This is a genomic window from Serinicoccus sp. JS2-9, assembly GCF_059025165.1.
Map to the genome: position 1 here is coordinate 2,809,222 of NZ_CM180091.1, position 54,717 is coordinate 2,863,938.

At 71.4% G+C, this 54,717-nt stretch carries 58 protein-coding genes, 3 tRNA genes and 1 pseudogene (2 of these 62 cut by a window edge); 31 read left to right on the forward strand and 31 right to left on the reverse strand.

Annotated features, from left to right (window positions below; translation table 11 throughout):
* Nucleotides 1-78: the end of a YaaA family protein gene (locus tag AC5PYY_RS13550; protein ID WP_493897329.1), read on the forward strand. The gene continues 669 nt to the left of window position 1, outside the view; only the last 78 of its 747 coding nucleotides appear in the window; the start codon falls outside the window, past its left edge; its stop codon occupies nt 76-78.
* 6 nt (nt 79-84) lie between these two features.
* Here AC5PYY_RS13550 and AC5PYY_RS13555 read toward each other — a convergent pair whose 3' ends face one another.
* From AC5PYY_RS13555 to AC5PYY_RS13595, 9 genes are all read right to left on the reverse strand, one after another.
* Nucleotides 85-1,059, reverse strand: coding sequence for a class I SAM-dependent methyltransferase (locus tag AC5PYY_RS13555; RefSeq protein ID WP_493897330.1), 975 nt, complete (start codon nt 1,057-1,059; stop codon nt 85-87).
* Nucleotides 1,056-2,306, reverse strand: a complete 1,251-nt coding sequence (locus AC5PYY_RS13560) for a bifunctional RNase H/acid phosphatase (protein WP_493897331.1) — start codon at nt 2,304-2,306, stop codon at nt 1,056-1,058. The genes AC5PYY_RS13555 and AC5PYY_RS13560 overlap by 4 nt, the downstream gene beginning before the upstream one ends.
* Nucleotides 2,303-3,040, reverse strand: a complete 738-nt coding sequence (locus tag AC5PYY_RS13565) for a zinc ribbon domain-containing protein (RefSeq protein WP_493897332.1) — start codon at nt 3,038-3,040, stop codon at nt 2,303-2,305. Before AC5PYY_RS13565 ends, AC5PYY_RS13560 begins: the two co-directional genes overlap by 4 nt.
* Nucleotides 3,041-3,057: 17 nt before the next feature.
* Nucleotides 3,058-3,948 (reverse strand): Nif3-like dinuclear metal center hexameric protein, encoded by an 891-nt coding sequence (locus AC5PYY_RS13570; protein WP_493897333.1) that lies wholly within the window; start codon nt 3,946-3,948, stop codon nt 3,058-3,060.
* Nucleotides 3,949-4,024: 76 nt separating this feature from the next.
* Nucleotides 4,025-4,267, reverse strand: coding sequence for a DUF6290 family protein (locus tag AC5PYY_RS13575; protein WP_493897334.1), 243 nt, complete (start codon nt 4,265-4,267; stop codon nt 4,025-4,027).
* Nucleotides 4,268-4,665: 398 nt separating this feature from the next.
* A tRNA-Val gene (locus AC5PYY_RS13580) sits at nt 4,666-4,738 on the reverse strand.
* 16 nt (nt 4,739-4,754) lie between these two features.
* Nucleotides 4,755-5,012, reverse strand: coding sequence for a hypothetical protein (locus AC5PYY_RS13585; RefSeq protein WP_493897335.1), 258 nt, complete (start codon nt 5,010-5,012; stop codon nt 4,755-4,757).
* Nucleotides 5,009-5,518: a peroxiredoxin gene (locus tag AC5PYY_RS13590; protein ID WP_493897336.1), complete on the reverse strand. Its 510-nt coding sequence runs from the start codon at nt 5,516-5,518 to the stop codon at nt 5,009-5,011. Before AC5PYY_RS13590 ends, AC5PYY_RS13585 begins: the two co-directional genes overlap by 4 nt.
* Entirely contained in the window at nt 5,515-5,964 is a 450-nt protein-coding gene (locus tag AC5PYY_RS13595; protein WP_493897337.1) for a DUF3052 domain-containing protein, read from the reverse strand. The genes AC5PYY_RS13590 and AC5PYY_RS13595 overlap by 4 nt, the downstream gene beginning before the upstream one ends.
* Before the next feature lie 132 nt (nt 5,965-6,096).
* Here AC5PYY_RS13595 and aceE point away from each other — a divergent pair, with 132 nt between their 5' ends.
* Entirely contained in the window at nt 6,097-8,856 is a 2,760-nt protein-coding gene (gene aceE / locus AC5PYY_RS13600; RefSeq protein ID WP_493897338.1) for a pyruvate dehydrogenase (acetyl-transferring), homodimeric type, read from the forward strand.
* A 3-nt stretch (nt 8,857-8,859) separates the two neighbouring features.
* On the opposite strand, the gene AC5PYY_RS13605 is transcribed toward aceE, so the two are convergent.
* The gene (locus AC5PYY_RS13605; protein ID WP_493897339.1) at nt 8,860-9,888 is read right to left on the reverse strand and encodes a glycerophosphodiester phosphodiesterase family protein; all 1,029 of its coding nucleotides are present in this window, start codon (nt 9,886-9,888) and stop codon (nt 8,860-8,862) included.
* Between the two features lie 49 nt (nt 9,889-9,937).
* Here AC5PYY_RS13605 and AC5PYY_RS13610 point away from each other — a divergent pair, with 49 nt between their 5' ends.
* The 6 genes from AC5PYY_RS13610 to AC5PYY_RS13635 all read left to right on the forward strand — a co-directional run bounded on the left by AC5PYY_RS13610 (nt 9,938) and on the right by AC5PYY_RS13635 (nt 16,372).
* Complete coding sequence (locus AC5PYY_RS13610; protein WP_493897340.1) at nt 9,938-11,119, forward strand: PucR family transcriptional regulator; 1,182 nt, start codon at nt 9,938-9,940, stop codon at nt 11,117-11,119.
* 324 nt (nt 11,120-11,443) lie between these two features.
* The gene (locus AC5PYY_RS13615; protein WP_493897341.1) at nt 11,444-12,385 is read left to right on the forward strand and encodes an ACP S-malonyltransferase; all 942 of its coding nucleotides are present in this window, start codon (nt 11,444-11,446) and stop codon (nt 12,383-12,385) included.
* A 49-nt stretch (nt 12,386-12,434) separates the two neighbouring features.
* A complete protein-coding gene (locus tag AC5PYY_RS13620; RefSeq protein WP_493897342.1) occupies nt 12,435-13,466 on the forward strand; it encodes a beta-ketoacyl-ACP synthase III in 1,032 nt (343 codons plus the stop codon).
* 97 nt (nt 13,467-13,563) lie between these two features.
* Nucleotides 13,564-13,812, forward strand: a complete 249-nt coding sequence (locus tag AC5PYY_RS13625) for an acyl carrier protein (RefSeq protein WP_493897343.1) — start codon at nt 13,564-13,566, stop codon at nt 13,810-13,812.
* Between the two features lie 98 nt (nt 13,813-13,910).
* Nucleotides 13,911-15,170, forward strand: coding sequence for a beta-ketoacyl-ACP synthase II (gene fabF / locus AC5PYY_RS13630; protein ID WP_493897344.1), 1,260 nt, complete (start codon nt 13,911-13,913; stop codon nt 15,168-15,170).
* An 86-nt stretch (nt 15,171-15,256) separates the two neighbouring features.
* A complete protein-coding gene (locus AC5PYY_RS13635; RefSeq protein WP_493897345.1) occupies nt 15,257-16,372 on the forward strand; it encodes a glycosyltransferase in 1,116 nt (371 codons plus the stop codon).
* A gap of 92 nt (nt 16,373-16,464) precedes the next feature.
* Here AC5PYY_RS13635 and AC5PYY_RS13640 read toward each other — a convergent pair whose 3' ends face one another.
* Entirely contained in the window at nt 16,465-16,980 is a 516-nt protein-coding gene (locus AC5PYY_RS13640) for a DUF3145 domain-containing protein (protein WP_493897346.1), read from the reverse strand.
* Between the two features lie 357 nt (nt 16,981-17,337).
* Between AC5PYY_RS13640 and AC5PYY_RS13645 the strand changes: the two genes are divergently transcribed.
* From AC5PYY_RS13645 to AC5PYY_RS13700, 12 genes and pseudogenes are all read left to right on the forward strand, one after another.
* On the forward strand, nt 17,338-18,282 hold the full coding sequence (locus AC5PYY_RS13645) for a C40 family peptidase (RefSeq protein ID WP_493897347.1): 945 nt from the start codon (nt 17,338-17,340) through the stop codon (nt 18,280-18,282).
* 109 nt (nt 18,283-18,391) lie between these two features.
* On the forward strand, nt 18,392-18,811 hold the full coding sequence (locus AC5PYY_RS13650) for a CBS domain-containing protein (RefSeq protein WP_493897348.1): 420 nt from the start codon (nt 18,392-18,394) through the stop codon (nt 18,809-18,811).
* 71 nt (nt 18,812-18,882) lie between these two features.
* Nucleotides 18,883-18,956, forward strand: a tRNA-Ile gene (locus AC5PYY_RS13655).
* Between the two features lie 112 nt (nt 18,957-19,068).
* The gene (locus tag AC5PYY_RS13660; protein WP_493897349.1) at nt 19,069-19,842 is read left to right on the forward strand and encodes an amino acid ABC transporter ATP-binding protein; all 774 of its coding nucleotides are present in this window, start codon (nt 19,069-19,071) and stop codon (nt 19,840-19,842) included.
* A gap of 25 nt (nt 19,843-19,867) precedes the next feature.
* Entirely contained in the window at nt 19,868-20,773 is a 906-nt protein-coding gene (locus tag AC5PYY_RS13665; RefSeq protein ID WP_493897350.1) for a glutamate ABC transporter substrate-binding protein, read from the forward strand.
* Nucleotides 20,774-20,863: 90 nt separating this feature from the next.
* Entirely contained in the window at nt 20,864-21,544 is a 681-nt protein-coding gene (locus AC5PYY_RS13670) for an amino acid ABC transporter permease (protein WP_493897351.1), read from the forward strand.
* A gap of 74 nt (nt 21,545-21,618) precedes the next feature.
* Nucleotides 21,619-22,431, forward strand: a complete 813-nt coding sequence (locus tag AC5PYY_RS13675; protein ID WP_493897352.1) for an amino acid ABC transporter permease — start codon at nt 21,619-21,621, stop codon at nt 22,429-22,431.
* 106 nt (nt 22,432-22,537) lie between these two features.
* A pseudogene (locus tag AC5PYY_RS13680) lies at nt 22,538-22,816 on the forward strand (transposase); the annotation flags it as partial.
* Between the two features lie 227 nt (nt 22,817-23,043).
* The gene (locus AC5PYY_RS13685; protein ID WP_493897353.1) at nt 23,044-24,537 is read left to right on the forward strand and encodes an IS110 family transposase; all 1,494 of its coding nucleotides are present in this window, start codon (nt 23,044-23,046) and stop codon (nt 24,535-24,537) included.
* Nucleotide 24,538: 1 nt separating this feature from the next.
* A complete protein-coding gene (locus AC5PYY_RS13690; protein WP_493897354.1) occupies nt 24,539-25,108 on the forward strand; it encodes a type 1 glutamine amidotransferase domain-containing protein in 570 nt (189 codons plus the stop codon).
* The gene (locus AC5PYY_RS13695; protein ID WP_075818624.1) at nt 25,105-25,407 is read left to right on the forward strand and encodes a putative quinol monooxygenase; all 303 of its coding nucleotides are present in this window, start codon (nt 25,105-25,107) and stop codon (nt 25,405-25,407) included. The genes AC5PYY_RS13690 and AC5PYY_RS13695 overlap by 4 nt, the downstream gene beginning before the upstream one ends.
* Nucleotides 25,408-25,600: 193 nt before the next feature.
* Complete coding sequence (locus tag AC5PYY_RS13700) at nt 25,601-26,674, forward strand: NAD(P)/FAD-dependent oxidoreductase (RefSeq protein WP_493897355.1); 1,074 nt, start codon at nt 25,601-25,603, stop codon at nt 26,672-26,674.
* Between the two features lie 349 nt (nt 26,675-27,023).
* Here AC5PYY_RS13700 and AC5PYY_RS13705 read toward each other — a convergent pair.
* The 3 genes from AC5PYY_RS13705 to dnaG form a co-directional block, all read right to left on the reverse strand.
* Nucleotides 27,024-27,096 (reverse strand) — tRNA-Asn (locus AC5PYY_RS13705).
* Between the two features lie 58 nt (nt 27,097-27,154).
* Nucleotides 27,155-27,745, reverse strand: coding sequence for a hypothetical protein (locus AC5PYY_RS13710; protein ID WP_493897356.1), 591 nt, complete (start codon nt 27,743-27,745; stop codon nt 27,155-27,157).
* Nucleotides 27,746-27,750: 5 nt separating this feature from the next.
* Entirely contained in the window at nt 27,751-29,706 is a 1,956-nt protein-coding gene (gene dnaG, locus AC5PYY_RS13715; protein WP_493897357.1) for a DNA primase, read from the reverse strand.
* A 172-nt stretch (nt 29,707-29,878) separates the two neighbouring features.
* Between dnaG and AC5PYY_RS13720 the strand changes: the two genes are divergently transcribed.
* Complete coding sequence (locus AC5PYY_RS13720) at nt 29,879-31,381, forward strand: MDR family MFS transporter (RefSeq protein ID WP_493897358.1); 1,503 nt, start codon at nt 29,879-29,881, stop codon at nt 31,379-31,381.
* Nucleotides 31,382-31,390: 9 nt separating this feature from the next.
* Here the strand turns inward: AC5PYY_RS13720 and AC5PYY_RS13725 are convergent, their stop codons facing one another.
* The 7 genes from AC5PYY_RS13725 to AC5PYY_RS13755 form a co-directional block, all read right to left on the reverse strand.
* Nucleotides 31,391-32,839, reverse strand: a complete 1,449-nt coding sequence (locus AC5PYY_RS13725; protein WP_493897359.1) for an AMIN-like domain-containing (lipo)protein — start codon at nt 32,837-32,839, stop codon at nt 31,391-31,393.
* A complete protein-coding gene (locus tag AC5PYY_RS13730; protein WP_493897360.1) occupies nt 32,836-33,381 on the reverse strand; it encodes a SigE family RNA polymerase sigma factor in 546 nt (181 codons plus the stop codon). Before AC5PYY_RS13730 ends, AC5PYY_RS13725 begins: the two co-directional genes overlap by 4 nt.
* A 31-nt stretch (nt 33,382-33,412) precedes the next feature.
* Entirely contained in the window at nt 33,413-34,525 is a 1,113-nt protein-coding gene (locus AC5PYY_RS13735; RefSeq protein WP_493897361.1) for a phosphotransferase family protein, read from the reverse strand.
* Complete coding sequence (locus tag AC5PYY_RS13740) at nt 34,522-35,541, reverse strand: NAD(P)H-dependent flavin oxidoreductase (protein ID WP_493897362.1); 1,020 nt, start codon at nt 35,539-35,541, stop codon at nt 34,522-34,524. Before AC5PYY_RS13740 ends, AC5PYY_RS13735 begins: the two co-directional genes overlap by 4 nt.
* The gene (locus AC5PYY_RS13745; protein ID WP_493897363.1) at nt 35,538-36,812 is read right to left on the reverse strand and encodes a deoxyguanosinetriphosphate triphosphohydrolase; all 1,275 of its coding nucleotides are present in this window, start codon (nt 36,810-36,812) and stop codon (nt 35,538-35,540) included. Before AC5PYY_RS13745 ends, AC5PYY_RS13740 begins: the two co-directional genes overlap by 4 nt.
* A gap of 287 nt (nt 36,813-37,099) precedes the next feature.
* The gene (locus AC5PYY_RS13750; protein WP_493897364.1) at nt 37,100-37,711 is read right to left on the reverse strand and encodes a hypothetical protein; all 612 of its coding nucleotides are present in this window, start codon (nt 37,709-37,711) and stop codon (nt 37,100-37,102) included.
* Entirely contained in the window at nt 37,711-37,983 is a 273-nt protein-coding gene (locus tag AC5PYY_RS13755) for a DUF2277 domain-containing protein (protein ID WP_493897365.1), read from the reverse strand. Before AC5PYY_RS13755 ends, AC5PYY_RS13750 begins: the two co-directional genes overlap by 1 nt.
* 58 nt (nt 37,984-38,041) lie before the next feature.
* On the opposite strand from AC5PYY_RS13755, the gene AC5PYY_RS13760 reads away from it, so the two are divergent.
* Nucleotides 38,042-38,908 carry a sulfurtransferase gene (locus tag AC5PYY_RS13760; protein ID WP_493897366.1) on the forward strand — a complete coding sequence of 289 codons (867 nt, stop codon included), beginning with the start codon at nt 38,042-38,044 and terminating at the stop codon, nt 38,906-38,908.
* A gap of 133 nt (nt 38,909-39,041) precedes the next feature.
* Here AC5PYY_RS13760 and AC5PYY_RS13765 read toward each other — a convergent pair whose 3' ends face one another.
* From AC5PYY_RS13765 to AC5PYY_RS13775, 3 genes are all read right to left on the reverse strand, one after another.
* On the reverse strand, nt 39,042-39,566 hold the full coding sequence (locus AC5PYY_RS13765; RefSeq protein WP_493897367.1) for a type 1 glutamine amidotransferase domain-containing protein: 525 nt from the start codon (nt 39,564-39,566) through the stop codon (nt 39,042-39,044).
* A gap of 99 nt (nt 39,567-39,665) precedes the next feature.
* Entirely contained in the window at nt 39,666-40,904 is a 1,239-nt protein-coding gene (gene dusB, locus AC5PYY_RS13770) for a tRNA dihydrouridine synthase DusB (RefSeq protein WP_493897368.1), read from the reverse strand.
* A 93-nt stretch (nt 40,905-40,997) separates the two neighbouring features.
* Nucleotides 40,998-41,420, reverse strand: coding sequence for a hypothetical protein (locus AC5PYY_RS13775; protein ID WP_493897369.1), 423 nt, complete (start codon nt 41,418-41,420; stop codon nt 40,998-41,000).
* 149 nt (nt 41,421-41,569) lie between these two features.
* Here AC5PYY_RS13775 and AC5PYY_RS13780 point away from each other — a divergent pair, with 149 nt between their 5' ends.
* Nucleotides 41,570-42,013 (forward strand): Rieske (2Fe-2S) protein, encoded by a 444-nt coding sequence (locus tag AC5PYY_RS13780; protein WP_493897370.1) that lies wholly within the window; start codon nt 41,570-41,572, stop codon nt 42,011-42,013.
* Between the two features lie 9 nt (nt 42,014-42,022).
* On the opposite strand, the gene AC5PYY_RS13785 is transcribed toward AC5PYY_RS13780, so the two are convergent.
* A complete protein-coding gene (locus tag AC5PYY_RS13785; protein ID WP_493897371.1) occupies nt 42,023-42,916 on the reverse strand; it encodes a LysR family transcriptional regulator ArgP in 894 nt (297 codons plus the stop codon).
* An 81-nt stretch (nt 42,917-42,997) separates the two neighbouring features.
* On the opposite strand from AC5PYY_RS13785, the gene AC5PYY_RS13790 reads away from it, so the two are divergent.
* Nucleotides 42,998-43,606: a LysE/ArgO family amino acid transporter gene (locus tag AC5PYY_RS13790; RefSeq protein WP_493897372.1), complete on the forward strand. Its 609-nt coding sequence runs from the start codon at nt 42,998-43,000 to the stop codon at nt 43,604-43,606.
* A gap of 74 nt (nt 43,607-43,680) precedes the next feature.
* Here the strand turns inward: AC5PYY_RS13790 and AC5PYY_RS13795 are convergent, their stop codons facing one another.
* A complete protein-coding gene (locus AC5PYY_RS13795) occupies nt 43,681-44,046 on the reverse strand; it encodes a hypothetical protein (RefSeq protein WP_493897373.1) in 366 nt (121 codons plus the stop codon).
* Between the two features lie 459 nt (nt 44,047-44,505).
* Nucleotides 44,506-45,906: a glycine--tRNA ligase gene (locus tag AC5PYY_RS13800; protein WP_493897374.1), complete on the reverse strand. Its 1,401-nt coding sequence runs from the start codon at nt 45,904-45,906 to the stop codon at nt 44,506-44,508.
* Between the two features lie 56 nt (nt 45,907-45,962).
* On the opposite strand from AC5PYY_RS13800, the gene AC5PYY_RS13805 reads away from it, so the two are divergent.
* Complete coding sequence (locus AC5PYY_RS13805) at nt 45,963-46,304, forward strand: DUF6703 family protein (RefSeq protein ID WP_493897375.1); 342 nt, start codon at nt 45,963-45,965, stop codon at nt 46,302-46,304.
* Nucleotides 46,305-46,615: 311 nt separating this feature from the next.
* Here AC5PYY_RS13805 and AC5PYY_RS13810 read toward each other — a convergent pair whose 3' ends face one another.
* The gene (locus tag AC5PYY_RS13810; RefSeq protein ID WP_493897376.1) at nt 46,616-47,575 is read right to left on the reverse strand and encodes a putative endonuclease domain-containing protein; all 960 of its coding nucleotides are present in this window, start codon (nt 47,573-47,575) and stop codon (nt 46,616-46,618) included.
* 305 nt (nt 47,576-47,880) lie between these two features.
* On the opposite strand from AC5PYY_RS13810, the gene AC5PYY_RS13815 reads away from it, so the two are divergent.
* The 5 genes from AC5PYY_RS13815 to AC5PYY_RS13835 all read left to right on the forward strand — a co-directional run bounded on the left by AC5PYY_RS13815 (nt 47,881) and on the right by AC5PYY_RS13835 (nt 52,031).
* Nucleotides 47,881-48,984 (forward strand): metal ABC transporter substrate-binding protein, encoded by a 1,104-nt coding sequence (locus AC5PYY_RS13815; protein WP_493897377.1) that lies wholly within the window; start codon nt 47,881-47,883, stop codon nt 48,982-48,984.
* Nucleotides 48,981-49,712, forward strand: coding sequence for a metal ABC transporter ATP-binding protein (locus AC5PYY_RS13820; protein WP_493897378.1), 732 nt, complete (start codon nt 48,981-48,983; stop codon nt 49,710-49,712). Before AC5PYY_RS13815 ends, AC5PYY_RS13820 begins: the two co-directional genes overlap by 4 nt.
* Nucleotides 49,709-50,686, forward strand: coding sequence for a metal ABC transporter permease (locus tag AC5PYY_RS13825; RefSeq protein ID WP_493897379.1), 978 nt, complete (start codon nt 49,709-49,711; stop codon nt 50,684-50,686). Before AC5PYY_RS13820 ends, AC5PYY_RS13825 begins: the two co-directional genes overlap by 4 nt.
* Before the next feature lie 223 nt (nt 50,687-50,909).
* Nucleotides 50,910-51,296 carry a Fur family transcriptional regulator gene (locus tag AC5PYY_RS13830; RefSeq protein WP_493897380.1) on the forward strand — a complete coding sequence of 129 codons (387 nt, stop codon included), beginning with the start codon at nt 50,910-50,912 and terminating at the stop codon, nt 51,294-51,296.
* A gap of 99 nt (nt 51,297-51,395) precedes the next feature.
* Nucleotides 51,396-52,031, forward strand: coding sequence for a GNAT family N-acetyltransferase (locus AC5PYY_RS13835; protein ID WP_493897381.1), 636 nt, complete (start codon nt 51,396-51,398; stop codon nt 52,029-52,031).
* 12 nt (nt 52,032-52,043) lie between these two features.
* Here the strand turns inward: AC5PYY_RS13835 and AC5PYY_RS13840 are convergent, their stop codons facing one another.
* The 3 genes from AC5PYY_RS13840 to recO form a co-directional block, all read right to left on the reverse strand.
* Complete coding sequence (locus AC5PYY_RS13840) at nt 52,044-52,313, reverse strand: hypothetical protein (protein ID WP_493897382.1); 270 nt, start codon at nt 52,311-52,313, stop codon at nt 52,044-52,046.
* Between the two features lie 95 nt (nt 52,314-52,408).
* Nucleotides 52,409-53,197 carry an isoprenyl transferase gene (locus AC5PYY_RS13845; protein ID WP_493897383.1) on the reverse strand — a complete coding sequence of 263 codons (789 nt, stop codon included), beginning with the start codon at nt 53,195-53,197 and terminating at the stop codon, nt 52,409-52,411.
* A complete protein-coding gene (recO, locus tag AC5PYY_RS13850) occupies nt 53,198-53,929 on the reverse strand; it encodes a DNA repair protein RecO (protein ID WP_493897384.1) in 732 nt (243 codons plus the stop codon).
* A gap of 158 nt (nt 53,930-54,087) precedes the next feature.
* On the opposite strand from recO, the gene AC5PYY_RS13855 reads away from it, so the two are divergent.
* On the forward strand, nt 54,088-54,717 hold the 5' portion of the coding sequence (locus AC5PYY_RS13855) for an alpha-ketoglutarate-dependent dioxygenase AlkB (protein WP_493897385.1). 9 nt of this gene lie beyond the right edge of the window; only the first 630 of its 639 coding nucleotides appear in the window; the start codon lies at nt 54,088-54,090; the stop codon falls past the right edge of the window.

The following is a 54,717-nucleotide window of genomic DNA, read 5'->3' on the forward strand; positions in this document are numbered from 1 at the left end:
TCCCCCACCTTTGACGTCACCTTGATCGAGCCGGACCGCCCCGGCCGCCCCTGGGTCCTCGACGCCCTCCCCACATGAGCGCGCCTACGGCCGGCGGGCCACCACGCTGAGCGCCACCGGCACCTGGCTGCGCCACGGCTCGGGCAGCACCCAGGACTCCCCCTCGACCGTCATCGAGGGGTGCATCGGCCACGGGAGGTCCTGATGCTCGGCCAGATCCACCAGCTGCAGCCCTGCCCCGAGCAGTGACCCGACGATCTCGGAGAGCGAGTGCAACCACTCGAAATTGCGCGGCTGGGTGATGTGCGTGGTGTCACCGTCGGTGTAGGTCACGCCGTCGTCATGGGTGAAGGCCTCGCCCTCGGGCAGCGGGAAGTACCGGTAGAGAGGCGTCATCACGGCCGGGTCCACGTCGCTCATCACGTTGATCATGGGGTGGCTGTCCCGGAAGAAGAAGGTGCCCCCAGGTCTCAGCAACGCGGCGATCTGCCGCGCCCAGGTGTCGAGGTCCTGGACCCAGCAGATCGTCCCGATCGAGGTGTAGACCACGTCGACCCGCTCCCCCACGGCGGCGGCGGCATCGAGGACGTTCGCCTCGACATACCTGATGTCCTCCCCGGCCCGCGCGGCCAGATCGCGCGCGATCTCCAGCGAGCGCGGCGAGAGGTCGACCCCCGTGCAGCGTGCCCCGCGGCGCGCCAGCCCGAGGGTGTCGGTGCCGATGTGGCACTGCAGGTGGACCAGGTCGAGCCCGTCCAGCCGGGGTATGCCGTCGCCAGCGTCGTCCCCAGCCTCGCCCGAACCCCCGGCCGAGAGCCTCGTCTGCTCACTCCGAGAGCCCGCGCCAGGCAGGTGCGGCGCCAGCAGTTCCAGATCGCGTCGCACCACCGCACCCACCAGCTCCGGGTCCGCGACGAGGCCGTCCAGGTCGTAGGTGCGGCTCGCGGCGTGCACCTGCGCCCGACCGTCCCAGTTCGCGCGGTTCGCGGCGTACGCCTCCGCCGCCGACACGCGCGCGCGGGTCATCGGCTCCTGCCCCTCGGGGTAGACCTCGGTCACACGTCCTCCAGGTGGTGCGTGTCGTTGACGAAGGCGACCTGCGCGCCGCCGTCCGGCCAGATCTCCACCGCCGTGAGCGAGGCGGGCGCCGTCGCCACGCTCCACGCCCGCTCGTGGTCCATGCCGAGCAGCCTCGCGAGCACCGACATGAGCGCGATCCGGTGGGTAGCCACGACGACCGTCCCACCCCGGACGATCGCCCGCCCGAGCGCAGCGCCGACGCGTTCGTCCAGCTCCCGCCGGCTCTCGCCCCCGGGCCGCATGTAGTCGCGATCGCTGCGCAGCCGCCCCAGCTCCTCCCCGTCCTGCGCGGCGAGCTCGGCCATGCCCTTGCCGTCCCAGTCGCCGAAGCTCTGCTCGTCCCAGTCGCGGTCCTCCTCCCGCTCCACGCCGAGCGCGTCCGCCACCGCGTCGCCGGTCTGCTGCGCCCGCCGCAGGGACGAGGAGACCACGCTCACCGGCCCCTGTTCCGACCGCTGCACCAGCCGCGCGACCGCGCCCGCGGCGGCCCGGGCCTGCGCCATACCGGTCGCGTTGAGCGCGGGGTCGGCCCCGCCGCGCCCGTCCATCCGGTGCTCCTGGGTGAAGTCGGTGACGCCGTGCCGCACCAGGATGAGCCGCGTCTGGCCCTCCAGCACGGGCACCGTCTCGTCCGACACGTACACGTCCGCCAGCGGCGCCCGCCCCTCGCCGAAGACCGGTCGCGCCGGCTCGTCGGCCTCGTCCACCATCGAGAAGAGATCCGGCTCGGGGCCTTCGCCTGGGTCGTCGGCGGTATCCTCACCGCCGGCGGCGCTCACGTGGTCGCGCCGCACGGTATGCCCGTCCATCCCGTCGTTCGACAACGCGTCGGCGTCGGTGTTGTCACCGCGGGGGATCCAGGTGAAGCGCACGGTGCCGCCCTCGGCCTGGATGTCGCTGACGAGCCGCCGCGCCTGCAGCGCGAGCCGCTTCATGTCCTCGTGCTTGATCTTCCACCGGCCGGCCATCTGCTCGACGACCAGCTTGGAGTCCATCCGCACCTCGACCGAGGCGTCGCCGGCCAGGCCCAGGTCGAGCACGGCCCGCAACCCCTCGATCAGGCCGGTGTACTCCGCCACGTTGTTGGACTGCTTCCCCAGCGGCGCCGCCCGCTCGGCCAGCAGCTCGCCGCTGCACCCGTCGCGCACCAGAGCGCCATACCCCGCGACCCCCGGGTTGCCGCGCGAACCCCCGTCCGCCTCGACGACCAGGGCGCGGGCGGTCACAGGCCGGACTCCGCCGTCCGCACCAGGATCCGGCCGCACTCCTCGCAGCGCACGACCTCGTCCTCGGCCGCCCCCTTGATCCGGCCCAGGTCGACCGCGTTGAGCTCCAGCCGGCAGCCGCCGCACCGGCGCTGCTGCAGCGGCGCCGCGCCCGCGCCGGTCTGGGTGCGCAACCGCTCGTAGAGCGCCAGCAGCTCGGACGACAGGTCTGCCGTGATGGCATCCCGCCCGGCAGCCACCTCGTCGCGCTCGGCGCCGATCGCGGCGGCCCTCTCGTCGCGGGCGGCCACCAGCTCGGCGAGCCGGGCGCCGTGCTCCTCACGTGCGATGACCGCGGCCTGCTCGGCGCGCTGCGCCTCCTCGGCGCGCTCCATGACCTCGAGCTCCTCGTCCTCCAGGACCCCCTGGCGCCGGGCGAGCGACTCGATCTCGTGCTGCAGGCCCTGCAGGTCCTTCGCGCTCCCGGTGCCGGCGTCCAGCCGCTGCTGGTCGCGCGCGGCGCGGTCCCGCACCTGCTGCACGGCTGCCTCGGCCTTGGCGACCTCTCGCCCCAGGTCGCCGACCTCGGTCTGGGTGCGCACGACGTCGGCCTCCAGCTCGGGAGCCTGCGCCTCGAGGCGGTCGATGTCGGTCTGCTCGGGCAGGCTGTTGAGCCGGTGGGTCAGCTGGGCCAGCGTGGTGTCGAGCTCCTGCAGCTCCAGCAGGCGGGCCTGCATCTCGGGAGAGGCCTTCACGTCGGTGCTCCTCGGGGTCAGGGGTGGTGTCGGGTCGCGGTCTGGAGATCATCGCACCCGACGACGAAGTCCCACGGGTCGGTGCGCACGCCGCTGATCTCGACCTCCACCGAGCCGCCGAGCCGGCTGAGCAGCAGCTCGCGCAGCCCGGGCAGCCAGAGCCACTCGCTGGCCCAGTGGCCGGCATCGACGAGGTATGGCGTGCCCGCTCCCCCCGCGCGCTGCGCCGCCCGGGCCTCCTCCCGCGCCTCGAGAGCAGGGTGGTGCCGAAGGTCTGCGGTCACGTAGACGTCCGCCTTGGCCTGGCGCACCGCGTCGAAGAGCCCGTCACCGGCGCCCCCAAGCAGCGCGACCCGGGAGACGAGACCGTCGGGGTCGCCACTCACGCGCACTCCCCCAGCAGCGGCCGGCAGGGCATCGGAGAGCCGGATCACGAAGTCCCGCAACGAGATCGGCTCCGGCAGCTCGCCGACTCGGCCCAGCTCTTGCTCCTCGCTCACCGTCAGCGCCTGGGTGGCCGCGAGTCCGCACGCGGTCGCGAGCGCCTGCCCCACGCCTGGGTCTGCCACGTCGGCGTTGGTGTGGGCGCAGTAGAGCGCGACGTCGTTGACCAGCAGCTCGGTGATCGTGGCGCCCTTGGCGCTCGTCGTCGCCACCGAGTGGATGCCGCGCAGCAGCAGTGGATGGTGCGTGACAACGAGATCCACGCCGCGCTCCACGGCGTCCGCGACGACGTCCAGTGTCGGGTCGACGGCGAGCAGGATGCTGCGCACCCGTTGATCGAGGTCGCCCGCCACGAGCCCCACCTGGTCCCAGGACTGGGCGGTGGCGGGGGGATAAAGCTGCTCCAGCGTCGCCACGACATCCGTCAGGCTGGTGCCCGCTCGTGCTCTCGATTCGTGCCTCACCGTGTTCCCTCCTTCACGGCCCCACCCTAAGGGCGGCCAGGAACCGCGGGGGTGGCCGTCGCGCGGGTAACTGCGGTCAGGCGCTCTCCTGATCCAGCCGCTCGAGGATCCAGGCGCGCACGAGTGTCGACGCCGGCAGGTGCTTGGCGTCGGCCACCGTCTGGACCCTGGCCTGCTCTTCGGCACTCAACCGGACCGAGTAGACCTGGGATCGATTCGGGCGCGTGCCCGTGGTGCCGGGCGGATAGGGGTCACTGTTGGTGCGCTCGGACTCCGCGCGCAGCTCGGCGATCATCCTCGGATCAACAGTCTTCGCCATCGTCCAGTCCTTCCTCATAGATCTGGAGGTCAGCACCTGTGGCTGGCCACGCGTTCACGCCATGGAGGTCGCCGTCCAGGTCCCGGTAGACGATGACGACGAGGACGCGGGCAGCGGAGGTACTCCTGCCGATAAATCTCGCGGCACCCATTCGCGACTTCGGGTCAGGTTCCAACGCAACCAGGGCCTCGTCGGTCAGCACCTCCCGCGTCCAGTGGGTCATGATATCGACCGCGCCGGGGCAGTAGCGCCTGGACCGAGACCCGATGTAGTCCGTCGAGTCCGGGTCCCAGGCAAGGCCTCACTCACGCTTTGAGGACGGCACGAACTACGTTGTAGTACAACGCGGGGCACATCGTGACGCGATCCGGGGACGGGCGAACTCATCGTTCTCTCGGTGGGCCCGGCCGGGCTCGAACCGACGACCTACGCGGTGTAAACGCGGCGCTCTACCACCTGAGCTACAGGCCCCTACGAGCGCCCCACCCTACAGGTCGCGGGGCGACACATTTAGCGGGCGCGGCCCGTTCCAGTGATCGCCCCTGGCTCGCGCTTCGTCCTCGGCCACACCGATTTCCCCCATCAGCCGCTCTGCATCTTCTCGGGACATGCCCAAGATGTTGCGGAAATCGTTGTCATCTATCAGGACACCGTGAAGCGCGTAGGAGAGCGACAAGTAGACGAAGATGTACTCGGCTTTCGTCAGATCGAGGTCAACGCCGTCGCTTCGAAATCTCGCGATCACGGCTCGTTCTCCGGTGGACCTTCCAATGACAGGTCGCGGACCGCCTCGTGGAGCACCCCGATCTCGCGCGCCTCGCCGGGCCCGTGCACGAGTGTCCACCGGATGGTCATGTCGGGACCGACGAGGAAGGTGCCGCGCACGGCCATACCCGATGCCTCGTCGAAGACGCCGTAAGCGCGAGCGACCTCCCCGTGCGGCCAGAAGTCGGACAGCAGCGGGAAGCGGTAGCCCTCACTCGCGGCCCAGGCGCGCACCGCGGGCGCCGCATCGCAGGAGATGCCGTAGACCTGCACCCGGTCGTTGACGAACTCGTCGATGTTGAGCTGGATCTCGAGGAGCTCGCCGGTGCAGATCGAGGAGAAGGCGAAGGGATAGAAGACGAGCAGCGCGTGCCGGTCGCGCACCGCCTCCGACAGGGTGATCGAGTCGCCGTGCTGGTCGGTCAGGGTCAGGTCGGGAGCGGTGTCGCCGACCTGGGGGTATGCCGTCGCCGGCACCGTGCTCACTTGCGGCCCACCAGCCGCTGCCCCATCCACTCCCCCAGGGCGACAGCGCCCGAGGCGGTCATCGAGCAGGTCGTGCAGGCGTCCTGGATGTCGGCGGCAGGCACCCGGTCGTCCCGGCCGGCCCCCGGCGTGAGCAGGACGATGCAGCCGCCCTCCTCGAGGGTGGTGAGCGAGTCGACCAGCTCGTCGGTGAGGTCGCCCTCGCCATCGCGCCACCAGAGCAGGACCACGTCGACGACCCCGTCGTAGGCCTCGTCCTCCAGCGGGCTCCCCACGACCTGCTCGGCGGCGGCGCGGACGTCCTCCTCGACGTCGTCGTCGTAGCCCAGCTCCAGGACGATCTGCTCCTCGCGCAGGCCAAGCTTGCGCACCATACCGACGAGGGCGTCCTCCCCCTCGGAACTGGTCGCGGTCGCCTGCTGCTCCGTTCTCTTCTGCCCTTCCATGGTGGCTCTAGACAAGCAGAACCCCCGGTGCGAGGCAAAGGCGGCCCCCACCGGCGCGCACCGAGGGCGACCCTGCGTCACCCGGCGTGACAGACTGAGCGGGACATCCACCCTCAGGAAGGATCCATCCCGATGGCCCAGGAGCGTTCCACCGGCCCCATCCTCAACGGACTCCCGAGCCAGGTCCCGGACACGGACCCAGAGGAGACGCAGGAATGGCTGGATTCGCTGGACTCCGCGATCGAGGCCGGCGGCCGTCAGCGGGCCCGCTACCTCATGCTCCGGATGCTGGAGCGCGCCCGCGAGTCGCAGGTGGGGATCCCCTCGCTCACCACGACGGACTACATCAACACCATCTCCCCCGAGCAGGAGCCGTGGTTCCCGGGCGATGAGGACATGGAGCGGCGCTACCGCGCCTGGATCCGCTGGAACGCCGCGGTCATGGTGCACCGCGCCCAGCACCCGGACATCTCCGTCGGCGGGCACATCTCGACGTATGCCTCTCAGGCCACCTTGACCGAGGTCGGCTTCAACCACTTCTGGCGCGGGCGCGACCACGAGGGCGGCGGCGACCAGATCTTCTTCCAGGGCCACGCCTCCCCCGGCATCTATGCCCGCGCCTTCATGGAGGGCCGGCTTACCGAGGCCGACCTCGACGGCTTCCGGCAGGAGAAGAGCAAGGGGTTGCGCGACGACGTCCAGGCCATCCCCTCCTACCCGCACCCGCGGTCGATGCCGGAGTTCTGGCAGTTCCCGACCGTGTCCATGGGCATCGGCCCGATGAACGCCATCTACCAGGCGTCCTTCAACAAGTACCTCCACAACCGCGGGCTCAAGGACACCAGCCAGCAGCACGTCTGGGCCTTCCTCGGCGACGGCGAGATGGACGAGCCGGAGTCGCGCGGCCTGCTCCAGGTGGCGGCCAACGACGAGCTCGACAACCTCACCTTCGTCGTCAACTGCAACCTGCAGCGCCTCGACGGTCCGGTGCGCGGCAACGGCAAGATCGTGCAGGAGCTCGAGAGCTTCTTCCGCGGTGCCGGCTGGAACGTCGTCAAGGTCCTGTGGGGCCGTGGCTGGGACAACCTCATCGCCCGGGATACCTCCGGCGCACTGGTCAACCTCATGAACACCACGCCCGACGGCGACTTCCAGACCTTCCGGGCCAACGACGGCGCCTGGATCCGCGACCACTTCTTCGGCCGCGACCCGCGCACCAAGGAGCTGGTCAAGGACTGGAGCGACGAGGACATCTGGTGGAAGCTCAAGCGTGGCGGCCACGACTACCGCAAGGTGTTCGCGGCATACCAGGCGGCGATGAACCACACCGGTCAGCCGACCGTCATCCTCGCCCACACCATCAAGGGCTACTCGCTCGGCAGCGGCTTCGCCGGCCGCAACGCGACGCACCAGATGAAGAAGCTCAGCCTCGACGACCTCAAGGCGTTCCGCGACAGCCTCAAGATCCCGATCACCGACGAGCAGCTCGAGGCCGACCCCTACAAGCCGCCGTACTACCACCCCGGTGAGGACGACGAGGCGATCCGCTACCTCAAGGACCGCCGCGGCAAGCTCGGGGGCTACCTGCCCAAGCGCGAGCCGGAGAAGGCCGACGCCCTCTCCCTGCCACCCGCCAAGGCCTACGACGTGGCCAAGAAGGGCTCCGGCAAGCAGCAGGTCGCCACGACCATGGCCCTGGTCCGGATCTTCAAGGAGTGGATGCGCGACAAGGAGTTCGGCAAGCACATCGTGCCGATCATCCCGGACGAGGCCCGCACCTTCGGGATGGACAGCTTCTTCCCGACGGCGAAGATCTACAACGTCCACGGGCAGAACTACACCTCCGTCGACGCCGACCTCATGCTCGCCTACAAGGAGTCCGAGCAGGGTCAGATCCTGCACGTCGGGATCAACGAGGCGGGCTCGGTCGCTGCCTTCAGCGCGGCCGGCACGTCCTACGACACGCACAACGTGCCGATGGTGCCGTTCTACATCTTCTACTCGATGTTCGGCTTCCAGCGGACCGGCGACAGCATCTGGGCGGCCGCCGACCAGCTGGCTCGCGGCTTCATGATCGGCGCCACCGCCGGGCGGACGACGCTGACCGGTGAGGGTCTGCAGCACGCCGACGGGCACTCGCCGCTGCTCGCCTCGACCAACCCGGCGGTCGTGTCCTACGACCCGGCGTACGCCTACGAGATCGCGCACATCCTTCCCGCAGGGCTGGAGCGGATGTACGGCGAGAACGCCGAGGACGTCATCTACTACCTCACCGTCTACAACGAGCCGATGACCCAGCCGGCCGAGCCCGAGGACGTCGACGTCGAGGGCATCCTCGCGGGGATGCACCAGATCTCGTCCGGTGAGCAGCAGGGCGACGGCAAGCACGTCCGCCTGCTCGCCTCCGGCGTGGGCGTGCCGTGGGCGCTGGAGGCCCAGCAGCTGCTGCGCGACGACTGGGGCGTGAGCGCCGACGTCTGGTCGGTGACCTCCTGGTCCGAGCTGCGCCGCGAGGCGATGGCCTGCGACGAGGACGCCTTCCTGCACCCCGATCAGGAGCGACGGGTGCCCTACGTCACCCGGCGGCTGTCCGAGGGCGACGGGCCGATCATCGCGACCAGCGACTACATGCGGGCGGTGCAGGACCAGATCGCGCCGTGGGTGCCGGAGGACTACTACGCGCTCGGTGCCGACGGCTTCGGCTTCGCCGACACGCGCGCTGCGGCGCGGCGGTTCTTCCACATCGATGGGCCGTCGATGGCGGTCAAGGCGCTGCAGATGCTCGCCGACCGCGGCGAGCTCGACCCGCAGGTGGCGAGGGACGCGGCGGAGAAGTACCGCCTGCTCGACGCCTCCGCCGGCACGTCCGGCGTCGCCGGCGGCGACGCCTGATCCTCACGCCCGCGATCGCAGGAACGCGTCGCGGGCGGCGACCCCGAGGTCGGGGTGGTCGGTGAAGATGCCGTCCACCCCGGCCTCGAGGTGTGTCATGAGGTATGCCGTGAGGTCGCCGTGGGCGGCCTCGTCGCCGGGGCCGTGCACCGGGGCCGGCAGGAAGTGGTTCTCCGCGCGGAAGGTCCAGGGGTGCACGACCAGCCCGGCCGCGTGGGCGTCGGCGAGGAGGGTGGTCGGGGGGCCCAGCCCGGTGGGCGAGGCGTCGTCGTGGGGCAGCAGCATCGTGGCGCGGGGGCCCAGGCCGTCGACGGTGTCCTGCAGCGCGGTGAGGGAGTCGGGGGCCAGGAGCTCGCCGTAGGTCCGCGTGGTGCCCGCCGCGACCTCGTCACGGGGCGTGTCGTCGAACCCGGTCGCGAGGAAGACCTGCCGGACCTGCGCGCCCAGCTCGTGCCGCAGCCGGCGCAGCGTGCCCAGCTCGAAGCACTGCACGAAGGCGGGCGCCTCGGGCCGGTCGAGTCCCGCGTGGCGCAGGGCGGCGAGCAGCGACTCCTCCAAGGCGAGGCCGAGCCCGGCGAAGTAGGTCGGGTGCTTGGCCTCGACGTAGACGCCGATCTCCCGGCCCAGCTCGAGCGCCAGCCGCTCCCGCAGGGCGAGGACGTCGTCCAGGGTGGCGACGTCATACCTCCCGTCGTGGGTGGTGCCCCGCAGGTGCGGCAGCCGCTCGCGCGCCCGGAGGGTGCGTATCTCGGCGAGGGTGAGGTCCTCGGTGAACCAGCCGGTGATCTCCCGACCATCGACGACCTTGGTGGTGCGGCGATCGGCGAGCTCGGGGTGCTCGGCGACGTCGGTGGTGCCGGAGATGTCGTTCTCGTGACGCACGACGAGCACCCCGTCGCGCGTGGGCACGACGTCCGGCTCGAGGTAGTCGGCCCCCTGGCGGGCGGCGAGCTCGTAGGCGGCGAGGGTGTGCTCGGGGAGGTAGCCACTGGCTCCCCGGTGCGCGATGACGATCGGGGTGGGCGTCGGCATACCTCGATCGTCGCGGTCGACGCCTCGCTGCGGCAGTAGGCTCGCGGGGATGTCACCGACCGAGTCCACCCCGCGCGAGCGCCTGACGCGGCGCGCCGGCGGGCTGGCGACCGTCGCGACGCAGCGGATGGAGACCGAGCACGCGTGGTTCCGCGAGCTGTCCGCCGCAGACCGGTCGTGGGTGTCGCTGGTGGCGCAGGCCGGGATCAACGCGCTGCTGACCTGGTATGCCGACGGCGCACGCCCCGGTCCGCCGCCGGGTCAGATCTTCGCCGCCGCACCCCCCAGCCTGGCCGCCACGATCACGCTGCGGCAGACGCTGGACCTGACCCGCACCGCGATCGCGACCGTGGAGGAGGCGGTGCCCGAGCTGGTGCCCGAGGAGGAGGCGCCGGAGCTGCGGGAGGCGGTGCTGCGCTACTCGCGCGACCTGGCCTTCGCGGCGGCGGACGTCTACGCGCGGGCGGCCGAGCACCGAGGTGGCTGGGACGCGCGGCTGGAGTCGTTGGTCGTGCACGCCGTGGTGCGGGGCGAGGCGAACGACGTGATGGCCTCCCGCGCCGCAGAGCTCGGGTGGGAAGACGTGAGCGACGTCGCGGTCGTCGCCGGGACGCTGCCGGAGGGTGAGTCGGCGCCCGCGCTGGCCGCTCTGCGGGAGGCCGCTCAACGGCAGGGTCGGCGGGCGCTCACTGCGGCGCAGGGCCCGCGGCTGGTGTGCGTGCTCGGAGGCACGGTCGAGCCGCTGGAGGACGCGGCGCACCTGGTGCCGGCCTTCGGGGCCGGGCCGGTGGTCGTGGGGCCGCGCGTGCCGCACCTGTTCGCGGCGGGGCGGAGCGCGCGGGCGGCGCTGTCCGGCGTGGACGCGGCGGCCGGGTGGGGCCACGCCCCGCGCCCGGTGTGGGCCGACGACCTGCTGCCAGAGCGGGCGCTGCTGGGTGAGGCTCCGGCACGGCGGATGCTGGTGGACCGGGTCTTCGCCCCGCTGCGCGACCACCCGTCGAGCCTGCTGGAGACGGTCCAGACCTACCTCGATCACGGCATGGTGCTCGAGGCGACCGCACGGCTGCTCTTCCTGCACCCCAACACGGTCCGCTACCGGCTGCGCCGGGTCGGTGACGTCGTGGGGCTCGACCCGCACGACGCGCGGGACGCCTGGGTGCTGCAGGTGGCCCTCGCCCTAGGCCGCATCGGCACCGCCCCCCGCCCCTGGCACCGCTCCGCCCCCCGCTGATCCCCACGCCCAACCCCATTCCGCACCGGACGCACGTTCGTCACGGCCCGCCCCCAACCCCATTCCGCACCCGACGCACGTTCGTCACGGCCCGCCCCCAACCCCATTCCGCACCAGACGCACGGTGGTCACCACGAGGTGTCGGTCGTGACGAACGCGCGCTCGGTGCGGGACGAACGCGCGCTCGGTGCGGGGGGTGGGGGGTGGGGGGTGGGCTGGGTCTGGGGGAGGTGGGCCGGTTTGTGGGAATCCTCCAAAGATAAGGGGCAGATGTCGTGGACAACGCTGACGTCAGATGTGGGGTCTCACCGGCAGAGTGGAGGGGTGCTCGTGATTGTCGCGCCCGGACAGGGCTCCCAGACCCCCGGCTTCCTCTCCCCCTGGCTCGAGGACGCCGCCGTGCGCAGCCGCCTGGAGGAGCTCTCCGAGGCCGCCGAGACCGACCTCGTCGCGCACGGCACCACCTCGGACGCCGACACCATCAAGGACACCGCGATCGCTCAGCCGCTCATCGTCGGCGCGGGCCTGGCCGTCCTGCCGGCCCTGCTGCCGCTGGCCGAGCTGCCGCAGGTCGTGGGAGCCACCGCGGGCCACTCCGTCGGCGAGATCACGGCGGCGGCGATCGCCGGGGTCCTCACGCCCACCGAGGCGGTCGCCTTCGTCCGCGAGCGCGGCCAGGGTATGGCGCAGGCGTCCGCCGTCACCCCGACCGGCATGGCCGCCGTCATGGGCGGCGATCCCGCCGAGGTCGAGGCGGCCCTGGAGCGGACCGGGCTCACCGCGGCCAACATGAACGGCGGCGGCCAGGTCGTCGCCGCGGGCACCCTGGAGCAGATCGACGCCCTCGTCGCCGAGCCGCCGACCCGCACCCGGGTCATCCCCCTCAAGGTCGCCGGCGCCTTCCACACCCACCACATGCAGCCTGCCGTCGAGCGCCTGCAGCGCCACGCCGAGGGGCTCACCCCCTCCGATCCGGGTATGCCGCTCCTCTCGAACGCCGACGGCGCGGCCGTCGCCGACGGGCAGGAGGTGCTGCGTCGCCTCGTCGCGCAGGTCGCGGGGCCGGTCCGGTGGGACCGCACCATGGAGACCCTGGCCGACCTCGGCGTCACGGGCCTCATCGAGCTCTCCCCCGCCGGCACCCTCGTCGGTCTCGCCAAGCGTGGCCTGCGGGGCGTCGAGTCTCTCGCCCTCAAGACCCCGGACGACCTCGAGGCCGCCACGCGCATGGTGCGCGAGCACGGCGCCGCGCCGTCCGACCACTGACCACACGGCATACCCCGCACCACCCACCCGACCCCAGGAGGACCCGCCCGTGAGCACGCGCCCCACCCTTGCGGCCCCGACCACGCTGCGCCACGCCCGGATCCTCGGCCTGGGTGGCTACCGGCCCGAGCGGGTCATCACGAATGAGGAGGTCTGCACCTGGATCGACTCGAGCGACGAGTGGATCCGGCAGCGCTCCGGCATCGTGACCCGCCGCTGGGCCCGGGAGGACGAGACCGTCATCGACATGGCGGAGGCCGCCTCGGTGCAGGCGCTGGAGCGCGCCGGGATCGAACGCGACCAGGTCGACGCCATCATCATGGCCACGGTCAGCCACCCCTACCAGACCCCGGCGGCGGCGCCCTCGCTCGCCGAGCGGATGGGCATCAAGGACCCGGCGGCGCTCGACATCTCTGCCGCCTGCGCGGGCTACTGCTATGCCATCAGCCTCGCGAACGACATGGTCCGGGCCGGCACCGCCGACCACGTGCTCGTCGTCGGCGTCGAGAAGCTCTCCGACTTCACCGACAAGCACGACCGCGGCTCGGCCTTCATCTTCGGCGACGGTGCCGGTGCGGCCGTGGTCGGCGTCTCCGACACTCCCGGCATCGGGCCGACCCTCTGGGGCAGCCTCGGCGAGCGCGCCGACGCCATCACCCAGCGCGAGTCCTGGACCGACCTGCGCCCGGCCATGGAGGCCTCCGGTCGCGAGGACGCCATCGCCTGGCCGGCCTTCGTCATGCAGGGCCAGACCGTCTTCCGCTGGGCGGTCTTCTCGATGGCGCCGGTGGCCCGCAGGGCGGTCGAGGCGGCCGGGATCACCCCCGGAGACCTCGACGCCTTCGTCCCCCACCAGGCCAACATGCGCATCACCGACGCCATGGTCAAGGCGCTGGAGCTGCCCGCGCACGTGCCGGTCGCTCGCGACATCGCCGAGACCGGCAACACCTCCGCCGCGTCGATCCCGCTGGCGATGAGCCGGATGCTGGACGAGGGCGAGGTCAAGAGCGGTGGTCTGGCCCTGCAGATCGGCTTCGGCGCCGGGCTGGTGTACGCCGCCCAGGTCGTCGTCATGCCGTGACGATCGCCTGACACGCCCCACCTCACAGCTCCCGTGGCCCGGCGGGCGAGTAGATTCCGGGTCAGCAGTTGCCCGCAACCCGAAGGAGAAACGCACCATGGCACTGAGCGAGAACGAGATCCTCGAGGGTCTGGCCGAGATCGTCAACGAGGAGACGGGTCTGGAGGCCGAGGAGGTCCAGATGGACAAGTCCTTCACCGAGGACCTCGACATCGACTCGCTGTCGATGATGACCATCGTCGTCAACGCCGAAGACAAGTTCGGCGTCCGCATCCCCGACGACGAGGTCAAGAACCTCACCCACGTCAAGGACGCGGTGTCCTACATCGCGAGCAACCAGGGCTGACCCGCTCGGCCCGGCGGGCACACCCCCGCCGGGCCACCGCCCCGGTCCCGCGCCTCGCGGCATACCGCTCACCGACCACCCGCCCAGGAGGCCCCCGCATGTCCGCCAGCACCACCCAGACCCCGCGCCGCGTCGTCGTGACGGGCGTCGGTGCCACCACGCCCGTCGGGGCGACCGCCCCGGACACCTGGGAGGCGATCGTCGCTGGGCGCTCCGGCGTGCGGACCCTGGAGCAGGACTGGGTCGCCGAGCACGAGCTGCCCGTCACCTTCGCGGCCCAGATCCACACGGACCCGCTCGAGATCCTCAAGAAGGTCGAGGTCCGCCGCAACGACCCCTCTGGGCAGTATGCCCTCATCGCCGCGCGCGAGGCCTGGGCCGACGCGGGCTCCCCCGAGGTCGAGCCCGAGCGCCTCGGCGTCGCGATCGGCTCCGGCATCGGCGGCGTCCACACGCTGCTGAGCCAGTGGGACGTGCTCAAGGAGAAGGGCCCGCGCCGGGTCTTCCCGCTCACCGTCCCCATGCTCATGCCCAACGGCCCGGCTGCCGCGGTCTCCCTGGACCTCAGCGCGCGCGCCGGCGCGCACTGCCCCGTGAGCGCCTGCGCCTCCGGCGCCGAGGGGATGGGCCTGGCGCTCAACATGATCCGCACCGGCCGCGCCGACGTCATGGTCGCCGGTGGGACCGAGGCCGCCATCCACCCCGTCACCGTCGCCGCCTTCGCCGCGATGACCGCCCTGTCGGACCGCAACGACGACCCGGGCCGCGCCTCCCGCCCCTATGACGTCGACCGCGACGGGTTCGTCATGGGTGAGGGTGCCGCCGTCATGGTCCTGGAGTCCGAGGAGCACGCCAAGGCTCGTGGCGCCACCATCTACGCCTACCTCTCCGGCGTCGGGATGTCCTCGGACGCCTACCACATCACCGCCGGTGAGCCCGAGGGCGCGGGCGCCGCTCGCGCCATGGAGGAGGCCGTCGCCGACGCGGGCCTCGCCATGACCGACATCGCGCACATCAACGCCCACGCCACCTCCACGCCGGTCGGCGACGTCGCCGAGACCAAGGCGATCCACCGAGCCTTCGGCGACCACACGGGCAGCATCGCGGTCACCGCGACCAAGTCGATGACCGGGCACCTGCTCGGCGCTGCGGGCGCTCTCGAGGCCGTCCTCACGGCCCTGTCCCTGCACCACCGGCAGGTCCCGGGCACCATCAACCTCGACGCCCAGGACCCGGAGATCGACCTCGACGTCGTCACCGGCGAGCCCCGTGCCCTTCCCGAGGGTGACGTCGCCGCGGTCAACAACGCCTTCGGCTTCGGTGGCGTCAACGTCGCGCTGACGCTCACCACCTCCTGACGCCCGCCTCCGCACCCCCGCGAGGTATGCCGCTGCGCGCGCCGGTGCCACGGCATACCTCGGTCTGCGGCTAGGGTCGCTGCGTCATGCACATCCTGCGCGTCGCCAACTTCGTCAGCCCCACCTCGGGCGGCATCAAGACCGCGCTGCGGCACTGGGGCGAGCTCTACCAGGAGGCGGGCCACCGCGCCTCGCTCATCATCCCCGGGCCGGGGCAGGAGATCACCGAGGAGGCCCAGGGCCTGGTCTACCGGGTGCCGGCGACGCCGATCCCCGGCAAGGGCTACTCCCTCATGTGGGGCCGCGCCGGCATGTCACGCCTCATGGACGCGATCGCTCCGGACGGGATCGAGGTGTCCGACCGGGCGACGACCCGGTGGATGGGCCGGTGGGCCCGCCGCCGCGACATCGGCTCGGTCATGATCAGCCACGAGAACATGACGGGGATCATGGTGCGTCGCACCCCCGTGCCCGACCGACCGGCGACCTGGGCCGCCGACGTCATCAACCGGCTCAGCGCGCACGACTACGACGCCCTCGTGTGCCCCAGCCGCTTCGCCGCCGAGGAGTTCCACCGCAACGGCCTGGACGCCGACGTCGTGCCGCTGGGCGTCGACCTGGAGGTCTTCCGGCCCGTGCGGGACCTCGCGACCTACCGCCCGCCCGGGCCAGGCGAGCCCGTGCGGCTGGTCCACTGCAGCCGCCTCTCCCCCGAGAAGAACCCGAGCCTGTCGATCGAGACGGTGCGCGAGCTCGTGCGGCGCGGGGTGGACGTCCAGCTCACGGTCTTCGGGGCCGGCCCGATGCTCGGCGAGCTGGTGCAGCGCGCCCAGAACCTCCCGGTCGTCTTCCACTCCTACATCACCGACCGCCGCGAGCTCGCGGCCGAGATGGGCACGGCCGACGTCGCCATCTCCCCCGGCCCGCTGGAGACCTTCGGGCTGGCAGCGCTGGAGATCCTCGCGTGCGGCATCCCCGTCGTCTGCTGCGTCGAGGGGGCGCTGCACGAGGTGGTCGGCAACGGTGGCGTTGTGCGGCCCTCGACCCCGGCCGCGTTCGCCGACGGGGTCCAGGAGCTGCTCCGCCGGCCCCGGGCGCACGAGCGCGCGCGGGAGGCCGCCGAGCGCTTCAGCTGGCCGGTGTCCGCCGATCGGATGTTGGCGGTGCACCACCGGGTCGCTCCGCCGCAGCGGCGCGGCTGACCCACCTCGAGCGCGAAGCGACGAGCGAGGTAAGCCGTGCCCTCACAGGCGGGCGCGCGGCATACCTCGACGGTGCGACGGGGGGTCCTCGCTCAGCCGACCTTGTGCAGCCAGGTGACCGGCGCGCCGTCCCCGGCGTAGCGATATGTCTCGAGCTCGGCGTCCCAGGCCGAGCCGAGGGCGCGGTCCACCTCGGTGGCGATGGTCGCCGCCGAGCCCGCGGCCGACTCCACGATGTGCCGGAGCCGGTCCTCGTTGACGACGACGTCGCCGTTGGCGGATAGGCGGGCGGTATGCAGTCCCAGGCTGGGCGTGTGCGTCCACCGCACGCCGTCGCTGCCGCGGCTGGCTTCCTCGACGACCTCGTAGCGCAGGCCGTCCCAGCCGCGCATGGCGCTGGCGATGGTGGCGCCGGTGCCGGCCTCGCCGGTCCAGGCGAACTCGGTGCGCATGGTGCCCGCCTCGGCGGACTGGCTGATCCAGTCCAGCGCGACGCGGGTGTCGAGCACACCTTCGAGTGCCCAGGCGATGTGCGGGCACAGAGCGATGGGGGTGGAGTGAATAAACACCACCCCTCGAGTCATGACTCGGGGCATGACAGCGGACATCCGTGGCCTCCTGTGTGGTGAGGGACGTCTTCCCCAACGACCTCGGACCACAGGGGGCGTACTGCTCGCGTCTTGTTGTCGTTCACATTGTGCTCCCCCGTCTCGCAGGGCGCAAGTGCAACACCGCGATCACTGGAACTCAGCAGTCACTTTCGTCCCGCGCCACGCCGAGCGCTTGACCCTGACTTTGTCATTCCGTGATCTTTTCGTTACCTTCGTATGTAGGCGCTCACCGTGTCCCCTGCCTCCCGTCGGCAGAGGTGGCGCCCGACACAGACCTTCATGGTGCGACCGCCCTGGGTGCGCCATGCACGACAGCTCACACACGTGGGCCGATCCCGGCCCCCGGAGGTATGCATGAAGTCCACCGCCAAGCACCACGCGGCCCCCACCGCCAACCGTCAGGGTGTCGCCGCCCTCGTCGTGGGCGGCCTCGTGGCCGGCACGGTCGCCACGGCCGGCGCCGTCGCGTTCACCGCCCCAGAGGGAAGCCAGGCTGCCGACGGCATGACCGGTGACCTGGCCGGCGCGCTCGACGACAGCGCCCAGGTCGACCCGGCCGACGCCGCGGCTGCCCTCGCCAGCATGCGGAGCAGCTCGCTGGACGAGCTGCGCGAGCAGGGGGCCGCCGACCGGTCCGAGGCCCGCACCGCGCCCGAGGACGCCGCGGGCGTGGAGACCGTCCTCGCCGAGAGCGGCTTCACCGGCCGCACGGTCGAGCAGGCCGCGCCGGTCGCCGAGGAGCAGCCCGCGGCGACGGAGGAGACCGCCGCCGCCGAGCAGCAGTCGGAGTCGGCCCAGGCCGACCCCGCACAGGCGCAGCAGAGCCAGCAGTCGCAGCCGGCTCAGCAAGAGCAGGCTCAGCCCGCTCAGCAGGAGCAGGCGGCTCAGCAGGCGCAGCCCGAGCAGACTCAGCAGGCGCAGCCCGAGCAGACCCAGCAGGCGCAGCCCGCGGCCGAGCCCGCCCCGGTCAGCGGCGGCGTGCTCGGGGTGGCCGCCTCCTACGTCGGCTACCCGTACGTCCTCATGGGCACGCCCCCCAACTCCTTCGACTGCTCGGCCTACACCTGGTGGGTCTTCCAGCAGGCCGGCATCTCGATCCCGCGGACCGTCAACGGCCAGAAGGGCGCCGTGACCCCGGTGTCCAATCCGCAGCCGGGCGACCTGGTCTTCTACAACGACTGGCACCACGTCGGCATCTACGCCGGCAATGGGATGACCTACGAGGCCCTCAACCCCAGCACCGGGGTGCGCTACGGCCCGATCCTGTCCTCCAACATCTGGTACGGCCGCATCGGCTGACCACCAGCGACGGCGCCCCCGCGCCACCATCACGAGCCCCCGCCCAGTCACGGACGGGGGCTCGTGTCGTCACCTGACGTGACGTCATACCGCGTGCTAGTTTCTCGACATGCGCGTGGCAGACCTGATCAAGAAGAAGGGCGGCTCGGTGCTGACCCTACCGGTGACCGCCACGGTGGCCCAGTTGCTCGAGACGCTCGACGACAACAAGATCGGTGCCGTCGTGGTGCTGGACGGTGAGGAGGTCGTGGGGATCGTCTCTGAGCGCGACGTCGTCCACCACCTGCGCGGGGGAAGCGACCAGTCCGCCGAGCTCTCCGGTCTGATGACGACCTCGGTGCACACCTGCACCATGGACGACGACCTCACCCACCTGGCCACGACGATGACCGAGGGGCGCTTCCGGCACATGCCCGTGGTCCAGGACGGCGGCCTGCAGGGCATCATCTCCATCGGTGACGTCGTCAAGGCACGCCTGGACGCGCTCGAGGCCGAGCGCGACCACCTGGAGTCCTACCTGCGGCAGTGAGCCTGCCGCTCGCTGCCCGCGGGCGACTCCGCGTCGGGTCAGCAGTCACGGCACCTTAGACTCGACCGTCCGGGCCAGTAGCTCAGCCGGTCAGAGCAGCGGACTCATAATCCGTCGGTCGTGGGTTCAAGCCCCACCTGGCCCACCGATGTCGCCGCAGGTCACGGCGCCGCACACGGCATACCAAAGGTCACAATGCGGTGACAACGCGCGCGTGAGGATGACCAATCGGCTCGGAGCCGTCTAGTGTGCCCGACATGACCGAGACCCCCGGGCAGCCCGGCGCCGGACTGGGCGCACCGCTCGTCGTGCTCAAGGACGTCAACAAGCACTTCGGCGACCTGCACGTCCTCAAGGACATCAACCTCACGGTGCACGAGGGCGAGGTGGTGGTGGTCATCGGGCCCTCCGGCTCGGGCAAGTCGACGTTGTGCCGGACCATCAACCGGTTGGAGTCCTACGAGTCGGGCACGATCACGATTCACGACGACGAGCTGCCCAGCGAGGGCAAGGCGCTGGCCAAGCTGCGCGCCGACGTCGGCATGGTCTTCCAGAGCTTCAACCTCTTCAGCCACAAGACGATCCTCGAGAACGTCACCATGGGCCCCATCAAGGTCCGCAAGAAGAAGAGCAGCGAGGCCAAGTCGCGGGCCATGGAGCTGCTCAAGCGGGTCGGCGTCGACCACCAGGCGGAGAAGTATCCCGCCCAGCTCTCCGGTGGCCAGCAGCAGCGCGTCGCCATCGCCCGCTCGCTGGCGATGGAGCCGACGGTCATGCTCTTCGACGAGCCGACCTCGGCGCTGGACCCGGAGATGATCAACGAGGTCCTCGACGTCATGACCCAGCTCGCCAAGAGCGGCATGACGATGATCGTGGTCACCCACGAGATGGGCTTCGCCCGCAAGGCCGCCGACCGCGTCGTCTTCATGGCCGACGGCGCGATCGTCGAGGAGAACACCCCCGAGGAGTTCTTCACCAACCCCCAGTCCGACCGTGCCAAGGACTTCCTCGGCAAGATCCTGACTCACTGAGAATCACCGATTAGAGGAGAACCACATGCGTTCCACCACCTTCAGGATCGCCGCGCTCGCGGCGGCCACCGCGCTGACCCTCGCCGCCTGCGGCAGCGACGACGGCGAAGAGACCGACACCGACGCCGGAGGCGGCGAGAGCAGCGAAGAGAGTGACGACAGCAGCGAAGAGAGCGCCGCGGAGGGCGGCGAGGAGTCCATGGACGGGCTCACCATCGGCATCAAGGTCGACCAGCCGGGCCTGGGCCTCCAGGACGGCAGCGACTACTCCGGTATGGACGTCGACGTCGCCATCGCCGTGGCCGAGGCGATGGGCATGAGCGAGGACGACATCACCTTCCAGGAGGCTCCGACCCCGCAGCGGGAGAACTTGCTCACGACCAACCAGGTCGACATGATCTTCGCCACCTACTCGATCACCGACGAGCGCAAGGAGCAGGTCCAGTTCGCCGGACCGTATTTCGTCGCCGGGCAGGACCTCCTGGTCGCGGCTGACTCCGATATCGCCGGGTTGGACGATCTTGACGGGGCACTGCTGTGCTCGGTCACCGGATCGACCTCGGCCGCCAACGTCCAGGAGGAGGTGCCGGGAGTCCAGCTCCAGGAGTACGGCACCTACTCCGAGTGCGTTGAGCAGCTCGCGAACGGCACGATCGACGCGCTCACCACCGACGACACGATCCTGGCGGGCTATGCCGCCCAGGAGCAGTACGCCGGCCAGCTCAAGGTCGTGGGAGCCCCGTTCTCCGAGGAGCTCTACGGCGTCGGACTGAACAAGGACTCCGACCAGTGCGAGGAGATCAACGAGATTCTGCAGGGCATGTGGGACGACGGCACCATGGAGCAGATCATCGCCGACAACCTGGGCGCTGCCGACTACACCGCCAACGCCGACCTGAACCCGCCGGAGATCGGCGGACACTGCGGCTGAGCCGATCACTGACCCGAGCGCGGCGGCGCGCCCCCTTGGGCGCGCCGCCGTGGCTGCTGGGCACCTCACCCCCGTGACCGAAGGAGAGCGATGCTCGAGCTGATCGATCAGTTCAACGTGCTCGCGGCGTTCTGGATGACCATCAAGTTGACCCTGTGGTCAGCCTTCTTCTCCTTGATCGTAGGCACGATCGTCGCGATCATGCGCCTGTCGCCGGTCGGTTTCATGCGGTGGCTGGGCGGCAGCTATGTCACCCTCATCCGCAACACCCCCCTGACCCTCATCATCGTCTTCTGCAGCCTCGGCCTGTGGGGACAGCTCGGCATAGAGCCCGCCTCGCGCGACTCGGACACCTTCATCGTGGATCTCAACTTCCGGCTGGCCGTGATCGGGCTGTCCGCCTACCACGCGGCCTTCGTCTGTGAGGCGTTGCGCAGCGGGGTCAACACGATCCCAGTGGGCCAGGCCGAGGCATCACGATCCATCGGATTGACCTTCGCCCAGGGCCTCAGGCACGTTATCCTCCCCCAGGCCTTTCGCGGGGCGATCACGCCGTTGGGCAACACGCTCATCGCCCTCACGAAGAACACCACCGTCGCAGTGGCCATCGGTGTTGCCGAGGCGGCCTACGCCCTGCGCAACATGATCGAGTTCAGACCTGACGTCATGCTTCTCAACTTCTTACTCATCGCGATCGGCTTCGTGATCCTCACCCTTCCGACCGGGTTGGCCACGTCCTGGCTTGCCTCACGTCTGGCGGTGAAGCGATGAGCGCGCAGCAGGTTCTCTTCGACATCCCCGGACCCCGGGCCAGGGCCCGGCACCGTGTCCTGGCTGCCGTCACCATGGTCGCCTTCGGTGCCATCGCCTTCTGGATGGTGCGTCGTTTCGACGAGAAGGGACAGTGGGAGGCCGACAAGTGGACTCCCTTCTTCGAAGCCAGCACCTGGACGACGTACCTCCTGCCGGGCATCGGCGGCACGCTTCTGGCAGCGATCATCTCGATCGTCATCGCGTCCCCGCTCGCCCTGGGGCTCGCCATGCTCCGAATGTCCGACATCGCCGTGGTGCGCTGGGCTGCCGCGGTCTTCGTCGAGTTCTTCCGCGCCGTGCCAGTGCTGATCATGATGATCTTCACCTTCTTCTGGCTCTCCAACCAGGACTGGTCGCCAGTCCGGTGGAACCCCCTGATCGGCGTGGTCACCGGTCTCGTGCTCTACAACGCGAGCGTCCTGTGCGAGGTCATCCGCAACGGTGTTGCGTCGTTGCCCAGTGGGCAGCGGGAGGCAGGCCTGTCAATCGGCCTGTCCTCCGTGCAAGTGCGGCGCTCCATACTCATCCCCCAGGCCCTCACCGCGATGATGCCCTCGCTGGTGAGTCAGCTCGTCGTGATCGTCAAGGACACCGCGCTCGGATCGATCATTCTCTACTACGACCTCCTCACGAGAACTCGCCAGATGGCTTCCTCCGACGGCAACATCGTGCCCGCCTACCTGGTCGCCGCAGTGATCTTCATCCTCATCAACTACAGCATCAGCAAGGTCGCCGAGGCCTTGGAAAGTCGCCAACGGCGCAAACGGCGAGGCCAGCCGGCCGAGAAGCGAACCGAGGAGGAGCACCAGGCAGAGGAGCGTGCCGCAAGTGACACGATCCAGTGACCGACGGACGGTGCGTATCACGCAAGCCCGCTGCCAGCAGCCTCTCCTCACTGTGAAGCGCCCCAGGTTTGATGCCGCTCCTGTTTGAGTCCAGGAGGATGAGCACATGCCGAAGATGATTGATCCCGAGTTGAAGGCTCGGGCTGTGCGTCTGGTGTTGGAGCACCGGGCGGAGTATCCGACGATGACGGCGGCGGTTCTTGCGGTCGCCCGCCAAGAGGGCGTGGGCAAGGAGTCGCTGCGCCGGTGGGTCGCCCAGGCCGAGGTCGACGCCGGGGACCGGGCCGGGGCCACCAGTGAGGAGCAGGCGGAGATCAAGAAGCTGAAGGCCGAGAACCGGCGGCTGCGTGAGGACGTCGCGATTCTGAAGGCAGCGACTAGTTTCTTCGTGTCAATGTCACGCTGAGGGTGTCCGGTCGGGTTCGCTCGTTTTTTTGTTGCTGCGGCTCCGGCTGTTGGCTGCTCGTCCGATGTGCGGCCCGGCCGGACGCCCTGGCCGTCGGGCGTGGCGTGGCTTGATAGGAGCCTGCTCCGGGGATTGAGGCGTGCCCGCCGCACCCGGCGACCAGGACGTCCATCCCAGTATCGACCAGGGGGTCCACCGCCATGGTGATGATCGGCACCGACTCCCACAAACGCACCCACACCCTCGTCGCCGTCGACGACGTCGGCCGCCGCCTGGGTGAGCGCACCCTGCGCGCCAACACTGACGGGCACCTGCAGCTGCTGGCTTGGGCGGCACAGTTCGCAGACGTCATCTTCGCGCTGGAGGACTGTCGGCACTTGACCCGCCGGCTGGAGGGCGACTTGCTGCGCGCCGGGCAGAGAGTTGTCCGGGTGCCGACCCGGTTGATGGCCGGCGCCCGCCGCGGGGCCCGCACCCCGGGCAAGTCCGACCCGATCGACGCCGAGGCTGTCGCTCTCGCGGCGCTGCGTCATCCCGACCTGCCGGTCGCCGAACTCGACGGCCCGGCCCGGGAGGTCAAGCTGCTCTCGGATCACCGCCGTGACCTGGTCATGCAGCGCACCCGCGCCTGCTGCCAGCTGCGGTGGCACCTGCACGAACTCGACCCCGACCTGGTGGTCCCGACCCGGTCGCTGCGGCAGGCCAACACCCGGCAACGCATCGAGAAGTTCCTGGGAACCCAGGGCGTGGAGAAGGTCAAGGTGGGCGACCGGGTCGTGCTGCCCTTCAACATCTCGTGCGGGTTCTGCAAGAACTGCGAGCGCGGGCTCACGAACTACTGCCTGACCACCCAGCCTGACCCGTCGGCCGCCGGTGCGGCCTACGGCTTCGCCGAAATGGGCCCGTACGGCGGCGGGCAGGCAGAACTGCTCCGGGTGCCCTTCGGCGACCACAACGCGCTGCGTCTGGGTGAAGACGCGCAGGACAAGGAGAACGACTACGTCATGCTCTCCGACATCTTCCCCACCGGCTACCACGCCACCGAGATGGCCGGCGTGATCCCGGGCGACAGCGTCGTGATCGCCGGGGCCGGCCCCGTGGGACTGATGGCCGCCCTGTCCGCGACGATCAAGGGCGCCGCGAAGGTGATGGTGGTCGATCGCCACCCCGACCGGCTCGCGCTGGCCGAGCAGATCGGAGCGATCGCCATCGACGACTCCAAGGTCGACCCCGTGCAGGCTGTGCTGGACGAGACCATGGGGCTCGGAGCCGACCGTGGCTGCGAGTGTGTCGGCTACCAGGCCCACGACCCTGAGGGCAACGAAGACCCGGCGGCCACCTTGAACATGCTCATCAACTCGGTCCGGTTCACCGGCGGGATCGGCACCGTCGGCGTGTTCGTCCCCGAGGACCCAGGGGCCAAGGGCGAATTGGCCAAGCAGGGCAAGGCGGCCATCGACTTCGGCACCCACTGGTTCAAGGGACAGACCATGGGCAACGGTCAGTGCCCGGTCAAGAGGTACAACCGCCGTCTGCGAGACCTCATCGCGGCTGATAAGGCGAAGCCGTCCTGGATCGTCTCCCACGAGATCTCGCTGGATCAGGCTGCCGACGCCTACAGGAATTTTGACTCCAGGTCCGAGGGTTGGACCAAGGGCGTCATCAAGCCCGGCATGTCAAACGGAAAGAAGGCAAACTGATATGGCAGCAGAACTCCAGGGCAAGAGGGTCGCGATCCTCGCCGCCGACGGCGTCGAACGCGTTGAGCTCGAGCAACCCCGCGAAGTACTGGACCGCGCGGGCGCTCAGACCGAGGTCCTCTCGATCCACGACGGCGAGATCAAGGCCCGTAAGAACGACCTGGATGAAGCGGGCACGTTCACCGTCGACGGGCTGGTCGCCGACGCCTCGGTGGGCGACTATGACGCCCTGCTGCTTCCCGGCGGCACGGTGAACCCCGACCAGCTCCGGGTCGACGAGGGCGCCGTTTCCTTCGTCCGCGACTTCGTCGAGAGCGGCAAGCCGGTGGCGGCGATCTGTCACGGGCCGTGGACGTTGATCGAGGCCGGCGTGGCCGCGGGTCGCACCCTGACGTCGTACCCGAGTATCCGCACGGACCTGCGCAACGCCGGCGCCGACGTCGTCGACCAGGAGGTCGTGGTCGACAAGAATCTCATCACCAGTCGCTCGCCGGAGGACCTGCCGGCGTTCTCCGCGGCGCTCGTGTCCCAACTCGCGGGCACCACGACACAGGAAGAGGAGAAGTCATGAGTGTGACCAAGGGACTGCTGGTCAGGTTCGACGCGCTGCCTGGCAAGGAGGACGACGTGAAGGAGTTCCTTGACAGCGGCCGTGCGCTTGTCGAGGACGAGCAGGCGACCACCGCGTGGTTCGCGATCCGCCTCGGGCCGACCTCGTTCGGGATCTTCGACGTGTTCCCCGACGACGCCGGGCGTGACGCTCACCTGTCCGGTCCTGTTGCGGTAGCTCTCGGCGAGCAGACCGGCACGTTGTTCTCCGAACCCACGATCGAGAAGCTCGACGTACTGGGCTCCAAACTCCCCGCCTGACACCACAGACCGGGAGTATTGCCCCAGACAGGAGGGGTCGCTGCACGCGGTGACTTCGGGCTGACAGTAGCCCGCTGACGTCGTGGCAGCGGCCCCTTCTCTTGCGCCCTCTAGCACATCACCAACAGATCGAGGAACCGCGATGACAGGAACTGAGGACGGCGTTGCCACGACGCATTCACCCGAGGTAGCAGTGATCGGGGGCGGGATCGTCGGTCTGTCGACGGCGTACGCGCTGCGAGAGCAGGGCGTGCCGGTGCGGTTGTACGAGGCTGGTCTGCCCGGGACGGGTCAGTCCGCAGGCGAGTCGCGGATCTTCCGGCATGCCCACGACGACCCGCGACTTGTCACTTTCGCGCGCGAAAGCCGTGCTGTGTGGGATGAGTGGGCCGAACGGTTCGACGTCGAGCTGGTCACATCAGACGGCGTCGTGGCGATCGGCGACGGCGCGCTCGAACGGCTGCGAGTGCTCGACAAGGTCGGCGTGGCGGCACGTGAGATTGACGCGGACGAGCTCGCGGAGCGGATGCCGCTGCTCGCGGGGTACTCCGGGCCGGCGATGTTCGACGAGGCAGGTGGAGCGATCCGCACGCGCGCCGCGATCACGGCGCTCACGGATGCGCTGGGGGATGCCGTCGTCACCGGTGAGGTGATCTCGATCGACCACCGCGCCGATGGGACGGTTGAGGTGCGCAGCGTCACCGACTCTGCCATCCATTCGAAGGTGGTCGTGTGTGCCGGACGTGAGACCGCCCGCCTGGCGCGCAGCGTCGGCCTCTCGTTGCCGGTCCGCCTTGCCGCACACGTGCGGCTGACCTTCGACGTGAGAAGCGCCCCGCCGGCGCAGGTCGCCTGCCTGCAGGACAGCAGTGGTGAGTTCGGAGAGGTCGGCGTCTACGCCACCCCTCTGCCGGGCAACAGCCGGTATGCGGTCGGACTCAGCCAGACCGTCGGCGTCCGCGACGACGGCACGTTCATCGACCCGGCGGCCCTTCGGTCATTGGACCAACGCGCGCACGACTACGTAGCGCGAGCACTGCCCGGCCTCGACCCGGAGCCGCGTGAGTTCGTTCACTGCTGGGTGACCGACCTCCCGTGGAGTGAGGACGGCGTGGCCGTCTGGGAGGCAGGCAGCATCTTCTTCGTCGCCGGTCACAATCTGTTCAAGCAGGCACCAGCCCTAGGGCGCGCCCTCGCCCGGGCTGCGACCGGCGGCGGTCTCGCCGCCGAGCTCAAGTCCGAAGCGCGCTTGGGGGAACCGCAGTAGTGAGCTGCCGGTCCCTGAGACGCAGCGTCGCAGGGCCTTCGTGCTCGCAGGCTCCGACTGGTAGGGGTGCGAAAGTGGTGGCCGTGGCAAGTGACCGCGCCCTCCCCTCGCTCGACTAGCCGGTCCGGGCGTGAACGCGCCGAGGTCGCCGCCCCAGGCCATGGTGCCGCCCACAACAACCAGGGGCTCGCCGGCTTGCCTCAGCAGGCCTGCGGACATGAGGGCGGCCTGCAACGGCGCCCCGACAAGACCGCCCTCGTCGTCTCACAGGGTGCTGTCATCTCCCACGTAGCCCCCACGAAGTACCCCCTCTGGCCCAATTTTCCAGGTCAGAGGGGGTGTGGGTGCGCTCCCCCGACTGGACTCGAACCAGTAACCTGCCGGTTAACAGCCGGCTGCTCTGCCAATTGAGCTACAGGGGAAAGTGCAGCGAAAGAGACTCTAGCAAAGGCCTCGGCTGCCCCGAAATCACCCGCCGGGTCACTCCGGCGCCGGCGGAAGGCCCACCTGGTCGCGCAGGTCCATCCGCGCGGCCCGCACCCCGGCGGCCAGCTCGGCGTCCGACTCCCCCGACCCGCGGCCGTAGAGCACCTGCTCCTCCAGCTCCCGCGTCGGGAGCACCTTGCGGATCGTCACGCGGGCGGTCCGGCGCGGGCCCAGGTCGACCGCCCGGGTGAGCACGACGGTCGCCGACGTGCGCTCCCGAAAGACCTCGGGCACCATCCCGTGACCCGTGCGTCGCTGCAGCACCCACTGCCGGCCGCCCAGCCCGTCGACGAAGAGCACGGCCAGGGCCCAGAGATCGGGGTCCCACGACCCCGTGTCGACCTCGTGCCACGGCCGCTCCAGCACGACGTCACCCTCGGCGGTGACCTCCAGCAGTCGGTAGGTCGTGAGCACCAGCCAGTGGCCGTGGGCATCCTCCTGGGCGGTCGCGAGCACCTGCTCGCCGCGCGCCAGGTCTGGCTGGGCCGCGGCCGGGAGCTTCGCCCCGGGGGTCTCGGGGCGGACCGCGCGCGCGGCGCGCTCCCGCAGTGCGGCGCGGTCGCGGCGCCAGGGCAGGGTCGGCACGGGGGTCACTCCATCCTGGCCCGCAACCGGGCCTTGTCGCGGTGCAGGCCGGTCAGCCGCTCGCCCACCGCACGTTCCTCCGGCGAGCCAGGCTCGGCGCGGGACAGGGCGCTGACCTCCTGCTGGATCTGCTGCTCCACGCCCGCCAGCCGCACCCGCAGCACGAGCGAGTCGACGAAGGCCTCGCGCGGCATACCGGACTCTGGATCGAGCCGATCCGGCAGCGTCGCCACGGCCAGCTCGTGCACCAGCGGGTGCGCGGCCGGAGGCGTCTGGCGCAGCACGGCCTCCACCCACGCGCGGGCGCTGCGGCCGTTGGCCCCCTCGATGCCACCTGCTTCACGCATCGCGTGCCAGATCGCCCGGTGCATCGCCGCGCGCAGCGCATCCGGCGTGAGCTCCTCCATGTCCTCGGGCACGATCGCGAGGGGATATTGCAGCGCCACCTGCACGAGGTGCCGCTCGGCCACCTGGACCGGGTCGCGCAGGTCCGGTTGCGGCAACGACGGCTGCGCAGGTATGCCGCCACTCCCCTCCGCATCGCTCTCCCGACGCGTGGCGGCCGGCTCGCGCCGAGACTGCTGGGCCGCTCGGGTCTGCGCCTGGTGCACCTCGGCCGTGAGCGACGTGGGGTCGATCCCCATCCACCCGGCGACGTCGCGCGTGATCTCCGGCCGCAGCGTCGCGTCCTTGATCCCCGCGAGGATCGGGGCGACGGCACGCATGGCCTGGACCCGTTGCGCTGCCTCCCCGAGGTCGTAAGGCTCCAAAGTGGTGCGCACGGCGAACTCGAAGAGCGGCTGAGCGCCTTCGACGAGCTCGCGGACCGACCTCCCCCGCTCCTCGCCCTCCAGGTCCTTGGTGGTGAGCCACAGGTCGTTGGGGTCCTGGCCGTCGGCCGCGACGGCGACGTAGGACTGCGCCGCCCAGCGCTGGTCCTGCTCGAAGGCCTTCATCGCCGCCTTCTGCCCGGCCGCGTCGCCGTCGAAGGTGAAGATCACCCTGGCCGGCGCCCGCCCCGGCTCGTCGCGCAGCATCCGGCGCAGGATCGAGATGTGGTCGGTGCCGAAGGCCGTGCCGCAGGTCGCCACCGCCGTGCCCACCCCGGACAGGTGCGCGGCCATGACGTCGGTGTAGCCCTCGACCACGACCGCCGTGCGCTCGGTCGAGATGGCCTTCTTGGCCAGGTCGAGCCCGTAGAGCACACCGGTCTTCTTGTAGATCGGTGTCTCGGAGGTGTTGAGGTATTTGGCCGGGCTCCAGTCGTCGTCGTAGAGGCGGCGCGCACCGAACCCGACCGTGTCGCCGGTGATCGCGCGGATCGGCCAGACCACCCTGCCCTGGAAGCGGTCCGAGAGCCCGCGCCCGCGCCGGTTGGCGAGCCCGCCGAGCAGCAGCTCCTCCTCGGTGAAACCCTTGAGCCGCAGGTGTGAGACGAGCGAAGTGCCCTCGCGCGGGGCGTACCCGACCATGAACTGCCCGGCGTGCTCACCGTTGAATCCTTTGTCGCGCAGGAAGTCTCGCCCTTTCCGTCCTTCCCCGGAGCTCAGCAGGGCCTCGTGGTAGAACTCCTCGGCCACCCGGTGCGCCTCCATCAGGCGGGTGCGCTGCCCGACCGGCGCCTGGTCCCGACCGCCACCGGGTCCGCCTCGGCCCGACTCCTCATACCGCAGCGTGATCCCGAGCTTGTCGGCCAGCCGCTCGATCGCCTCGGAGAAGGTGAGGTGGTCGATCTCCATGATGAAGTCGATGACGTCGCCACCGACGCCGCAGCCGAAGCAGTGGTAGGTGCCGACCGCGGTGCGCAGCGTGAACGACGGCGTCTTCTCGTCGTGGAAGGGGCACAGCCCCTTCATCGCCCCCATGCCGGCGCTGCGCAGCGTCACGTGCTCGCGCACGACCTCCTCGATGGAGGCACGCTCCTTGACCGCCTGGACGTCCTCGTTCTTGATCCGGGCCACGCACACCTCCTCGCGACCGAGTGTAGGTCGAGCCACCGACCGACCACGGGGCCCGCCCCGAAAAGCTGGGGACAACCCGTCGGGACGGCGCTATCGTGGAATGTCTTCCGGCCGCGATGAGTTGTCACACCGGCCGGAATCCCCACCCATCACCCTCCGTGAGGAGACGTCTGTGTCGTCTGCGCCGAGCACCACCGCCCCGTCCCGTCCCGAGGACGCGGCCGAGCGTGCCCGGGTGACCCTGATCTTGCGGGTCCTCACGGCGGCGGCCTTCGTGGTCATCCTCAACGAGACCCTGATGCTCAACGCGCTGCCGCCGCTCATGGACGCCTTCGGGGTCGACGCCGGTGCCGGGCAGTGGCTCACGACCGGCTTCATGCTCACCATGGCCGTCGTCATCCCGATGACCGGTTGGCTGCTGCAGCGGATCTCGATCCGCAGCGCCTTCCTGCTCGCCATGAGCGTCTTCCTCGTCGGCACCGCGACGGCGGCGTTCGCGCCGACCTTCGGGATCCTGCTGCTCGGCCGCGTCATCCAGGCCAGCGGCACGGCCGTGATGATGCCACTGCTCATGACCACGATCATGAACATGGTGCCCAAGGAGCGCCGGGGCAGCGTCATGGGCAACCTCACGCTCGCGATCTCGGTGGCTCCCGCCATGGGCCCGCCGGTCTCCGGGCTGATCCTGCAGTTCGCCTCCTGGCGCTGGATCTTCCTCCTCGTCCTCCCGATCGCCGGCCTCATGCTCGTGGCCGGCGCGCGGCTGCTGCGACAGAGCGATCCCGGGCGTGCGGCGCGCCTCGACGTGCTGAGCGCATCGCTCACCGCCGTGGGCTTCGGCGGGCTGGTCTACGGCCTCAGCGCCCTGGGCGAGGGCGCGGCCGGCCCGGTCGGACCGGGGTGGTCGCTCGCTGTCGGCGGCGTCGCACTGGCGCTCTTCGTGTGGCGGCAGGTCGGGCTGGTGCGTCGCGACGAGTCGTTGGTCTTCCTCGATCTGCGGGCGCTGCGTGTCGTCCGGTATGCCGTGCCGCTCGCCCTCATGTGCCTCGCCTTCATGGCGCTCATCGGCTCCATGCTGCTGCTGCCGATCCTGCTGCAGGAGGTCCGCGGCTTCTCCACCCTGGCCTCGGGGCTCATGCTCATGCCGGGCGGCCTGGCGATGGGGCTGCTCGGCCCGACCGTGGGGCGGCTCTACGACCGCGTCGGCCCTCGCCCGCTGGTCATCCCCGGTGGGATCGGCCTGGTGACGGGAGTCGCCGGGATGGCGTTGCTCGCCGCCCACATCCCGTGGTGGGGGCTGGTCGGGCTGCACGTGATGGTCAGCATCTCCCTGGCCTTCCTCTTCACGCCCTGCTTCACCTCCGGCCTCGGCGCGCTGCCGCACCACCTCTACTCCCACGGGAGCGCCATGCTCGGCACCGGGCAGCAGGTCGCGGCTGCCGCCGGGACGGCGCTCGTCGTCACGGTCATGGAGACTCGTGCCCATCAGCTGGATCTCGACGGCCTGTCGGAGACCGCCGCGCTCTCCGGCGGGATCGGCGCGGGCCTGCTGGTGGCGACGGCGATCGCCGCCGGCGTCCTGGCCTTGACCTTCTTCGTGCGGCCCCCCTTGGCCGACGACGCCACCGAGCAGCCGACGCAGCCGGGGGACGCACAACCCGCCACCACCCCCTGACCGAGCGAGTCAGGGCGCGGTGCGGACGTCCACCACGAGCCGCAGCGGGTCCTCCAGGACGAAGACGTCGTAGGCCCGCGGGTCGCCGTCCATCCCGACGAGCAGTTGCAGCTCGCCCTCGAAGGGCGTGGTGCGCATCACCTCGACGACCGCACCCAGCGAGTGCGTGTCCAACCCGAAGATCCCGCCGTCATAGACCGGATCCCCTGGCTCCGGCATGGCCATTCCGGAGAGGCGCACCCGGAGCAGGCTGTCGCCCGCCACCTCGATCGGCATGCCGGACCCCGCCTCTGCGGCGGCGTCGACGTAGGCGGCGCTCCAGCCCGGCGTCCCGCTGCCGGTGAGGTCCACCACCACACGGTCGAAGCCGTCGTGCCGGCCGGCCCGGACCGTCGGTGCCAGCAGCTGCGCCCCCGCCGCCAGCCCCTCGCCGCCCTCGGCCGGATCGGTGGGCGAGATCCAGCGGTCGGCGGCTTCCCCGCCGCCGCCGTCGCCTTCCCCGCCGTCGTCGCCGCCACCCCCGTCCGCCGGCTCCCCCGGCGGGTCCTGCGCCACTCCCCCGGACGACTCATCCGTCTCGTCGGTCGGCGACCCCGAGCCCTCGGACTCCTCAGCCGGCTCATCGGTCGGCTCCGCGCCGGTCTGCTCGGTCGCCGTCCCCGTCGGTCCCGCGTCGTCCTGCGGGTCGGACGCCGCCACCGTCTGGTCCGGCTCGTCGGTCTGGTCAGGCTCTGTGGTCTCGGTGACCACCGCAGGTCCCTCGGTCACCGCGACCGGGTCGTCCGCCGTGCCGCTGACGGGCACCGACACCAGGAGGTAGTCGTCCCCACCGACCAGGTGCATCGATCCTCCGGCCGCCAGCGCCTCCATCCAGAAGTCCTCGGCGGCCTGCACCTCGGCCGGGCAGCCCAGGTCGTCGGTCGCGACCTCGCCGGCCGGGAAGCGTCCCGCCTCGTCCAGCACCAGCTCACCCTGCACGCTCGCGCCGCCGCAGTCCTCGACGGTGACCCCCCACCAACCGGACCCGTCGGGCGGGAGGACGAGCTCGGTGCCGGAGGCGGAGCCGATCACGTCGGCAGCCGATCCCCCGGCATACAGACTCCCCCGCAGCTCCCAGGTCGTCCCGGCCACCTCGTCCTCGCCAGCGGCACTGCGCGGGGGGAGCGTGCCCGGGCCCACTTCGCCGGCCGCGTCGGGCGCCGCGAAGACGAAGGTCGTCGTGCCCTCTGGGAAGCCCGCCACCAGGCCGTCACCCTCTCCCGAGCCACCGACGAAGCCGGTCTGCCACACCAGACCTGCCGCCGCCAGACCGGCCACGCCAGTCACGACCGCAGCACCGACCCGCTTCCCGGTGCGGCGCCGACGCCCACGAGTCCACGTGTCGTCGGCATCCAGCTGTCCGGCGCGGGCGCCGTCCGACGCACCCTCGAGCAGGTCACGGACGTCCACCTCCCTCATGCCAGCGTCTCCTTCTCCGTCGTGTCAGCAGCTCCCAGCTGCAGCTCGTGCCCCAGCTCCTGCCGCAGGCGCGCGATCGCGTGGTGCGACAGGCTCTTGACCGTCCCGGGTCGCACCCCCATCACCTCCGCCGTCTGCTTCTCGGTCAGGTCCTCGAAGTAGCGGAGCACGAGGGCCGCCCGCTGTCGCGGGGGCAGGGCGCGCAGCGCCCGATGCACCTCGTCGTCCCGGGCGCGTTCCTCGGCGCCATCGGGTATGCCGCGCTCCGGGAGCATCTCCGTGGTCACCTCGCGTCGATGCCGGCGCCACCACGACACGCGCTGCCGATAGAGCACCCTGCGCACGAAGGCGTCGGGGTGGTCGACCGACTCCCACTTCTCCGCCAGGGCGACGAGAGCCTCCTGCAGGAGGTCCTCGGCGAGGTCGGCGTCACCGCACAGCAGGTAGGCGGCCCGCCGCAGGCGTGGTGCCCGGGCCCGCACGAAGTCGCTGTAGGCAGGATCGGTCGTGAGCACCCGGACCTCCTCTCGTGGACGCCTCACACCAGTGTGTCGCCTGAGCGGGTCGAAAGGTTCAGTTCCGTCGTGCTTCAGTCGAGAAGGCGGGGTATCCCGGCAGCTCCAGCCCGCTGTCGCGCCAGGTCCGCAGCGCCCAGGTCACGGCGTCGTCGCAGGCGGCAGCCACGTCGGGCAGCGCCTCGGAGCACTCGCGGACGACCCAGCGCCACCGGCTCAGCAGGAGCGGCCGGAAGCGCGGCCCGACCCGTCCACCCGGGCTCATCCCCCGGTTGGCGAGCGCTCCGTCCAGGAGCCACAGCGTCCCCGCGAGCACCCACAGCGCCACGGCCGAGCGCACCTGCCGGGGCCAGTGCGGGTCGTCGGCCAGGCCTGGGACCTGGGCCGAGGCCGCGGCGGTGAAAGCCTTGAGGGTCGCGTCGGTGAGGCCGGCAGGCGGGGTGAAGACACACCAGCAGGTGCTGAACGGCTCGGCCGCGTAGGCGGCCTCGTAGGCCAGGTGGCGCAGCCCCGCGCCCTCGAGGTCGAGCAGCCGGATGCCGTCCGGCGTCACCACGGCGTTGTCGGGGCAGGCGTCCCCCGGACCGAGCACGTGTCGCGCGGTGTCGTGCTGGAGGGCGTCCACGACGTCGCGGGCCTCGGCCGTCGCGGCGCGGGCCGACCGCGTGCCGGTCACCTCCGCCAGCCGCGCCAGACCCCGGCGCGGATAGTCCACCTGCCAGCGACGGTCCTCGTCGAGCAGCGGCGTCCCCAGCTCGGCGCGGATCCCCTCCCACCCGTCGGGCGGGACGGTGACGAGCGCCCCGCCCAGCGTCCGGGCCCACTCCACGGTATGCCGCCACGCGCCGTCAGGATCCTCGCCCAGGAGAGCGTCGGCGAGGGTCGGGTGGGTGCCGAGGTCCTCCATCACGAGCGTCTGGGTCGGGGCGTCCTCGGCCAGCAGGCGCGGGGCGCCGGCCAGGTGCCGCAGCCCCACGGCCTCCCGGCGCCACCCCATCGCCGCGGCGCGGCCCTCGGGCTGCGGCAGGAACCGCTTGACGACGACCGAACGACCCCACGAGGTCGGCCCCTCGACCACCTCCACCCGCTGGACCACCGAGCGCGTGCTGCCGCCCAGGTTGACCCCGTCCCCCAGCCGGACCCCGTCCGGCAGCCCGGCGACGTCGCTCACGCCGCCAGCTCCCGCACGATCTCGCCGGCCGGGCGATCCTGCGCGGCCCGCCAGCCGGAGCCGGCCCAGAGGTGGAGGCGGTCGACGTCGCCGCGGTCGGCGGCCGCCCGCCGCAGCGGCTTGGTCAGCTGGTCGACCACCGGGAAGGCCGGTGGCGCGTCGGCATACCGCTCGGTCCAGACGTTGGCGACGGCCCCGGCGACCCGCCCGGAGAAGGCGCGCGTCTGCACGCGGGTCGTGAGCCGCGGGTCTCGCAGGGCCGCCCGATAGGTCGCGTGGGCGCCCGACTCGGTGGCCAGCAGGAGCGCGGTCCCGACCTGCACCCCGACCGCTCCGGACGACAGGGCGCGACGCACGTCTCCCGGGCCCGTCACGCCACCGGCCACGAGCAGCGGCAGGTCGGTGAGCGGGCGGACCAGCTCCAGCAGACCGAGGTGGTCCAGCGGCTCCGGCTCGGCCTCCGGGTCATGGGTGCCACGGTGCCCACCGGCCTCCTGCCCCTGCAGCACGAGCGCATCCGGCTCTGCCGCGAGCGCCGCCCGCGCCTCGGCCGGTGAGGTGACGGTGACGTGCACCTCACTGCCCGCCCGCCGCCACCGCGCGACGTCCTCGACCCCCGGCACGCCGAACGTGCAGGAGACGACGGCCGGAGCGAGCGTCTCGACGAGCAGGACCTTGTCGGCCCAGTGGTCGGTGTCGCTCCAGGAGACCGCGCCCGGCTCGACCCCCAGCGCCCGCGCCTCCGGCGTGATCCGCTCGCGGAAGGCGTCGACGGCGGGTTCGAGCGGGTGGCGGTCCTGGGCCCGGGGCACGAAGAGGTTGACGCCGAAGGGCTGGTCGGTGAGGTCGCGGACGTGCACGAGATCGGCGGTCAGCCGTTCGGGCGTCTGGTATCCCGCCGCGAGCATCCCCACCCCGCCCGCGTCGCTGACGGCAGCGACGAGCAGCGGCGTCGAGACACCGCCCGCCATGGGTGCGCCGACGATCGGCAGGGCACGGTCGGTGAGCAGCGTCATGGTCGGTCGTTCCGGCGGGCGTGCACGGCCAGCGCGCGGGCGTCGGACAGGCTGGCGACCTGGTCGATGACCGCTCGACGCGCGGCGCCCTGGTCTCCGGCGGCCTCGGCCGCCTCCCACGCCTCGGCGTGGACCAGGTCCAGGCGGCCAGGGTCGGCGCCGAAGTGATCGACCAGGTCCGTGACGACCTGCGCCTCGCGCTCCATGGTGGTGCGCCGCTCCTCGCTGAGCATGACGAAGTGGGCCGCCACGGCCTTGAGCACCGCGGCCTGCGCCCGGACCGCGGTGGGCACGACCAGGTCTGCTGCATACCTCGTGAGCTGTCCCGGGCCGTGTCGCTCCCGCGTGGCCAGTTCCACGGTGTGCACAAAGTGCCCGATGAGGCGTGAGGTCATGTCCTTGAGGGCAGCCAGGTCGGCCCGCGACCCGGCGTGCGCCGCCGGCACCCAGCCGGTCTCGAGCACCGTCTCCAGGGCGTGCCGCAACGCGTCGACGTCCAGGTCGGCGGCATACCAGTCGTGGGCCAGGGCGGCGACGCTCCCCTGCACCTCCCCCGAACGCAGCGCCCGCGGATCGACGCGGCCCGAGGCGATGGCGTCCTCGACGTCGTGCACGCAGTAGGCCACGTCGTCGGACCAGTCCATGACCTGCGCCTCGAGACAGCGGCGCCCCGGCCGATCGGTCGGGGCGCCCCGACGGATCCAGACGAAGACGTCGCGGTCGTCGGCATAGACACCGAACTTGCGGGGCCCCACGGCTGCGGGTCCTTCACCCCGGAGCCAGGGATACTTCGTCGCCGCGTCCAGGCTGGCCCGGGTGAGGTTGAGCCCGGCCGACCTCCCGTCGTGGTGGGTCCGCTTGGCCTCGAGCCGAGTCAGGACGCGCAGCGACTGGGCGTTGCCCTCGAAGCCGCCGATCCCCTGCGCGGTGGCCAGGGCGTCCAGGGTCGCCTCACCGTTGTGCCCGAACGGCGGGTGGCCGATGTCGTGGGCCAGGCACGCCGTGTCGACGACGTCGGCGTCACACCCCAGCGCGGCCCCGAACTCGCGGCCGATCTGGGCGACCTCCAGGGAGTGCGTGAGCCGGTTGCGCACGAAGTCGTCGCTCGTGGGCGCGACCACCTGCGTCGTCGCGGCCAGCCGCCGCAGCGCCGCCGAGTGCAGCACCCTGGCCCGGTCACGGGCGAAGTCGTGGCGGTCCGAGCGCTTCTGCGCCGGGTCCTCAGCCACCCACCGCTCGCGGTCTGCGGCGGTGTAGGGGTCGCTGCTCACAGCACGAGGGTATGCCGTCCGCTCCCCTGCGGGTGCGCCCCATGTCCGGCGGCGAGCCCCACGGTTCCCCTGAACCCCCACTGCTGCACCCGTGGGGCAGCAGATCTTCCGTAGGGCCCTCACGGAACCGTGGGGCCTCCCCTCACGACCCCCACGGTTGCTCCCAGCGCCCACGGTTGATGATCAGCCCCACGGTTCCCCGGAACCCCCACTGCCGCGACCGTAGGGCAACCAGTCTTCCGTGGGGCCCTCACGGAACCGTGGGGGCCACGAGCCAGGGTGGCCCGTCACCCGTGGGGCTCAGCCGACTCCGAGGGATCGTCCTGGCCCACTGGCGTCCGACCTGGCCCTGTGCCGACGTCCACGCCGGCATCCAGGCCGCGCCGACCTGCCACCGCGGCACGCAGCCGACGGGCGCCGTCGGCCAGCACCGGGCCGAGCGGACGGAGCGGGATGTCGGCATACCCTCCGAGCTCGAGACCAGCGTGCCGCTCGAAGACGCTGCGCGCGGCCCGGTCACCGGTGCGCAACCACGACCAACCCATCGACGCGACGTAGAGCGGCAGGAACGGCAGCCCGAGACAGGCTGCCCACTGCCGTGCGTGCACCAGCTCGTGGGTGAGAAGCGTCGGGCGCTGCGCGGCGAGCTGGTCCAGGTCGTGCCGGGTGATGACGACGTCACCGACGGTGAACGCACCGGCCGCGGGAAAGCGCCACCGGTAGTGGTCGGCGAGATAGCTGCACGCCGGGCCGCGGCGGATACGCGAGCCGCCCGCCGCGGCCAACGCCAGCCCGCCGGGTGTGGAGAGGTTGAGCCAGTTGAGCACGTGCCGCACCCGTGTCCCGCGAGTGACCGGGAGCGCGTCACGGCGCAGTGACGGGTGCGGCGAGGTGGTCATCAGGCGCTGGCGTAGCGCTTGGCTGCCCGGGCGCGCGCCTTGGCGGCCTCCTCCTCACGGTCCTTGGGTGGCGCCGTGGTCACGAGGGCATCCAGAAACTCCTGCGTCGCCGCCGAGACCGCCGCGACCGCCTGGGCGTAGGCCGCCTCGTTGGCCTGCGACGGCTTGCTCGCGCCGCCGACCTTGCGGACGTACTGCAGCGCGGCCGCCTGCACCTCGGAGCGGGTGGCGGGCGGCTCGAAGTTGTTGAGCGGACGGATGTTGCGGCACATGGCCTCCACTCTGCCACGCGCCCCTGACAGGCGTCGGCCCGCGCGCTACCGTCCGGACATGAGCTCTCCGCTGCTGACACCCGCCCAGCTGCAAGCCGGCCTCGTCGGTCCTCCGGAGCAGCGGCCCGTCCTGGTCGACGTGCGCTGGTCCCTCGGGAAGGGCGCCGAGGGCAACCACGAGGACTTCCTGGCCGCGCACCTGCCGGGTGCGGCCTTCCTCGACCTGGAGACGGCCCTTTCCGACCCCGTGGCGCCTGACGGGGCCGGCGGGCGGCATCCCATGCCCTCCCTGGAGCGGGCGCAGGCGGGCTTCCGTGCGGCCGGAGTCCGCGCGGACCGGCCGGTCGTCTTCTCCGACGCCGGCAGCAACCTCGGCGCCGCGCGGGCCTGGTGGGTCGCGTCGTTCTTCGGGGTCGAGGACGCCGCGGTGCTCGACGGCGGACTCACGGTATGGCGTGCCGCCGGTCTCCCCGTGGCGACGGGGCCCGTCGAGGCCGAGCCGGGCGACGTGACGCTTCGTGCGGGAGGGCGCGAGCTGCTCGACGGTGACGGGGTCCGCCGTCACCTGGCGGAGGGCGGCCAGCTGCTCGATGCCCGGCCCGCAGACCGCTTCCGTGGGGAGAACGAGTCGATCGACCCGGTGGCCGGCCACATCCCCGGGGCCCGCAGCCTGCCCGCCCTCTCGCTGCTGCGCGAGGGCGGCGGTTTCGTCGACAGCGAGCACCTGGTCGCAGCACTCACGGGCGCTGGCGGCCACACCGACCGGCCCACCGCCGTCTACTGCGGGTCCGGAGTCCAGGCGGCGCACGTGGCCCTGGCCCTGGAGGCGCACGGCGTCGGCCCGCGGCCGGCGGTCTACGCCGGCTCGTGGAGCGACTGGATCACCAACCCCGACCGGCCCATCGCCACCGGCCCGGCCGACTAGGGCTCTCGGACCCGGCATACCAGGCTGCTGGACCCGGCAGACCAGGCTGCTGGACCCGGCAGACCAGGCTGCTGGACCGGGCAGACGAGGCCGCCGGACCGGGCAGACGAGGCTCTCGGTGCGGGTCGCGGGGTCAGTCGGCGATGGCCTCGGCCATCTCGCGGGTGAACGCCGCGAGATCGGCGGGGGTGCGGCTGGAGACCAGCCATCCGTCCACGACGACCTCCTCGTCCACCCAGGTGGCCCCGGCGTTGCGCAGGTCCGTGCGCAGTGACGGGAAGGAGGTCATCCGGCGCCCGTCGAGCACGTCGGCATCAGTGAGGATCCAGGCGCCGTGGCAGATGACCGCGACCGGCTTGGCCTCCTGCCCGAAGTGCCGCGTGAAGGCCACCGCATCTTGGTCCATCCGGAGGGCGTCGGCGTTGCCGGTGCCCCCGGGCAGGACCAGCGCGTCATACGTCGCAGGGTCGACCTCGGACACCACGCGGTCGACGTCCTGGACGTGACCCTTCTTGCCGCTCACCGTCCCCGGCTCGGGCGCGATGAGGTGAGCCGTGCCGCCTGCCTTCACCACGGTGTTCCACGGGCTCGTGAGCTCGCTGTCCTCGAAGCCGTCGGTGAGCAGGAAGGCTACGGTCTTGCCGTCGAGTCGTCGCATTCCTTCACGCTAGGAGCCATGCGCGGCTTCCGCAGGTGGAGTCGACGCCCGTGGTGGCCCGAGCGGTCGGCGACCTCAGATTCCTGGAAGGGGCGCGGCTCAGCCGCCGCTCACCGACAGCTCGGCGTGCGCGACCGCGGCCTGCTGGGCGTCGTCCAGCGCCCGTGACTCCAGCCAGCGGTCAGGCAGCGCGACGACCCGCTCGGAGCCGGCCCGGCCGCGCTGGCCCTCGGCGGCCTCGCCCGGCCAGGGCTGGTCCAGATCGAGGCTGTCGATGAGCCGGTCGAGGTCGGCGAGCGTGTGCACCAGCCCCAGCTGGTGCCGCAGCTCTCCCCCGACCCGGAAACCCTTGGTATACCACGCGATGTGTTTGCGGATATCGCGGCAGCCCTTGCCCTCGTCCTCGTGGAAGTCGGCCAGCAGCTCCGCGTGCCGGCGCAGCACCCGCGTGACCTCGCGCAGGGTGGGCTCCACCCGGACGCGGGACCCGGCGAAGGCCGCGGCGAGATCGGTGAACAGCCACGGGCGGCCCAGGCAGCCCCGCCCGACGACGACGCCGTCGCACCCGGTCTCGGCGACCATGCGCAGGGCGTCGTCGGCCGACCAGATATCACCGTTGCCGAGCACCGGGATGCTCGTGACCGCCTCCTTGAGCTGGGCTATGCGGCTCCAGTCGGCCTGGCCGGAGTAGGCCTGCGCAGCGGTGCGGGCGTGCAGCGCGACGGCCGCGGCGCCCTCCTGCTCCGCGGTGCGCCCGGCGTCGAGAAACGTCTCGTGCCCGTCGTCGATCCCGACGCGCATCTTCACGGTCACGGGGATCTCGGCCGACGACGCCTCGCGCACCGCGGCGCGCACGATCCCCCGGAAGAGCTCACTCTTCCACGGCAGCGCCGCTCCCCCGCCCTTGCGGGTGACCTTGGGCACCGGGCAGCCGAAATTGAGGTCGATGTGATCGGCGCGGTCCTCGTCCGCGAGCATCCGCACGGCGGCGCCGACGGTCGCCGGGTCGACGCCGTAGAGCTGCACCGAGCGCGGGGTCTCGCCGGGGTCGTGCTCGATGAGCTTCATCGAGACCGGCGTCCGCTCCACCAGGGCGCGTGAGGTGATCATCTCGCTGACGTAGAGACACCCCGACCCGCCCGCCGCCGGGCCGGCGGGGTCCTCGCCCGCCACGCCGTTGCCTCCACCCGCCGCAGCAAGCCCTTGGGCGCCGTACTCACGGCACAGGGTGCGGAAAGCGCGGTTGGTGATGCCCGCCATCGGCGCCAGCACCACGGGCGAGTCGATGGTGTGCGGCCCGATCTGCAGGGCCGGGAGCACGGGAGCGGTGAGGGTCATGGCTCTCCCAGTGTCCCATCCCGACGGACGCCGACGGTTCAGGCGATCGTCACCTGCTGCATACCTCGAGTGACATCCGCCGGACCATGGCCATCAGGCCCCCCGACGCCGCCACCAGACGATGAGCGCCCAGGACGCCGCGACGAGGGCGACCGCCTCAGACTTTAGGGCGGCGAGTTGCCAGGCGTCCCAGAACATCTCGCGGGTGCCGAAGAAGCCCATCTCGGTGTGGGAGACGAGTAGGGCGGCGAGCGAGCTGGCGTTGAGGCCGACGGCCAGCAGACGCCACAGCGGGTGGGCGCTGACCACGAGGGCGACGGCGATGATCAGACCAGTGACCGCGTTGACGAGGAACAACGGCCCGGTCACCGGGACGGAGAACCACCCGTCGAGGTAGAGGTAGCCGTGGACGAGCGCCGAGACCGCGGTGCCCGCAGCAGCCACCCACCGCAGCGGCGCGTCGGTGCGAGCGGAGGCTGGGCGGCTGGAGTCGGCCAGGGCGGGGTGCGCAGTCATGGGGTCCTTGTCGCCGGGGAGGTCGAGGACCACCATCCTCCCCCGCGCGTCTGAGGAGCATCTGTGACCACCCACAGCGGATCCTCAGGATCGCGGGGTTGGCTGTCGACATGACGACCACCCCAGGCTGCCGCCCCGACCATCCGTGCTTGAGCCGACGCGCCGTGCTGGCCGGCGGTGGCGCAGCGGGCGTCGCGATGCTCGCCGCCTGCTCCGGGGACGCCGGGACCGAGCCTGCCGACTCCGGGCCCGGGGAGGACGGCGCGACCTCGGAGGGTGAGGACGCCGGGGCCGACGCGGCGGACGCGATCGCGAACGTCTCCGACGTCCCGGTGGGTGGTGCGCTGGCCGCGACGACCGCTGCCGGTGAGGCGGTGCTGCTGACCCAGCCCGCCGACGGAGAGATCCACGCCTTCTCCTCGGTCTGCACCCACCAGGGCTGCACGGTGGAGCCGGGCGACGGCGAGCTGAGCTGCCCGTGCCACGCCTCGATCTTCGACCTCACGACCGGAGAGGTGCTCGGCGGGCCTGCGGACGCGCCGCTGCCCGAGGTGACCGTCACAGTGGGTGACGACGGCTCCATCACGGGCTGAGGGCAGCCCTCACTGGATCAAGGTCACCTTCGCCCGCGCCGTCACGCAGCGCGTCAGGACGTCCAGGGTGCGCGAGGGCAGCCGTGAGCTGAGCCAGTGCAGCGGCAGGTCGTGCTCGGCACGCGGGCCGACCGGCACCAGCTCGCCGTCGGAGAGCCAGTCGCGAGCCCAGTCGGTGGGGATCATGCCCCAGCCCATCCCGAGCCTGACCGACTCGGCGAACTCCCGGCTGGAACCCACGACGTGGGCCGGTGGGTCGATCGCGCGGCGCGACCAGCGCCGGGCGACCCGGTGCTGCAGGGTGTCCTTCTGGTCGAACCTGATGATGGGTGCCGCGTCGAGCGCCGCCGCCCGCGGGCCGTCGGCGAACCAGCGCGCGTGGAAACCGGGGCTGCAGGCGGCGACGTAGCGCATCGAGCCGAGCCGCTCCAGCCGACAGCCGGTCACCGGGCGCGCGTCGGCGGTGACCGCCGCGAGGGCGGTGCCGCCGCGGACGCGCTCGGAGGCATACTCCTCGTCCTCCCGGATGAGGTCGAGCGTGATCCCCAGCTCCCGCTGCGCCCGCGCCAGCGCGGGGAGCAGCCAGGTGGCCAACGAGTCCGCGTTGACGACGACCGCGACCAGAGGGTATGCCGTCTCCCTCGCCTCGGGGACGAGCTCGGCGAGCACCTCGTCGACGAGCAGGTCCCACTGCCCGGCCAGCTTGAGCAGGACCTGTCCCGCAGGTGTGGCGGTCACCGGCTTCGTGCGGGTCACCACGACCCGGCCCACGGCGCCCTCCAGCGCCCGGATCCGTTGCGAGACGGCAGAGGGGGTCACGTGCAGCTGCGTCGCCGCGCGGTCGAAGGTGCCCTCCCGCACGACGGCGGCCAGGGTCTGCAACATCGCCGGATCCAGATCCATGTGAAGCAAGACTAATGGTTCTGCAAATTCTTTGTGCGGTTGTGGTCATGAGCATGCCGCCACGGGGCCTAACGTGGACGCATGAGCACCTTCACCCTCGTCCTCAGCGGTCTGTTCACCGGCGTCGGACTCATCGCCGCGGTCGGCGCGCAGAACGCCTACCTGCTGCGCCAAGGACTGCGTCGGCAGCACGTGGCGCCGCTGGTGGCGCTGTGCGCGCTGTCCGACATCGTGCTCATCGGCGCGGCCGTGCTCGGGGTGGGCGTCGCCGTCGCGGAGTGGCCCGCCTTCCTCACCATCGCGCGCTGGGGCGGTGGCCTGTTCGTCATCGGCTACGGCCTGCACGTCGGGTGGCGCGCACTCCGCCCGGGCGAGGCATTGCTGGCGGGCGCCGGCGGCGAGGTGTCACTCACCCGCGCCCTGACGACGATGGGGGCGCTGACCTGGCTCAACCCGCACCTCTACCTCGACATCATCGTGCTCGGGTCGATCGCCAACACCCACGGGCCGGACGGTCGGTGGTGGTACTACGCCGGCCTCGTGGCGGCGAGCGTGCTGTGGTTCAGCGTCCTCGGCTTCGGCTCCGGCAGGCTCGCGGGCTTCTTCGCCCGGCCCCGCTCGTGGCAGGTCCTCGACGCCGTCATCGCGGTCGTCATGTTCGTCATCGGCATCACCCTCATCGCCGGTTAGCTCCCCCACACGTCGGACCCGTGCCGAAGGGCCGGGTGATCAGGTGATCACCCGGCCCCTCGGCGCCGAAGCGGTCAGCCCTCCTTGGGCGGCGCGCTGCCCGGGAAAAACTTGGCCCAGGTGCCGTCGTCGGCGATGGTGACGTGCCAGTCGGTGGTGGCGTCGGAGGCATACCAGGTCCAGAACCTCGAGTCGGCGTCACCGGCGGTGGAGGGCTCGCCGTAGGTGAGCGAGTAGACCAGGAGGGAGCAGTAGCTGTAGCCCGCACCGACCTCCGGCAGCTCGAAGGCGTCCTGCGGCGTGGTGCCGTTGCCGTCTCCGATGCGGGTGCCGTGCTGTTCCGCGAGGGCGACCAGCCCTGCCTCGTCGCAGGCCAGCGCCCGGTTGAGCAGCTGGTTGGCCGTTGGCTGCGCCGCGGCGGACGCCACCCCGGGTGACACCGCACCCGTCATCCCGGTGGCCGCGCAGGTCGGACCCGGGTCGGCGCGCGGGCGACCGGCTCGGTCGGCTCCGGCTCCGTCTCCGGTGGTGCCGACGTCGGCGCCGGCGACGCGGCACTCGGGGCCGGCTCGGTCTCGGCCGGGGCCGCCCGCTCGCGCTCGGGCTCCTACGCCTCCGCCGCGGGCTGGTCCGGGGCCGTCGTCGGAGCTGGCGCGGGCTCCTGCTCCACACTGTTGTCAGGTATGCCGGCCATCCCCGACTGGTCGCTCGCGCCGGTGGTCTCGGTCGTGACGGTGGCCGTCTCCTCCGGCTCCGGCTCGTCGTCCGACGTGCGGCGCGGATCAGCTGCTGCTGCCTCGCTCGCACGAACTCGACGAACTCCGCGTCCGTCTCCCTAGGTTTCATGGGCCCTAGACGCATCCTGGACCCTGCGAGGTTGCCTCAGCGGCGAGGAAGTCTCAGCACCCCACGAGACGCTGCGCCAGATATCCCTCGATCTGGTCGAGCGAGACGCGCTCCTGGCCCATGCTGTCCCGGTCGCGCACGGTGACCGCGTGGTCGTCCAGCGTGTCGAAGTCGACGGTGACGCAGTAGGGGGTGCCGATCTCGTCCTGGCGCCGGTAGCGCTTGCCGATGGCACCGGCGTCGTCGAAGTCGACCATCCAGTGCTGGCGCAGGGCGGCGGCCAGATCCTTGGCCTTCGGCGTGAGGTCGGCGTTGCGCGACAGCGGCAGGACCGCGACCTTGTGGGGGGCCAGGCGCGGGTCCAGCCTGAGGACGACCCGCTTGTCGACGCCGCCCTTGGTGTTGGGCGCCTCGTCCTCGGCATAGGCGTCGACCAGGAAGGTCATCAGCGAGCGCGACAGGCCCGCGGCCGGCTCGATGACATAGGGGACGTAGCGCTCACCGCTGGCCTGGTCGAAGTAGGACAGGTCCTGGCCCGAGTGCTCGGCGTGCGTGCCCAGGTCGAAGTCGGTGCGGTTGGCGATGCCCTCCAGCTCACCCCACTCGCTGCCGGCGAAGTTGAAGCGGTACTCGATGTCGACGGTGCGCTTGGAGTAGTGCGAGAGCTTGTCCGCCGGGTGCTCGAGGTGGCGCAGGTTGTCCGGGTTGATGCCCAGGTCGGTGTACCACCGGGTGCGCTCGTCGATCCAGTACTGGTGCCACTGCTCGTCCTCGCCGGGCTTGACGAAGAACTCCATCTCCATCTGCTCGAACTCGCGGGTGCGGAAGATGAAGTTGCCGGGCGTGATCTCGTTGCGGAAGCTCTTGCCGGTCTGCGCGATGCCGAACGGTGGCTTCTTGCGCGAGGTGCCGAGGACGTTGGCGAAGTTGACGAAGATGCCCTGGGCGGTCTCGGGGCGCAGGTAGTGCAGCCCGGACTCGTCCTCGATGACGCCCAGGTAGGTCTTGAGCATCATGTTGAACTCGCGCGGCTCGGTCCAGGCCTTGTTGCCGCAGTTGGGGCAGGTGATCTCCGCGAGCGGCACCTCGTCGGGGTCCACCTGCTTGCCCTTCTTGGCGGCCTTTTCCGCGACCGCCTCCTGCATGTGGTCGACGCGGAACCGCTTGTGGCAGGACTGGCACTCGGTGAGCGGGTCGGAGAACTCCCCCACGTGACCCGAGGCGACCCAGGTCTGGCGGGGCAGGATGATCGAGGAGTCCAGGCCGACGACGTCGTCGCGGGTCTGCACCATCGAGCGCCACCACTGCCGCTTGATGTTCTCCTTCAGCGCCACACCGAGAGGCCCGTAGTCCCAAGCCGAGCGCGTGCCTCCATAGATCTCACCACTGGGGAAGACGAAGCCACGACGCTTGCACAGGGACACGACGGTATCGACCGTGGAGGTGGGAGCCATGCGAGCCAGTCTAAGCGGCGTCCGCCCCGCTCCCCCACGCGGTTTAGCCTGGGTCGGTGAGCACCAGCCAGTCCTCGTCAGCCCCCGTCCCCGACGACCGCGACGGTATGCCGAACCCGTTGCGTCGGCGGATCGAGCAGGCCAGCGTGCCTGCCCTGGAGCGGCTGGCAAAGCTGCCTGTCTGGCTGCCCTTCGTCGCGCTGCTCGGCCTCATCCTGGTCGGCGGCTTCCTGGGCGGACCGGTCGGCTGGGCGATGGTGGCCGTGGCCCTGGTCTTCGTGGCCTGGCTGCTCTACCTGTCCTGGCCGCGACTCACCGGCACCGAGCGGGTGATGCGGATGTCGGTCCTGCTGCTCTTCCTCGCGGTGACCGTGGTCCAGCTCGTCCCCCGCGGCTGAGCCGGCCGAACGGCATACCGCCCGGTTGGCCTGGTGCACCACGGCTGCCCTGCACCCCCCACGGTTGGCCTGAGCCCCACGGTTGCCCGCCGGCCCCACTCTTGCTCGCCCGCCCCACTGCTGCACCTGGAGGGAGACCCACCAACCGTGGGGCGACTGACGAGGCGTGGGGCAGCCCGCGTCACGAAGCGTGGGGCCACCCACGAAGCGTGGGGCAGCCCGCGTCACGAAGCGTGGGGCAGGCCCGGTCACGAACCGTGGGGCCACTCACCACCCGTGGGGCAGGCCCGATCACGAACCCGTGGGGCCACTCACGACGCGTGGGGCAGGGGCCTCGGTCGGCCCGCCACCGAGCGCGCGGCGGCCTGGATCATCGCAGCCACCCTCTCCGGTTCGCGCAGGTCCGACCAGGTCAGCCGGACGACGGCCAGACCCAGGGCCCGCAGCCGGTCCTCCCGACGCTTCTCCCGCACGAGCGCGTCGCGACCGTCGGCCCCGGCATACTTCACCGCTCCGTCGAACTCCAGCGCCACGCCCAGCTCCTCCAGGTAGCCGTCGACCCGCGCCACGAAGCCACGCTCGTCCCGGAACTCGACCTGGGTCCGCATGTGATGGCCGAGGAGCCGCACGACCAGGCGCATCGCACTCTCGCCGAGTGACTCGGCACAGGGATCGGCATGCTCCACCGCAGCCCGCACCGCTGCCCCGGTCGGCAACGGCCCGTCGACCCGAGCCTTCAGCTCCTGCCGGGTCAGGATCTTGGTGCGCAGGGCCGCGTCCACGAGCGCCTGGCCCGTGATCAGGGTGCTGTCCGCGACGGACAGGATCACCGCGTCGAGGGGCCCGACCGTCCAGATCCCCCGCACCTGGTGGAGCTCGAGCCCCTGACCCTCGTGCACGGTATAGGTCGGCAGGCGCCTCCCGTGGCCCTGACCGGACCGGCGCACGACGTGCATCCGCTCGAGGTCGACGATCTCCAGTGGCAGACCGAGGTGGGCCGCAGCGCTCTGCGCGGTCGCGGCGAAGTTGTCGTTGGTCGCGAGGACGGCTCGGGTGCGCACGGCATGCTGCTCCTCGGGGGTGGCTCCGCGCAAGGCCCGTGCGTCGGCATACCCACCTCGACAGACCGACACCAGCAGATGGTGATGGGTCAGGTGCCGAAGGTCGTCACTCGTCAGGCCCAGGTCCACCCGGGCCTGGGACGTGGAGATCACGTGGTCGTGGGCGCTCAGGTAGGTGAGCAGCGCCTGGGTGTCGGGGTCGCGAGCCATGCCTCCACCCTGGATCGTCCCGACGTCCCGTGGCGGGCTCCCGCGACATCTGTGGATAACTCCGGTCCGGCTCGATACTGCGGGCGGGCAGGTCTGCTCCCACGCCTGCCAACACGCCCCACGGTTGCCGGCTGGCCCCACGGTTCGTGGACCGCCCCACTGCTGCAGCAGTGGGGGGACCGACCAACCGTGGGGCTGCCACGAAGACGTGGGGCATCAGACCCTCCGTCGGCTCCGAGGCGTCCCCGCTATGAACTCTCCTTCATCATTTTGACAATCATTCTCATTCTGAGCACACTCGGGGTATGCCATCGCTCCCCCACCGCCTCGCGTTGCCCCTTCTCCCGCTCGCCTTCCTGCTGGGGGCCTGCGGGAGCGCCGGGACGGCCGGCACTCGTGCTGAGGTCGAGGGTGAGGCTGCCGACGGGGGCGTGCGGCTGGAGATCGTGACCAGCGTCTACCCGGTGCAGTGGCTGACCGAGCGGGTCGCCGGTGACCGGGCCCGCGTGACGGTGCTCACCGGGGCCGGGGCCGATCCGCACGACGTCGAGCTCACCCCTCGGGTCGTCGGATCGTTGGGCAGCGCCGACCTGGTCATCTACTCCTCGGGGCTGCAGCCGGCCGTGGACGAGGCAGTCGTCAGCCAGGCCGCCGAGCACGCCCTCGACGTGGCCGGGAGTGCCGACCTGGTCCCCCTCGGCGAGACGGCGCAGGAGCACGCCGACCACGCGGAGGACGGCACCGAGTACGGGGACGACCATGCGGACCACAGCGCCGGGTCCGAGGAGGACCACGCCGACGACTCCACGGACGCCGATCACTCCGAGGACGGCGAGGCCGGCGAGGCCGGCGAGGCCAGCGAGGACCACGACGGCCACGACCACGGCGCCGAGGACCCGCACTTCTGGCTCGACCCCGAGCGCTACGGTCACGTCGCCGAGGCGATCGCGGGCGAGCTCGCCACCCTCGATCTCGAGCACGCCCAGACCTATGAGGCCAACGCCGACGCGCTCGTCGCGGAGCTCGACGCTCTGGACGAGGAGTTCGCCGCCGGGCTGGCCCGCTGCGAGCACCGCGATGTCGTCACGACGCACGAGGCCTTTGGCTATCTCGCCGACCGCTATGACCTCCACCAGATCGGCGTGACCGGCATCTCGCCGGAGTCCGAGCCCTCCCCCGCGCGGCTCGCCGAGGTCAGCGCCACCGTGACCGATCTGGGGGTGGAGACGGTCTACGCCGAGCCCATCCTCTCCGACGCCATCGCCCGCACGGTCGCCCAGGAGACCGATGCCCGCGTCCTCACGCTCGACCCGCTGGAGGGCATCACCGACGCCTCGGCCGGCGAGGACTACCTCGAGGTCATGCGGGCCAACCTGACCTCGCTGCGGGACGGACTGGGCTGCTCGTGACGGCACGGGTCCTCACGCTCCGCCACGCCGCCTTCGGCCACCACGGTCGCCCCGTCGTCTCCGACGTCGACCTCGCCGTCGACGCCGGCCAGGTCGTCGCGGTGCTCGGCCCCAACGGCTCGGGCAAGACCACGCTGGTCACGGGCCTGCTGGGCCTGTCCGATCACCTCGCGGGAGAGGTCGAGGTGCTGGGCACCCCCCTGGAGCGGCTGCGCGACCGGACCCGCCTGGGTTACGTGCCGCAACGGCATACCCTCACCGGGGGCGTGCGCGCCACCGTGACCGAGGTCGTCGCCACCGGACTCCTGGCGAGCCGGCCGTGGTGGCGCCCCGCGAGCCGCGCCGACCGCCGGGCGGTCCAGGAGGCGCTGGAGACGGTGGGCCTGGCCGACCGGGCCCGCTTCGACGTCGACACCCTCTCCGGCGGGCAGCAGCGGCGGGTGCTCATCGCCCGGGCCCTGGTCGCGCGGCCGGACGTGCTGCTCATGGACGAGCCGACGGCGGGGGTCGACCACGCGAGCCAGATGGTGCTCGCCGGCGTGCTCCGAGGCCTCGGGGAGAGCGGCGTGACCATGCTCGTCGTGACCCACGAGCTCGCTGCGCTGCGCGGGGTGGTCGATCGGATCGTCGAGATCGACGCCGGTCGGCTGACGTTCGACGGCACCCCCGAGGGGTATGCCGCGCACCAGGGCGAGCGCGCCCGCTCGGCGGGGCGAGGTGTGGCATGAGCGAGATGCTGGCCCTGGACTTCATGCGCACCGCCCTGCTCGCGGCCCTGGTCGTGGGCCTGGCCGCGCCGATGGTCGGGATCTTCCTCGTGCAACGGCGGCTGTCGCTCGTCGGGGACGGACTGGGCCACGTGGCCCTGGCCGGCGTCGCGATCGGCGTCGTCACGGACGGCAGCCCGGTGTGGGCCGCCCTGGCTGCCGCCGTGCTGGCCGGGGTCGCCATCGAGCTGATCCGGGCCCGCGGTCGCACCTCCGGCGACGTGGCCCTGGCGCTGATGTTCTACGGCGGTATCGCCGCAGGGGTCGTCATCATCAACAAGGTCGACGGGGCCCAGACCGGCAACCTGACCGGCTATCTCTTCGGGGCGATCACCACGACGACGCGGTCCGACGTGGCCGTCTTCGCCGTGCTGTGCACGGTCATCGTCGTGGTCGCACTGGTGCTCCGGCAGCGCTTCTTCGCCGTCGCCGGTGACGAGGACTTCGCGCGCGCCTCCGGCCTGCCGGTGCTGGCCCTCAACATCCTCCTGGCCGTGCTCACCGCCGTGACCGTGGTCGTCGCCATGCGGGTCATCGGCCTGCTGCTCATCAGCGCGCTCATGATCATCCCCAACGCCGCGGCACAGCAGATCTCCGGGAGCTTCCGGGCGGCGCTGATCTGGGCGGTAGGGCTCGGGGTGGTCTCGTCCGTGGGGGGCGTCACGGTGTCGTACGTCGCCGACACGGCCTCGGGCGGCACCATCGTGCTCGTCGCGATCGCGCTCTTCGTCGCGGCCGCCGTGGCGGGGGCTGTCCGGCGCGCTCTCGCGGCAGCCCGCCACCGGCATACCGAACGCCACCCGCACGAGCACGGCCCCGGCTGCGGCCACCCCGCCGTGCCGCACGGCGATCACGTCGACTACCTCCACGACGGCCACCGCCACGCTGCCCACGAGGGCCACTACGACGAGCACGCCCCGGCCCCCCACCCCTGACCGAGAGCCCCGTGTGCACCATCCAGGAGCCTGCTCTGCTCACTCCGAGAGCCTCGGCTGCACGCCGACCGAGGCCCGTCACGGCATACCGCGCGGCCAGTCACCGCATACTGCGCGGCCAGACACCGCATACCGCGCGGCCAGTCACGACATATCGCGCGGCCGGTCACGGGGCGGGGCGGGCGGCGGCATACCCTAAAGGCCCACGTCGAAAGGTGATCCGATGAGCACGGCGCGACGCCCGACCCGGCAGCAGGCTGCCGTGATCGACGCGCTCGGGGCGAGCGAGGACTTCACCAGCGCGCAGGACCTCCACGCGAGCCTGCGCGGCGCGGGCGCCAAGGTGGGGCTGGCGACCGTCTACCGGACCCTGTCCACGCTCGCCGACACCGGCGAGGTCGACGTGCTGCGCAACGACGACGGCGAGTCGGTCTACCGCATGTGTTCCACGGGTCACCACCACCACCTGGTCTGCCGCTCCTGCGGCCGCACCGTCGAGATCGAAGGTCCCGCGGTCGAGCGGTGGGCCGACAGCGTCGCGGCCGAGCACGGCTTCACCGCGGTGGAGCACACGCTGGAGATCGTCGGCACCTGCGACGACTGCGCCTGACCGGGGAAGTCGACCACGCGTTCTCGCGCCATGGCAGACAAACCCGTGGTCGACATCTGGTTGCCTCCGCAGCAGCACCGTGCCTAGCGTCGCCCCACCATGGGTTTCACCATTCGCGACTACGCCGACCTCGACGAACCCTCCTGGCTCCGCTGCCGGGCTCTGTCCTTCCTCGGCTCCTCCTACTACGACGACGTCAAGATCGCGCGCACCCGGTTCGAGGGTGACAGCCTGCAGCTGGTCGCGGTCGTGCCCCGACCCGAGAGCGTGACCACACCCGGCGACGAGCAGGTCGTCGGCATCCTCGACGTCGAGCTGTGGGATGACGCGGGAGCCCCGGTCGCCACGATGGACACCATCGCCGTCCACCCCGATCACCAGCGCGAGGGCATCGCTGGTGCGCTCCTGGGCACGGCCCTGGGTCCGTTGCGCGAGAGGGGGATTCACTGGATCGACGCCTACACGCGCGAGGATCCGGAGGCGAATGCCTGGTATGCCGCGCAGGGCTTCGAGGTCGACTCCACCTACCTGCACGTCTACCGCGGCGGCGATGAGCAGACGGAGGACACGCACGGCGACGAGGGTTTCGACGCGCCCTTCGGGCTCGGCGCACCGGTCAGAGGCTTCTTCCACGGGCCGGACGAGGACCCGGCGTCCTGGCGTGAGCGGTTCGCGCGGGTGCACCAGTGTCGCCGCTACGTGCGCCCTCTCGCCGGTATGCCGACCCGCCCCTGAGCCGGCTGGAGACTACTCGTCCCGGTCGTACACGGCGACGGCATCATCACCCGCACAGCAGCTGAAACGACCGGCAGCGGGGTCCTTGTGCAGGCAGCCGCACGAGCAGGACTGCCCGTAGGGTCGCCCCTCGTCGTCCCGCGGCCCGCCGCCCCTCAGAAAGAGATCGCCGCACTGCGGACACAGGAAGGCCGCGCCGCGCCAGCCCTTCGGCGACCCGGACGTGCCCCAGCAGCGGAAGCGGTAGCCGGGGAAGCCGGGCGGAGTCTGCTGCTCGGTCATGGGCCGACACTAGTCACCGGCCGCGTCGGGACTGACCGCGGGCCGGCACGACCTGCATCGGCATCTCTCCCGATGACGGTCGTGCCCTCCCGTGGTCACTCCGGTGCCGGCGCGTCGACAGCGCCACCGTAACGCCGGTCGCGGGAGGCGTACTGCTCGATCGCGGCCCAGAGGTGTCGCCGGTCGTAGTCGGGCCAGAGGATGTCCTGGAAGACCATCTCGGCGTAGGCGCTCTGCCAGAGCAGGAAGTTGGAGGTGCGCTGCTCCCCCGAGCTGCGCACGAAGAGATCCACGTCCGGCACGTCCGGCTGGTAGAGGTACCGCCCGATCGTGCGCTCGTCGACACCGCGCGGGGACAGCCGACCCGCCTTGACGTCGTCGGCGAGGCGCCGCACGGCGTCGCCGATCTCGGCCCGCCCGCCGTAGTTGACGCAGAAGTTGAGCGTGATGACGTCGTTGTCGCGGGTCTGCCGCTCGGCCGACTCCAGCTCGGAGATCACCGACTTCCACAGCCTCGGCCGCCGCCCGGACCAGACCACCCGGACCCCCCAGGAGTCCAGCTCCTCCCGGCGCCGATGGATGACCGCCCGGTTGAAGCCCATGAGGAAGCGCACCTCGTCGGGACTGCGGCGCCAGTTCTCGGTCGAGAAGGCGTAGGCGCTGATGCACTTCACGCCGATCTCGATCCCGCCGGCGATGACGTCGAGCAGCGAGGCCTCCCCCGCCTCGTGGCCCTGGGTGCGCTTCAGGCCGCGCTGGTTGGCCCAGCGGCCGTTGCCGTCCATGACCATGGCCACATGCCGCGGCACCAGGTCGGCCGGCACCGGCGGCGGCGTCGCACCGGAAGGGTGCGGGAAAGGTCTGCGAGGGCTGCGGGTGCTCATCTACGGCGTCCTCTCCAGGTGGCGCAGCGAGCGCACTCCGCGCTCCAGGTGCCACTGCAGGTATGCCGCCACGAGGCCGCTCGCCTCGCTGCGGTGGCGGCTCTCGCTGACGTCGGCGACGCTCCAGTCGCTCGTGAACAGCGCCGACAGCAGCCCCAGGGTCTCCGGCGCCGGCGCGGTCGAGCCGGGTGGACGGCATACCGGGCAGACGACGCCACCGGAGGGCACGTGGAAGGCGCGGTGCGGACCGCTCATGCCGCACCGCGCGCAGTCGACGAAGCTCGCGCGCCACCCCGCGATCGCGAGCGCTCGCAGCAGGTAGGAGTCGAGCACCAGCCGCGGCGGGTGGTCACCGGTGGCCAGGGCGGCGAGTCCGCCCGCGAGGAGCCGGAAGTGCTGCAGCGCCGGCGTGCCCTCCTCGGTGAGCTGCTCGCAGGTCTCGAGCATGACGTTGGCCGCCGTGAAGGACGGGTAGTCGCGGGCGATGACCTCGCCGTAGGCGGCCAGCCCGTCAGCCTGAGTGATGGTGTCGAGGCTGCGACCCTCGTAGCACTGCACGTCGACGACCATGCCCGGTTCGAGCCGGGCGCCGAACTTGCTCGAGGTGCGCCGGACCCCCTTGGCGACCGCGCGGATGCGGCCGCGCGTCCGCCCCAGCATGACGACGATCCGGTCTGCCTCACCGAGCTTGTACGTCCGCAGCACCACGGCGGCGTCACGGTAGGTCGGCATGCTCCCAGTGTCCCACCCGAGGCTGCCGCCCTGCCGCAACGCGCCGGACCTCCGGACGCTGCCGCACCGGACGCGCGTTCGTCACGCACCGAACGCGCGTTGGTCACGCGGGCGCACGAGCCGTCGACGTCATCGCACATATGTTCTACAGTGTCGTCATGATGCTGCAGGGATCACTCCTGGACCAGGTCGACGAGGTCGGGCTCCGAAGCCTCGGGCATGACTCGGTGCACCGGACGCACCTCGAGCACGGCGCGTGGATCGACGTCCGCCCCGGGTGGGTCACCGGCTCGGACGCCCTCTTCACGCGCCTCGCGCTGGGCGGGCCGGCCGGGGTCGAGTGGCATGGCGAGGAGCGCCAGATGTGGGACAAGCAGGTCACCACCCCGCGCCTCCTGCGCTTCTACGCCGGGGGCGAGCGGCTGCCCGATCCGGTCCTCGAGGACGCTCGGGTGGCCCTCAGCGACCGGTATGCCGTGGAGCTGGGTGAGCCGTTCCGCACCGCGGGGATGTGCCTCTACCGCGACGGGCGGGACAGCGTGGCCTGGCATGGCGACCGGATCGGGCGCAGCAAGGAGCACGACACGATGGTGGCGATCGTGTCGCTCGGCGCTCCGCGGGCGCTGCTGCTGCGGCCGCGCGGTGGCGGCGACAGCATCCGGCACGTCCTGGGTCACGGCGACCTGCTCGTCATGGGCGGCTCGTGCCAGCGCACGTGGGACCACTGCGTGCCCAAGACCAGCAGCCCGGTCGGGCCCAGGATCAGCATCCAGTTCCGGCCCCGCGGG

Coding starts and splice junctions, on each gene's coding strand:
- AC5PYY_RS13575 (WP_493897334.1), bottom strand. CDS start 4,267: ATGGCGAAGACTGTTGATCCGAGGATGATCGCCGAGCTGCGCGCGGAG.
- AC5PYY_RS13595 (WP_493897337.1), bottom strand. CDS start 5,964: ATGGAAGGGCAGAAGAGAACGGAGCAGCAGGCGACCGCGACCAGTTCC.
- aceE (WP_493897338.1), top strand. CDS start 6,097: ATGGCCCAGGAGCGTTCCACCGGCCCCATCCTCAACGGACTCCCGAGC.
- AC5PYY_RS13605 (WP_493897339.1), bottom strand. CDS start 9,888: ATGCCGACGCCCACCCCGATCGTCATCGCGCACCGGGGAGCCAGTGGC.
- AC5PYY_RS13610 (WP_493897340.1), top strand. CDS start 9,938: ATGTCACCGACCGAGTCCACCCCGCGCGAGCGCCTGACGCGGCGCGCC.
- AC5PYY_RS13625 (WP_493897343.1), top strand. CDS start 13,564: ATGGCACTGAGCGAGAACGAGATCCTCGAGGGTCTGGCCGAGATCGTC.
- fabF (WP_493897344.1), top strand. CDS start 13,911: ATGTCCGCCAGCACCACCCAGACCCCGCGCCGCGTCGTCGTGACGGGC.
- AC5PYY_RS13635 (WP_493897345.1), top strand. CDS start 15,257: ATGCACATCCTGCGCGTCGCCAACTTCGTCAGCCCCACCTCGGGCGGC.
- AC5PYY_RS13640 (WP_493897346.1), bottom strand. CDS start 16,980: ATGTCCGCTGTCATGCCCCGAGTCATGACTCGAGGGGTGGTGTTTATT.
- AC5PYY_RS13645 (WP_493897347.1), top strand. CDS start 17,338: ATGAAGTCCACCGCCAAGCACCACGCGGCCCCCACCGCCAACCGTCAG.
- AC5PYY_RS13650 (WP_493897348.1), top strand. CDS start 18,392: ATGCGCGTGGCAGACCTGATCAAGAAGAAGGGCGGCTCGGTGCTGACC.
- AC5PYY_RS13660 (WP_493897349.1), top strand. CDS start 19,069: ATGACCGAGACCCCCGGGCAGCCCGGCGCCGGACTGGGCGCACCGCTC.
- AC5PYY_RS13665 (WP_493897350.1), top strand. CDS start 19,868: ATGCGTTCCACCACCTTCAGGATCGCCGCGCTCGCGGCGGCCACCGCG.
- AC5PYY_RS13670 (WP_493897351.1), top strand. CDS start 20,864: ATGCTCGAGCTGATCGATCAGTTCAACGTGCTCGCGGCGTTCTGGATG.
- AC5PYY_RS13675 (WP_493897352.1), top strand. CDS start 21,619: ATGGTCGCCTTCGGTGCCATCGCCTTCTGGATGGTGCGTCGTTTCGAC.
- AC5PYY_RS13685 (WP_493897353.1), top strand. CDS start 23,044: ATGATCGGCACCGACTCCCACAAACGCACCCACACCCTCGTCGCCGTC.
- AC5PYY_RS13690 (WP_493897354.1), top strand. CDS start 24,539: ATGGCAGCAGAACTCCAGGGCAAGAGGGTCGCGATCCTCGCCGCCGAC.
- AC5PYY_RS13695 (WP_075818624.1), top strand. CDS start 25,105: ATGAGTGTGACCAAGGGACTGCTGGTCAGGTTCGACGCGCTGCCTGGC.
- AC5PYY_RS13725 (WP_493897359.1), bottom strand. CDS start 32,839: ATGAGGGAGGTGGACGTCCGTGACCTGCTCGAGGGTGCGTCGGACGGC.
- AC5PYY_RS13740 (WP_493897362.1), bottom strand. CDS start 35,541: ATGACGCTGCTCACCGACCGTGCCCTGCCGATCGTCGGCGCACCCATG.
- AC5PYY_RS13750 (WP_493897364.1), bottom strand. CDS start 37,711: ATGACCACCTCGCCGCACCCGTCACTGCGCCGTGACGCGCTCCCGGTC.
- AC5PYY_RS13755 (WP_493897365.1), bottom strand. CDS start 37,983: ATGTGCCGCAACATCCGTCCGCTCAACAACTTCGAGCCGCCCGCCACC.
- AC5PYY_RS13760 (WP_493897366.1), top strand. CDS start 38,042: ATGAGCTCTCCGCTGCTGACACCCGCCCAGCTGCAAGCCGGCCTCGTC.
- AC5PYY_RS13765 (WP_493897367.1), bottom strand. CDS start 39,566: ATGCGACGACTCGACGGCAAGACCGTAGCCTTCCTGCTCACCGACGGC.
- dusB (WP_493897368.1), bottom strand. CDS start 40,904: ATGACCCTCACCGCTCCCGTGCTCCCGGCCCTGCAGATCGGGCCGCAC.
- AC5PYY_RS13775 (WP_493897369.1), bottom strand. CDS start 41,420: ATGACTGCGCACCCCGCCCTGGCCGACTCCAGCCGCCCAGCCTCCGCT.
- AC5PYY_RS13785 (WP_493897371.1), bottom strand. CDS start 42,916: ATGGATCTGGATCCGGCGATGTTGCAGACCCTGGCCGCCGTCGTGCGG.
- AC5PYY_RS13790 (WP_493897372.1), top strand. CDS start 42,998: ATGAGCACCTTCACCCTCGTCCTCAGCGGTCTGTTCACCGGCGTCGGA.
- AC5PYY_RS13800 (WP_493897374.1), bottom strand. CDS start 45,906: ATGGCTCCCACCTCCACGGTCGATACCGTCGTGTCCCTGTGCAAGCGT.
- AC5PYY_RS13810 (WP_493897376.1), bottom strand. CDS start 47,575: ATGGCTCGCGACCCCGACACCCAGGCGCTGCTCACCTACCTGAGCGCC.
- AC5PYY_RS13815 (WP_493897377.1), top strand. CDS start 47,881: ATGCCATCGCTCCCCCACCGCCTCGCGTTGCCCCTTCTCCCGCTCGCC.
- AC5PYY_RS13825 (WP_493897379.1), top strand. CDS start 49,709: ATGAGCGAGATGCTGGCCCTGGACTTCATGCGCACCGCCCTGCTCGCG.
- AC5PYY_RS13830 (WP_493897380.1), top strand. CDS start 50,910: ATGAGCACGGCGCGACGCCCGACCCGGCAGCAGGCTGCCGTGATCGAC.
- AC5PYY_RS13835 (WP_493897381.1), top strand. CDS start 51,396: ATGGGTTTCACCATTCGCGACTACGCCGACCTCGACGAACCCTCCTGG.
- AC5PYY_RS13840 (WP_493897382.1), bottom strand. CDS start 52,313: ATGACCGAGCAGCAGACTCCGCCCGGCTTCCCCGGCTACCGCTTCCGC.
- AC5PYY_RS13845 (WP_493897383.1), bottom strand. CDS start 53,197: ATGAGCACCCGCAGCCCTCGCAGACCTTTCCCGCACCCTTCCGGTGCG.
- recO (WP_493897384.1), bottom strand. CDS start 53,929: ATGCCGACCTACCGTGACGCCGCCGTGGTGCTGCGGACGTACAAGCTC.